This is a genomic window from Rhodococcus sp. IEGM 1318, from assembly GCF_033142465.1.
Classification (GTDB): Bacteria; Actinomycetota; Actinomycetes; order Mycobacteriales; family Mycobacteriaceae; genus Rhodococcus_F; species Rhodococcus_F qingshengii_B.
The window spans coordinates 1-55,968 of sequence record NZ_JAWLSC010000008.1 but is presented as its reverse complement, the minus strand read 5'-3'; the positions used below and the strand labels follow the sequence as shown (position 1 = coordinate 55,968).

Annotated in this window: 61 protein-coding genes and 2 pseudogenes; 41 read left to right on the top strand and 22 right to left on the bottom strand. The window is 62.3% G+C overall.

Annotation, left to right across the window (positions count from 1 at the left end):
- Positions 1-205 precede the first annotated feature (205 nt).
- Positions 206-316, bottom strand: a complete 111-nt coding sequence (locus R4P65_RS33175; RefSeq protein ID WP_411742557.1) for a CPCC family cysteine-rich protein — start codon at positions 314-316, stop codon at positions 206-208.
- An 81-nt stretch (positions 317-397) separates the two neighbouring features.
- On the opposite strand from R4P65_RS33175, the gene R4P65_RS33170 reads away from it, so the two are divergent.
- The 3 genes from R4P65_RS33170 to R4P65_RS19205 all read left to right on the top strand — a co-directional run bounded on the left by R4P65_RS33170 (position 398) and on the right by R4P65_RS19205 (position 2,861).
- Positions 398-706: a cold-shock protein gene (locus R4P65_RS33170; protein WP_411742556.1), complete on the top strand. Its 309-nt coding sequence runs from the start codon at positions 398-400 to the stop codon at positions 704-706.
- 100 nt (positions 707-806) lie between these two features.
- Positions 807-2,069 carry a hypothetical protein gene (locus tag R4P65_RS19210; RefSeq protein ID WP_317827743.1) on the top strand — a complete coding sequence of 421 codons (1,263 nt, stop codon included), beginning with the start codon at positions 807-809 and terminating at the stop codon, positions 2,067-2,069.
- 159 nt (positions 2,070-2,228) lie between these two features.
- Positions 2,229-2,861 carry a hypothetical protein gene (locus tag R4P65_RS19205; RefSeq protein ID WP_317827742.1) on the top strand — a complete coding sequence of 211 codons (633 nt, stop codon included), beginning with the start codon at positions 2,229-2,231 and terminating at the stop codon, positions 2,859-2,861.
- Between the two features lie 98 nt (positions 2,862-2,959).
- Here the strand turns inward: R4P65_RS19205 and R4P65_RS19200 are convergent, their stop codons facing one another.
- Both R4P65_RS19200 and R4P65_RS19195 read right to left on the bottom strand, forming a co-directional pair.
- The gene (locus R4P65_RS19200; protein ID WP_317827741.1) at positions 2,960-3,394 is read right to left on the bottom strand and encodes a hypothetical protein; all 435 of its coding nucleotides are present in this window, start codon (positions 3,392-3,394) and stop codon (positions 2,960-2,962) included.
- 309 nt (positions 3,395-3,703) lie between these two features.
- Positions 3,704-4,162, bottom strand: a complete 459-nt coding sequence (locus R4P65_RS19195) for a hypothetical protein (RefSeq protein WP_317827740.1) — start codon at positions 4,160-4,162, stop codon at positions 3,704-3,706.
- A 166-nt stretch (positions 4,163-4,328) separates the two neighbouring features.
- On the opposite strand from R4P65_RS19195, the gene R4P65_RS19190 reads away from it, so the two are divergent.
- The 8 genes from R4P65_RS19190 (at position 4,329) to R4P65_RS19155 (ending at position 10,211) form a co-directional block, all read left to right on the top strand.
- On the top strand, positions 4,329-4,793 hold the full coding sequence (locus R4P65_RS19190; protein WP_230813108.1) for a hypothetical protein: 465 nt from the start codon (positions 4,329-4,331) through the stop codon (positions 4,791-4,793).
- Positions 4,794-4,833: 40 nt separating this feature from the next.
- Entirely contained in the window at positions 4,834-6,672 is a 1,839-nt protein-coding gene (locus tag R4P65_RS19185; RefSeq protein WP_317827739.1) for a hypothetical protein, read from the top strand.
- Positions 6,669-7,037: a hypothetical protein gene (locus tag R4P65_RS19180; RefSeq protein ID WP_317827738.1), complete on the top strand. Its 369-nt coding sequence runs from the start codon at positions 6,669-6,671 to the stop codon at positions 7,035-7,037. The genes R4P65_RS19185 and R4P65_RS19180 overlap by 4 nt, the downstream gene beginning before the upstream one ends.
- Before the next feature lie 139 nt (positions 7,038-7,176).
- Positions 7,177-7,527 carry a hypothetical protein gene (locus R4P65_RS19175; protein WP_317827737.1) on the top strand — a complete coding sequence of 117 codons (351 nt, stop codon included), beginning with the start codon at positions 7,177-7,179 and terminating at the stop codon, positions 7,525-7,527.
- Positions 7,528-7,607: 80 nt separating this feature from the next.
- Positions 7,608-8,114: a hypothetical protein gene (locus tag R4P65_RS19170; protein ID WP_317827736.1), complete on the top strand. Its 507-nt coding sequence runs from the start codon at positions 7,608-7,610 to the stop codon at positions 8,112-8,114.
- Entirely contained in the window at positions 8,111-8,752 is a 642-nt protein-coding gene (locus R4P65_RS19165; protein ID WP_317827735.1) for an RES family NAD+ phosphorylase, read from the top strand. The genes R4P65_RS19170 and R4P65_RS19165 overlap by 4 nt, the downstream gene beginning before the upstream one ends.
- A 119-nt stretch (positions 8,753-8,871) precedes the next feature.
- The gene (locus R4P65_RS19160) at positions 8,872-9,378 is read left to right on the top strand and encodes a hypothetical protein (protein WP_317827734.1); all 507 of its coding nucleotides are present in this window, start codon (positions 8,872-8,874) and stop codon (positions 9,376-9,378) included.
- Between the two features lie 215 nt (positions 9,379-9,593).
- Complete coding sequence (locus R4P65_RS19155) at positions 9,594-10,211, top strand: restriction endonuclease (RefSeq protein ID WP_317827733.1); 618 nt, start codon at positions 9,594-9,596, stop codon at positions 10,209-10,211.
- 202 nt (positions 10,212-10,413) lie between these two features.
- On the opposite strand, the gene R4P65_RS19150 is transcribed toward R4P65_RS19155, so the two are convergent.
- From R4P65_RS19150 to R4P65_RS19125, 6 genes are all read right to left on the bottom strand, one after another.
- Positions 10,414-10,746 carry a hypothetical protein gene (locus R4P65_RS19150; protein ID WP_317827732.1) on the bottom strand — a complete coding sequence of 111 codons (333 nt, stop codon included), beginning with the start codon at positions 10,744-10,746 and terminating at the stop codon, positions 10,414-10,416.
- Between the two features lie 36 nt (positions 10,747-10,782).
- Positions 10,783-11,019, bottom strand: a complete 237-nt coding sequence (locus R4P65_RS19145) for a hypothetical protein (protein ID WP_317827731.1) — start codon at positions 11,017-11,019, stop codon at positions 10,783-10,785.
- Between the two features lie 143 nt (positions 11,020-11,162).
- Positions 11,163-11,987 carry a hypothetical protein gene (locus tag R4P65_RS19140; protein WP_317827730.1) on the bottom strand — a complete coding sequence of 275 codons (825 nt, stop codon included), beginning with the start codon at positions 11,985-11,987 and terminating at the stop codon, positions 11,163-11,165.
- A gap of 169 nt (positions 11,988-12,156) precedes the next feature.
- Positions 12,157-12,789, bottom strand: coding sequence for a hypothetical protein (locus R4P65_RS19135; protein ID WP_317827729.1), 633 nt, complete (start codon positions 12,787-12,789; stop codon positions 12,157-12,159).
- A 181-nt stretch (positions 12,790-12,970) separates the two neighbouring features.
- Positions 12,971-13,138, bottom strand: coding sequence for a hypothetical protein (locus R4P65_RS19130; protein ID WP_317827728.1), 168 nt, complete (start codon positions 13,136-13,138; stop codon positions 12,971-12,973).
- Positions 13,139-13,355: 217 nt separating this feature from the next.
- Positions 13,356-13,616, bottom strand: a complete 261-nt coding sequence (locus R4P65_RS19125) for a hypothetical protein (protein WP_317827727.1) — start codon at positions 13,614-13,616, stop codon at positions 13,356-13,358.
- 239 nt (positions 13,617-13,855) lie between these two features.
- On the opposite strand from R4P65_RS19125, the gene R4P65_RS19120 reads away from it, so the two are divergent.
- The 6 genes from R4P65_RS19120 (at position 13,856) to R4P65_RS19095 (ending at position 21,107) form a co-directional block, all read left to right on the top strand.
- On the top strand, positions 13,856-14,002 hold the full coding sequence (locus R4P65_RS19120) for a hypothetical protein (protein WP_166655255.1): 147 nt from the start codon (positions 13,856-13,858) through the stop codon (positions 14,000-14,002).
- Positions 14,003-16,108: 2,106 nt separating this feature from the next.
- Positions 16,109-16,711, top strand: coding sequence for an MspA family porin (locus R4P65_RS19115; RefSeq protein ID WP_411742563.1), 603 nt, complete (start codon positions 16,109-16,111; stop codon positions 16,709-16,711).
- 89 nt (positions 16,712-16,800) lie between these two features.
- Positions 16,801-17,187 (top strand): hypothetical protein, encoded by a 387-nt coding sequence (locus R4P65_RS19110; RefSeq protein ID WP_317827725.1) that lies wholly within the window; start codon positions 16,801-16,803, stop codon positions 17,185-17,187.
- A 125-nt stretch (positions 17,188-17,312) separates the two neighbouring features.
- On the top strand, positions 17,313-17,711 hold the full coding sequence (locus tag R4P65_RS19105) for a hypothetical protein (RefSeq protein WP_230813119.1): 399 nt from the start codon (positions 17,313-17,315) through the stop codon (positions 17,709-17,711).
- Positions 17,708-20,392, top strand: coding sequence for a glycohydrolase toxin TNT-related protein (locus tag R4P65_RS19100; protein ID WP_317827724.1), 2,685 nt, complete (start codon positions 17,708-17,710; stop codon positions 20,390-20,392). The genes R4P65_RS19105 and R4P65_RS19100 overlap by 4 nt, the downstream gene beginning before the upstream one ends.
- 76 nt (positions 20,393-20,468) lie before the next feature.
- A complete protein-coding gene (locus R4P65_RS19095) occupies positions 20,469-21,107 on the top strand; it encodes a hypothetical protein (protein ID WP_317827723.1) in 639 nt (212 codons plus the stop codon).
- Between the two features lie 323 nt (positions 21,108-21,430).
- Here the strand turns inward: R4P65_RS19095 and R4P65_RS19090 are convergent, their stop codons facing one another.
- On the bottom strand, positions 21,431-21,952 hold the full coding sequence (locus R4P65_RS19090; RefSeq protein WP_317827722.1) for a hypothetical protein: 522 nt from the start codon (positions 21,950-21,952) through the stop codon (positions 21,431-21,433).
- A 93-nt stretch (positions 21,953-22,045) separates the two neighbouring features.
- Entirely contained in the window at positions 22,046-23,203 is a 1,158-nt protein-coding gene (locus R4P65_RS19085; RefSeq protein ID WP_317827721.1) for a hypothetical protein, read from the bottom strand.
- A 272-nt stretch (positions 23,204-23,475) separates the two neighbouring features.
- Between R4P65_RS19085 and R4P65_RS19080 the strand changes: the two genes are divergently transcribed.
- Positions 23,476-23,706, top strand: a complete 231-nt coding sequence (locus tag R4P65_RS19080; protein WP_317827720.1) for a hypothetical protein — start codon at positions 23,476-23,478, stop codon at positions 23,704-23,706.
- Between the two features lie 831 nt (positions 23,707-24,537).
- Here R4P65_RS19080 and R4P65_RS19075 read toward each other — a convergent pair.
- Positions 24,538-24,666 (bottom strand): hypothetical protein, encoded by a 129-nt coding sequence (locus tag R4P65_RS19075; protein WP_317827719.1) that lies wholly within the window; start codon positions 24,664-24,666, stop codon positions 24,538-24,540.
- 364 nt (positions 24,667-25,030) lie between these two features.
- On the opposite strand from R4P65_RS19075, the pseudogene R4P65_RS19070 reads away from it, so the two are divergent.
- Both R4P65_RS19070 and R4P65_RS19065 read left to right on the top strand, forming a co-directional pair.
- A pseudogene (locus tag R4P65_RS19070) lies at positions 25,031-25,981 on the top strand (amidohydrolase); the annotation flags it as partial.
- Positions 25,982-26,301: 320 nt separating this feature from the next.
- A complete protein-coding gene (locus R4P65_RS19065) occupies positions 26,302-27,210 on the top strand; it encodes a tyrosine-protein phosphatase (RefSeq protein WP_317827718.1) in 909 nt (302 codons plus the stop codon).
- 174 nt (positions 27,211-27,384) lie between these two features.
- Here the strand turns inward: R4P65_RS19065 and R4P65_RS19060 are convergent, their stop codons facing one another.
- Complete coding sequence (locus R4P65_RS19060; RefSeq protein ID WP_317827717.1) at positions 27,385-27,960, bottom strand: TetR-like C-terminal domain-containing protein; 576 nt, start codon at positions 27,958-27,960, stop codon at positions 27,385-27,387.
- Positions 27,961-28,068: 108 nt separating this feature from the next.
- Between R4P65_RS19060 and R4P65_RS19055 the strand changes: the two genes are divergently transcribed.
- The 3 genes from R4P65_RS19055 (at position 28,069) to R4P65_RS19045 (ending at position 30,696) form a co-directional block, all read left to right on the top strand.
- Positions 28,069-29,250: a GDSL-type esterase/lipase family protein gene (locus tag R4P65_RS19055; RefSeq protein ID WP_317827716.1), complete on the top strand. Its 1,182-nt coding sequence runs from the start codon at positions 28,069-28,071 to the stop codon at positions 29,248-29,250.
- A gap of 71 nt (positions 29,251-29,321) precedes the next feature.
- Positions 29,322-29,828 carry a VOC family protein gene (locus R4P65_RS19050; RefSeq protein ID WP_317827715.1) on the top strand — a complete coding sequence of 169 codons (507 nt, stop codon included), beginning with the start codon at positions 29,322-29,324 and terminating at the stop codon, positions 29,826-29,828.
- Positions 29,829-29,880: 52 nt separating this feature from the next.
- Entirely contained in the window at positions 29,881-30,696 is an 816-nt protein-coding gene (locus R4P65_RS19045; protein WP_317827714.1) for a MerR family transcriptional regulator, read from the top strand.
- 19 nt (positions 30,697-30,715) lie between these two features.
- On the opposite strand, the gene R4P65_RS19040 is transcribed toward R4P65_RS19045, so the two are convergent.
- Positions 30,716-30,871 carry a hypothetical protein gene (locus R4P65_RS19040; protein ID WP_317827713.1) on the bottom strand — a complete coding sequence of 52 codons (156 nt, stop codon included), beginning with the start codon at positions 30,869-30,871 and terminating at the stop codon, positions 30,716-30,718.
- Between the two features lie 92 nt (positions 30,872-30,963).
- Entirely contained in the window at positions 30,964-31,323 is a 360-nt protein-coding gene (locus tag R4P65_RS19035; RefSeq protein WP_317827712.1) for a Type 1 glutamine amidotransferase-like domain-containing protein, read from the bottom strand.
- Positions 31,324-31,505: 182 nt separating this feature from the next.
- On the opposite strand from R4P65_RS19035, the gene R4P65_RS19030 reads away from it, so the two are divergent.
- Positions 31,506-32,555, top strand: a complete 1,050-nt coding sequence (locus R4P65_RS19030) for a biotin/lipoate A/B protein ligase family protein (protein ID WP_317827711.1) — start codon at positions 31,506-31,508, stop codon at positions 32,553-32,555.
- Positions 32,556-32,627: 72 nt separating this feature from the next.
- Here the strand turns inward: R4P65_RS19030 and R4P65_RS19025 are convergent, their stop codons facing one another.
- Complete coding sequence (locus R4P65_RS19025) at positions 32,628-33,788, bottom strand: hypothetical protein (protein ID WP_317827710.1); 1,161 nt, start codon at positions 33,786-33,788, stop codon at positions 32,628-32,630.
- Positions 33,788-34,732 (bottom strand): metal-dependent hydrolase, encoded by a 945-nt coding sequence (locus R4P65_RS19020; RefSeq protein WP_317827709.1) that lies wholly within the window; start codon positions 34,730-34,732, stop codon positions 33,788-33,790. Before R4P65_RS19020 ends, R4P65_RS19025 begins: the two co-directional genes overlap by 1 nt.
- A gap of 225 nt (positions 34,733-34,957) precedes the next feature.
- Here R4P65_RS19020 and R4P65_RS19015 point away from each other — a divergent pair, with 225 nt between their 5' ends.
- Positions 34,958-35,629, top strand: a complete 672-nt coding sequence (locus tag R4P65_RS19015) for a TetR/AcrR family transcriptional regulator (protein ID WP_317827708.1) — start codon at positions 34,958-34,960, stop codon at positions 35,627-35,629.
- On the opposite strand, the gene R4P65_RS19010 is transcribed toward R4P65_RS19015, so the two are convergent.
- Both R4P65_RS19010 and R4P65_RS19005 read right to left on the bottom strand, forming a co-directional pair.
- Complete coding sequence (locus R4P65_RS19010; RefSeq protein ID WP_230813139.1) at positions 35,580-36,314, bottom strand: energy-coupling factor transporter transmembrane component T family protein; 735 nt, start codon at positions 36,312-36,314, stop codon at positions 35,580-35,582. The genes R4P65_RS19015 and R4P65_RS19010 overlap by 50 nt on opposite strands.
- Positions 36,311-38,350 (bottom strand): ATP-binding cassette domain-containing protein, encoded by a 2,040-nt coding sequence (locus R4P65_RS19005; RefSeq protein WP_317827707.1) that lies wholly within the window; start codon positions 38,348-38,350, stop codon positions 36,311-36,313. Before R4P65_RS19005 ends, R4P65_RS19010 begins: the two co-directional genes overlap by 4 nt.
- A gap of 102 nt (positions 38,351-38,452) precedes the next feature.
- Between R4P65_RS19005 and dapB the strand changes: the two genes are divergently transcribed.
- Positions 38,453-39,217 carry a 4-hydroxy-tetrahydrodipicolinate reductase gene (gene dapB / locus R4P65_RS19000; RefSeq protein ID WP_283303887.1) on the top strand — a complete coding sequence of 255 codons (765 nt, stop codon included), beginning with the start codon at positions 38,453-38,455 and terminating at the stop codon, positions 39,215-39,217.
- Positions 39,214-39,678: a hypothetical protein gene (locus tag R4P65_RS18995; RefSeq protein ID WP_020907483.1), complete on the top strand. Its 465-nt coding sequence runs from the start codon at positions 39,214-39,216 to the stop codon at positions 39,676-39,678. Before dapB ends, R4P65_RS18995 begins: the two co-directional genes overlap by 4 nt.
- A gap of 34 nt (positions 39,679-39,712) precedes the next feature.
- On the opposite strand, the gene R4P65_RS18990 is transcribed toward R4P65_RS18995, so the two are convergent.
- Positions 39,713-40,369 (bottom strand): DUF3105 domain-containing protein, encoded by a 657-nt coding sequence (locus R4P65_RS18990; RefSeq protein ID WP_317827706.1) that lies wholly within the window; start codon positions 40,367-40,369, stop codon positions 39,713-39,715.
- A 48-nt stretch (positions 40,370-40,417) separates the two neighbouring features.
- Positions 40,418-41,365, bottom strand: a complete 948-nt coding sequence (locus R4P65_RS18985) for a hypothetical protein (RefSeq protein WP_317827915.1) — start codon at positions 41,363-41,365, stop codon at positions 40,418-40,420.
- A gap of 348 nt (positions 41,366-41,713) precedes the next feature.
- On the opposite strand from R4P65_RS18985, the gene R4P65_RS18980 reads away from it, so the two are divergent.
- Both R4P65_RS18980 and R4P65_RS18975 read left to right on the top strand, forming a co-directional pair.
- Entirely contained in the window at positions 41,714-42,286 is a 573-nt protein-coding gene (locus tag R4P65_RS18980) for a hypothetical protein (RefSeq protein ID WP_317827705.1), read from the top strand.
- Between the two features lie 826 nt (positions 42,287-43,112).
- On the top strand, positions 43,113-43,208 hold the full coding sequence (locus tag R4P65_RS18975; RefSeq protein ID WP_317827704.1) for a helix-turn-helix domain-containing protein: 96 nt from the start codon (positions 43,113-43,115) through the stop codon (positions 43,206-43,208).
- 74 nt (positions 43,209-43,282) lie between these two features.
- On the opposite strand, the gene R4P65_RS18970 is transcribed toward R4P65_RS18975, so the two are convergent.
- Entirely contained in the window at positions 43,283-44,509 is a 1,227-nt protein-coding gene (locus R4P65_RS18970) for an MFS transporter (protein WP_317827703.1), read from the bottom strand.
- A 648-nt stretch (positions 44,510-45,157) separates the two neighbouring features.
- Here R4P65_RS18970 and R4P65_RS18965 point away from each other — a divergent pair.
- The 12 genes and pseudogenes from R4P65_RS18965 to R4P65_RS18910 all read left to right on the top strand — a co-directional run.
- Entirely contained in the window at positions 45,158-45,418 is a 261-nt protein-coding gene (locus R4P65_RS18965) for a Fic family protein (protein ID WP_317827702.1), read from the top strand.
- A 284-nt stretch (positions 45,419-45,702) separates the two neighbouring features.
- Positions 45,703-46,302 carry a helix-turn-helix domain-containing protein gene (locus R4P65_RS18960; protein ID WP_317827701.1) on the top strand — a complete coding sequence of 200 codons (600 nt, stop codon included), beginning with the start codon at positions 45,703-45,705 and terminating at the stop codon, positions 46,300-46,302.
- A 124-nt stretch (positions 46,303-46,426) separates the two neighbouring features.
- Entirely contained in the window at positions 46,427-47,728 is a 1,302-nt protein-coding gene (locus R4P65_RS18955) for an MFS transporter (RefSeq protein WP_073513707.1), read from the top strand.
- 9 nt (positions 47,729-47,737) lie between these two features.
- Entirely contained in the window at positions 47,738-49,102 is a 1,365-nt protein-coding gene (locus R4P65_RS18950; RefSeq protein WP_317827700.1) for an FAD-dependent oxidoreductase, read from the top strand.
- Complete coding sequence (locus tag R4P65_RS18945) at positions 49,099-50,334, top strand: CoA transferase (RefSeq protein WP_317827699.1); 1,236 nt, start codon at positions 49,099-49,101, stop codon at positions 50,332-50,334. Before R4P65_RS18950 ends, R4P65_RS18945 begins: the two co-directional genes overlap by 4 nt.
- The gene (locus R4P65_RS18940; RefSeq protein WP_317827698.1) at positions 50,331-51,134 is read left to right on the top strand and encodes an enoyl-CoA hydratase-related protein; all 804 of its coding nucleotides are present in this window, start codon (positions 50,331-50,333) and stop codon (positions 51,132-51,134) included. Before R4P65_RS18945 ends, R4P65_RS18940 begins: the two co-directional genes overlap by 4 nt.
- An 83-nt stretch (positions 51,135-51,217) precedes the next feature.
- On the top strand, positions 51,218-52,150 hold the full coding sequence (locus tag R4P65_RS18935; RefSeq protein WP_317827697.1) for a dihydrodipicolinate synthase family protein: 933 nt from the start codon (positions 51,218-51,220) through the stop codon (positions 52,148-52,150).
- On the top strand, positions 52,150-52,923 hold the full coding sequence (locus R4P65_RS18930) for an SDR family oxidoreductase (RefSeq protein WP_317827696.1): 774 nt from the start codon (positions 52,150-52,152) through the stop codon (positions 52,921-52,923). The genes R4P65_RS18935 and R4P65_RS18930 overlap by 1 nt, the downstream gene beginning before the upstream one ends.
- 24 nt (positions 52,924-52,947) lie before the next feature.
- Positions 52,948-54,399 (top strand): aldehyde dehydrogenase family protein, encoded by a 1,452-nt coding sequence (locus tag R4P65_RS18925; protein WP_317827695.1) that lies wholly within the window; start codon positions 52,948-52,950, stop codon positions 54,397-54,399.
- Between the two features lie 3 nt (positions 54,400-54,402).
- Positions 54,403-54,738 carry a ferredoxin gene (gene fdxA / locus R4P65_RS18920; RefSeq protein ID WP_317827694.1) on the top strand — a complete coding sequence of 112 codons (336 nt, stop codon included), beginning with the start codon at positions 54,403-54,405 and terminating at the stop codon, positions 54,736-54,738.
- Positions 54,739-55,216: 478 nt separating this feature from the next.
- A pseudogene (locus tag R4P65_RS18915) lies at positions 55,217-55,468 on the top strand (DUF389 domain-containing protein); the annotation flags it as partial.
- Positions 55,469-55,665: 197 nt separating this feature from the next.
- Positions 55,666-55,968, top strand: a 303-nt coding sequence (locus R4P65_RS18910) for an AAA family ATPase (protein WP_317827693.1), incomplete at its 3' end; no start/stop codon positions are given.

Sequence of the window (55,968 nt, the reverse complement as noted above, 5' to 3'; positions counted from 1 at the left end):
GGTCGGACGCCACCAGTAAAGCGTGGTGTGGTCGGTGGGCCGCGGCGCTCGCAGCTCTCCCTCGCGTTCGAAGTAGTAGCGCCGTAGATCTGCTGGTGCCCAGCCTTCGTCTCTCACCTCTTGGGGTTCAGGCGGGCGGACGTACGGGAGGGCTCGCTTATCCTTCGCGCCAAAGCGTGCGTAGTTTTTTCTGGGCTTCGACCAGCTACCGGCGGGTGGGGCCGCCCGCGAAATCGGGCCACGGCAACTGAACATTGTCGTCTTGCCAGAAACAGTTAGGGCAGTGGTCGTCGCTGCCGGGAGATTTCTGAAACACAAGCTAGCCGCAGCATGGGCAGGGAAACAGCTGCTGAGCTCCATCCATTTGAGCCAACTTACCTGCGAACAGCGGCAGCCGATGGGACAGGTATGTGAGGGGGGCGACTACGAACTGTTGTGCTCGGGAACGACACCAGGGCTTGAGCAACCTGGGATCAGTTCGTCCCGGGGGCGTGCGTACTCCTGGCAGGATTGCTGGTGGTGGCCGAGAAAGTCCGTTCGTACAAGGGAAGGACAGCGAGTTGTGGCCGAGGGAATCGTGGATTGGTTCAACGCGGAGAAAGGCTTTGGGTTCATCTCCCCCGACGGCGGGAGCGGGAATGTGTTCGTGGACTACTCACAGTTCTCAGGTGCGGGGTTCAAGTCGAGTGTGGTAGCACGTCGGTGACAGTACGGGGAGTAGTTGAACAGTGAGGAACGAACAGAAACGAAGATCCACGGCCGTTCGGGGCGGGCGGTCACGGCGCGGTGAACACTCACACGAGGAGGTGCTGCCGACGCGGCGGCTCGTATTGGCCGACGCGGCAAAAGCAATCACCGCTGACGTACTCGTGGGGTGCAGTGTCGCGCTGGGCCTGGTCACCTTCGCGATGCTCGTTGCCTCTGCCGCCTTACCGGACGCGCTGCATCCGGCTTCGGACCGTGTCGGGAGGGGGATCGTCGGCGCAGCCGCCGTGGGAATTCTCGTGGTCGGTCTGGTTTACGGATACATCGCAACCGTGGCCAGGATGGCTCTCGGGGCGTTTTATGCCGGTCTCGGATCGAAGGGCCGCCAGCTGCGTGACACGTTGGTCGTGCGGGGGCAGGCGAGTCCGGCGCCTTATGCTCCGGCATCGGTGAGCACACTCATCCTCGGGTCATTCACGTTGTTCGCTGTCCTGGTGTGCGTGATTCTCGCGGCCGAGCATCGTGGACGGCTCGGGGATGAAGTGCACCGCGCCGAGTTCACGGTGTGGGCGGTGTGGGCGGGTGTGTTCGCGGTAGCGGCGGCGTGCTGCGCAGCCGCTGGATGGATGTTCTCGGTACTCAACCGCCGCTGGCATGCCAGAGTGGGTTCCCTTCTGCCCAAGGGAGTCCTGGGGGACCGTGGACCTGCCGTGGAGGTCACTACGCGTGCGCAGCGGCGTGCGCAACGTCGATCCTGGCGACCACTCGACTGGTCTGCTTGGGTCGGCAGACTCCTCGTCGGTGTAGGCGGCGGCATCGTCTTTATCGGTGTCTACTTGCGCCAACCTGGTCTGTACGCCGACCGTTTCACCTACGGCGACAAGGTTGAACGCGCCATCGACGGCTCAACCACAGTCGGGGGTGCACTGTTCGGGCTGGGAATGTTGATAGTCGCAGTAGCCGGTGGTGTCGCCCTCAGACAGACGATTCGCGCTCTCTCCCGCGCGAGTATCGACCCCAGACAGGTCTCTGATGATGATCGACGGCGCATCCGGGCGGCTACAAGGACTCTGTCGAGCACCGCTTCCGCCGCCCTGATCTGGTGGACGGTGTGCGCCGTCGCTGCGGTCGGCTGGTGGATCGACCACCGCGTTCACACAGCAGCCGACGGCCCCTCCGAAGTCGTTCCACTCTCGGTGTCGGCGTCACTCCTGATCGGATGGGGTGTGATCGGCCTTCTACTCGTGGGCACCCGGACAGCGCTTGAAGCGGTTGCTCCGAGGATGCGCAACCGCTTCGGCTACGACGCCCCCAGCGTGCCGGACGACCGAGAGTTCCCCGATCTTGCTCTGTTCGGGCAATAGAAATGCAGATCAGAAGGCTAATCGCGGCGATACTGGCGCACCCGAGTTTGTCGGCGGAGGACACAACCACGTGCAAGAGATGACGGGCCAAGATGTGAAACCAGCAGCTCCGAATTGGCTATGGTTCAGTGCTGACGCAGTTGTCTCCCAGGAGCAGATATGACCAGGATCCCTCTCGAACCGGCGGAGGAGAACAACCCCCACGGCGTGGGTTCGTTGACCGATGCCGAGGTCTCGGAGTTCAGCGCGGCCGTCGACCACCTGCGCTCCGTCATTCCTACCGCGTTCGGGTTGGAGTGGAACGATGCAGTGTTCTCCGGTGACGGATATGTCGTGACCGAAATGCAGCGTGGAAGTAGTGGGTACTTTCGCGGCTATCACGGGGTACGAAAGACCTCGAACGGGTTCGCCGTCATGTCAGGGGATGAGCGGCGCTACGAAGGCGCGTCGGTGACCTTCAGTCGGTTCGAAGACGCGGTGAAAGGTTATGCGGCAGAGGTGATCGGATCGTTTCGGATGCACCTCAGTGGCCGCTACCTGGGGTATGTGGCGTGGATGTGGAATGGCACGACTGGACCTGGTGTCGTTGCCCAACCGCTGAATCGCTCCAATACGGAATTTCATTATTCCCTCGAAGATGATCCGAGTATCTGGCTCGAAGGCAGAACGACGGCAGCGACACTTTCGCACGGATTGGGCATGTCGATTCCGGCGTTCATTGCCGCCGTCGTCGCCCACCCGAAGGTGACCGGCAAAGACGCGACGGCCTGGCCGAAACCGGTACAACCCTGAGCCGTGGGCGATGGCCCTTGGGTACGCGGCGGAATGCCGCATGAACGATGTCCTCGTTGTCACCGCCGACCGAGAAGGAATCGGTCGGGGTGGGCTCGCTATTGAGCCAACAGGCTGACCCGGTAGGTGATCTTGTTGGTGGTCGTCGTGGGCATGTCGTTGAGATACGAACTGAGCGCACGCGCGGCATCGTTCGCGAGTGCCGTTGCAGCGCCGGGTGTTCGTGCGCGAGCAGTCACCGCGATCCCGGCGATGTCGGAGGCCCCAGCAATGGTCAGATCCGATTCGTAGTCTTCTGCGGCGCCGTCGCGTGTGCGTGCGAGGAGTTCGGCGGTCTTGGTGAGGTCCTCGGGGGTTGTTTGAATGCCGACGAAGACGTAACTCGTGGTTCCGGCATCGGGTTGCGTCGGTGTGACACTGAACTCGACGAGAGCGGTGCGGGTGAACGCGATCGTCTTCGTCCACCACAACCCGCCGAATACTGCGAGCACGACGACTGTTACGAGGACGATCAGGCGTTGCGGGCGTGTCACGGACTGCTCCTTCGTTCCTACGGCCGTCGGCGCCGCGCGTGCGTCCCAGTATTCATCACGGGGCTGTCGGGCCGAGCTTGCGCTACCGCCCCGGGGGCCTCGGGCGGAGTCGTGGGCTGTGCAGTGGTGTGGTGCCGCATTGACAGGCGGGGGCTGTGCGGGTGAGAGTCCGTACGGTCTAGTCGATCTGGAGTAGTCCTTTAGGGCTAATACTTTCGGCGGGGAACCGCTTACGGCGTCGACCCGGGACAGGGTGCGTCCTGTGTCTTGGAAGGGCATGGAACGGACCGCTCGGAGAACGGGCAGAAGTTAGTGGGTGAACACCATGAACGCGACATGCGCCTGGCCGGTGTGCGCGAAGACGGCTTCGTTGACTAAATCGCATAGGGCTTCGGCCCCGTAGTTAGCGATCCGTTGAGTCGAGAGCGGCGTCCGACCGCGGGCGTACACCACCTTCCCCGCGACAGCCGTTGTGTCCTTGATGGTCAGACTCGACTCGTAGTCGGATGTGTTGCCGCCATAGGCGTTTACGATCCGCTCAGCGACAAGTCTCACGATCTCGTCGTTCGAGAACGGGAAGGCCGCGATCACTGTGGGAGTGACGTCAGAAGGATCGCCGCGCGGAACGTAGGCGAAGGGTTCGGCCGTGAACGCGACCGGTGATGAGCGGGTGAAGGCAATCGTCTTCGTCCACCACAGTCCGCCTATCGCGACGATCACGACAGCGACAACGATCAGAATGCGGTGGCGAACGACCAGACGTCTCATCGGTTAGTTGTACCGTGCCGGACGCACTCGACAGGTCAACGTGGCCAGCGGCATTCGCGTCGGCGCGAGTCGATAAGGTGCACGACATGATTCGCTACCGATTTGGCGCTTCCACAATCAGACTTGGCGACGACATGTCACTGCGTCGTGGACGTAGGTCGAACTGATGGCCGACGCACCAGCAACTCTCGACGAAATGCACAAGCAGATCGCCGACATCCAGGACAAGATCCGGCGACTCCGCCGGGAGCGGATGGACACCGAGAACACCACCCCGAACCCTGAACCGCTCAGCGTGGCCATCCGTCAAGCGCACCGGGACCGGGACGCCGTGGTCAATCCGAAAGTCGAAGACTTGCGCTCACGCGCGGGTGAACTGACGGACGCGATCGACGAAGTCTGGGCGAGCTGCGACCACATTCGGTGGTCGCTCTACCGCTTCGACCGCACCGGGGTCATCGCGAGGATGTCCTCCTACGGCAAGGACACACTCAACTCGCTGCAGCAGTCCTTGGAGGAGGAAGCTGCGCTGCGGACCCAAACCCTCGAATCGCTCGAAGCGCAGGGCGTCCCGGAGTTCCCGGTACCGAAGCCGTTTGCCATGTACCCGGCGAACCGTAGGGAGTTCTGATGGCGCGCGGCAAGCACCGTCAGGCCAGCACAACCGCGACATGCGGGAAGCACAGGACAAGCTCGCGGCGGTCCGGGCGGAACTCGCCGAGGAAGAGCGCCTGCAGGAGGCGGCGTTCAAGGCGCGCGCCGAAGCGGATGAACTCAAACGCGAGTTGGACGGGGCGTGCGTGGACCGGGACAGGGCTTGCCAGGCGGAAGTCGATCGACTCGGCAACGAGATCGCCGCGCTCGGACCATGGGTGAAGTCCCACCGTGCGCTGTATCAGCGGGTCCACGATCGCTGGGGGAGGATGCTGGATCCCATCACCGACGCCCTGGGGGGCGGCACGACCGAGAGCTTGGAAGCGTTCATGGCGGTGATCAGCGCCCAAGACAGCGTGATTCTTCAGCTGGACGTCGCCGACCGGCGACAGATCTCGCAGGAAGCAGCCACGGCGATTCAGCGCGCCCGCGGCGGACGACGATCGGCTCAACCGAAAAAGCACCACACCGAGGCCCAGAAGCAGATGCGGAAGGAGCTACTCGCCTCACGGTTGCCTGCGGATGATCATCGCGCGGACGCCGACGTTGACGACGACACACGGCAGCGCGCTCTCGGTACCCTCTTCGATCGCACTCCGGCGGCGGTCAGTGCTTGGCATCCGGCCTCGTGGATCGCCGAGCCCAGCCCTGAGTCGGCTGGGTCGGCGCAGGCCCTGGGGCTGGTCCTGAGCGAGGAACACACCGACTTCCCGGAAGGGCCCTCCATCCCGACGCAAGCGCACGCAACACTGAGTGCGGCAACACGCAACGCGTTGTCCGGGTTGCCGCCCCGTCAAATATTTACGACGTGGCAGCGTGCGTACAGTGCGGGAACCGAGCAGGCCCTCGATTCCCGGATTCGCCTCCCCATCGCTGCGATGCCTCGTCACCCCATTCCCGCGGACGCGGCCTCGCTGCAGCACTGGTACACAGCGGCAGCATGGGGGAGTGCGCTCCGCTACGTCGGTGGCGCCGGGTCGTGTGCGCCGTCGAGGATCGCGGTCGCCACACAAGCGGCCGTCCCCTTCTGGCTCCCACCCGGACACACACTCAACTACGCAGATTCGGAGCCGCTCTCAGCCGAAGACCGCGCCGACATCCGGTTGCCGTATGCACAGGTGTTCCTCGCATTCGCCGATCCGCTCCGACTCGACGCCGCGACACCGTCGACACCTGAGGTGGACGAATCGTGGGAGTGGATGACGCGCGTCGTCACGGACATCTTGGGCCGCGGTCAGACAAGGTCCCTGGGATCGATGTTGCTGGCCGGAACACGAGGATTCACCACCGACCGGGTCGACCTCTGCGACATGATCGAGCAGCGCGGGGCAAGGATCGAAGGCCTCGTCCTGCTCGCCGACGCCGTAGGCCGACTCGACGACGAGTTCGCCTGGTGCATAACGATCCCCGCCAAGTCCGGCGGTGTGCTCGGGCGATGGACCCTCCCCGCGTCGTTGGACAGTACCGCGTTCCGCGACCAGGTGATCAACCTGGCGGCGGTCGCGGCATGGGGCGATTGGCACAGCGCAGCTGAGGAAACCGACGGATACATCACAGTTCGGGAGTCTGTGGACGGCGAATCACCCGCCCGCAAGGACGCCGCGGTGCGGGTCCTGAACGTGAAGGCAACCGGGCGTGCGGAGTCCGGGGCCGCACAGGGGACCGGCGCGCAGGTGGCGCCTCATATCCGGCGTGGGCATTGGCGGCGGCAGCGGTACGGGCCGAAGCGCTCACTCGAACGGCGAGTGCGGATCGCGCCGGTGCTCGTGAACGCTGCTCGTGGCGACATCGGCCCGCGCGTGTACCGGTTGCCGTCATTGCCGCGTGAGGGCGCGGCTGTAACGCGTCAGCCGTGAGTAGTCGAGCACTGCGGGCGAGCCAGGTTTCTCTGGCGATCTCGGTGGTCCTGCTGGCGCTGGTCTATTTCTGGGGTCTGCTGTCGTTGCGACTCCAACACCAACCCAGCTGGTGCATCGATCACTACGGAACTTCGGCGCGGTTCGCCTATCTGCTGCCCGACCGCGCGGAGCAGGTAGCGGCAGGAGTTACAGACTTCTGGGGATGGCTCCCGCCAGGTGTGAGCTGCACTTTCACCGACGTAGTGACCAAAGAAAGTGAAACCCTGACACCAGTCGCGGACAGGTCGTACTTCGTCGTGATCCTGGTGGCGATGATCCTGATCTCAACTGCAGGCATCGTTGTCGCCCGGCGAAAGCACTGAGCACCCAGGAGCCGGTACAGCGCGGTCCGAGACCCGGCCCTGTGGTCTCCGCGGGGCCACGCCGACTCCACGAAATCTCTGAATCGTGTGTAGAAATAGTCACGAAAGACCCGCCCGCAGAACGAGAAAGGATCCGCACATGGGGACCTACCATCATGTGGTTTTGCGCTCGGCGGCAGGCGAATACGTCGCCAGAGTGAGGCCGAGCGCATTCGGATGCGACATCAAAGTCGGGCGTGGAGGATACTTCGATCAGAACGTCCTCCCCGGCGTCACGGCATTCGCGGAGAAGCACTTCGACACTTCCCTGACTGCCATATGGGTTGACGACATGTCCTGTGATGGTTGGGAATACAACCCAACACTTGACGCTCCCTGGGACGGCCCGGTGTCCCTGGACGACGAACCGGATCTTCCCCACCTGGTACCAGCCAGTAAACAGGGTGCTGCTGTCCGCGCATATCCGGACATCATCGTCGCCGGGATGTAACTTCTCATTAGTTGACCCATTGACTTGACCCTTTGACTTGACCCATTGACTTGACCGGGTTGACCGAGGATGATGGGGACATGAGCACACCGCTGAAGAAGGTCGTCGACGACCAGTTGGACGCCCTCGGTATGGCATCCGAGCAGCTCGACGCCGACGACGCCAAGTACGTCGCTGCAGGAGTGAAGAACGTCCTGTCCAGCCTGCGCGCTCGTCGGGTGTGGGAGAACCACGTCGGCGCCATCTTCACGCACAAGCAGATGCTCGAAGCAACGAACTGGACGAAACAGAACCTCAGCCAGGCCGTCAAGGACAGCCGCGTACTGCGCCTGACCGCTGCAGACGGCACATCCGGGTACTGGTCCGGCGGATTGACCGACACCGCCCCACATGTCCCGATCGCAGGCCTCAAAGAGGTCCTCAAAGCGTGGACATCGGCCGACGCCCAGTCCTGGACGGTTGCTTCCTGGATGTCCACGGAACAGCCCGAACTTGACGGTCGCACCCCCCGCACCGCACTCGTCGACGGCGACTACCCATTGGTGGTGACGCTTGCCTGGCGGATGGCGGAACGGCTCTCTGCGTGAGCGCGCCTCGCGCCGTCCAACACTTGAGCGCGCCGCCGTCCCCGGATGAACTTCGGGGACGGTTCCCTGCGCGGACAGTCTCCGCGGGGACTGTCCTCTATCGGACACACAGAGACGGCTTGGGCGCATGGTGGTTCGGGAGCAGCCTGCAAGGCCGCTTCGACCTGACTGACCCGCATGGCACTTGCTACACCGCAGAATCGGAATTGATCACCCTCCTCGAGTGCTGGGTCGGAATCAAATACATCCCCCGAACCGAAATCGACGACCGCGCACTGTCTGCCGTGACTGTTCGCCGTGACCTGCAGATTGCCGACGTCACCTCGAACAGGGCCATCGAGTTCGGAATGACGTCCGAGATCAACACGACCATCGACTACACCCTGACCCAACGGTGGGCAGAGGCTTTCCGCTCCGCCGGGTTCGACGGCATCAGATACTGGGCGCGGCACGAAATGTCGCACACCGACGCTTGTCTGGCGCTATTCGCCGAAGGCGGCGATCGGACGCACTCGACCGCGCGACCCAGTGACTACGCGGTAACAACTGCTGATGCGCTCGCAGATCGAGACGACTTGTGGACAGCACTCGAAAGAGAAACGGGCATACAAATACTCGACATCCCAGGGACCTTCTGAGATAGCCGCCAACTGTGGTCGTTAGCCATGACATCAATCTCCGGTAAAACCGTCCAATTGGTCTCGTTTCGTGTCAAGATCGACCCACGATCTTTCATGCTGAACGAGAAGGAGATTCGATGCGTTCGATCACACGCGCGGCCCTGGTTGGTGCTGCAGCTCTTCCCTTGGCAATGGCGGCTCCCTCGCTGGCCTCGGCCTCGACGGCTGCCGACGTCACCTTCGCTTACAGCGCGTCCGGGTCCACGGTGAGCAATACCATCACCAACAACTCGGGTGGTCCTCTGCAGTGCACCACGGGCCTCGGGGACGCCCCTGGTGGCGTGTTGCCGTCGATCGAAGACACGATCGGGCCAGGACAAACGATCTACGAGACCGGCGTGATCCCGACGGGCACAACAGTTCAGACAGTCACCGGTATCCCGGACGGCGCTTACGTCGTCTTGGCGTCCTGCGGCAGCCTCGACGAACCGATGAGCATGTGGGCCTCGGACTACCCAGGACTCGAGACATACCTGGCGATGTTCCCGTTCACCACCTACGCCGTGCAGCAAGCGTCCTGGGTGGTCACGCTGCCCGCCGCTGGTGCGCCCGCAGCAGCCCCAGGCGTGAACTTCGGGAGCTGACCCGGCAGTAGATCTTTAGAACGGCGCGTGTCACCGACAAACGAGATCTCGTCGGCGATGCGCGCGCCACATTCATTGGTTGACGAGGATGCCAGCGGCCACGGATTTCCCGGGTTCGTAGACTGCAGGCCGTGGAGGAACTCTGGTTGTGTGGCTACTGCGGTGGACCGCTCGTCCGCGGGTCATCAAATCGTTGTCGACTGTGCCTACGCGAGGTGAAGGGTCTCAAAGGTGAAGTGCGATGGCGTGACGAGTCGGCCGCACGCTACCTGGACTCACGAGGGCCAGGCCTCGGCCAGTGGTACCTTGCGAACAAAGCCAACATCAAAGCCCAGGCCCGGGCGCAGCCAACGGCTTTCGGCAATCCGAAGTATCGACCAGTTCTCAGTCCCGGTGACGCGGAGCATCCGTTTCCGTTCCTGTTCGACCTGCCCTCGCCGCAGGTGGACGAGACAGCCCAGCCTTCTCCCGCAGTAGATGCGGAAGCTCCGCCGCCACGTGTGCGGCTCCGTGGTCGTCCGCTGCTCACGTGGGAGGACGCAGAAGACTTCGCAGAGGACTGGATGCGTAAGAACGGCTACCCCGACGCCAGGAAGACGAAGGCGGGGCCGGACGGCGGAATCGACGTCACATCCGCTCGGGCGGTCGCCCAGGTCAAGTTCTTCTCCTCCAAGATCGCGCTCCACGAAATTCAGCGGCTGAGTGGAATCGCGCACGCGGAGGGCAAGGATGCGATCTTCTTCTCCCGTACCGGCTACACGAAAAAGGCCAAAGAATGGGGTGATCGTCACGGTGTCCGGTGCCTGACATTTCAACCGCGACAACGCCGTTGAATTCGAACGTGGTATCGCAAGTGTTTACCGGGTAACGCTGTGGCGTTGCAACCGGTGCGCTTCGTCCGTCAATCATGCTGCGGTCCACTGCAAGTAGCGGCGGATCCGGGCACAAAAAATGACCCCTCCGAGAAGTTCGGAGGGGTCACATCTGTTCGCGGATGGCGCTAGCGCGTCACATCGGGCACGGCGGAGGGAGGGCTCACGCTACGCCAGGCACCGACGCGTCCGGGTACTTGGCGCGGATTCTCTGCTTCGCATCGTCGGACAGAGATGAGCGCCAGGTCTGTTCCACCGGATCGTAGAAGGGGCGATCCGTTGCCATCCGCGACACAAAGGCCCAACCTCGGCCGATGTTGTCGGAGTCGTTCGACAACAGCCGGTACCCAGCTCGCCCGAGTTGGTTGTCGAGGTCGTCGGATGGTTCGAGAGGAAACGGTGCGGTGATGAACCTGTTGGGGTCGTTGTCATCCCAGCAGACTGAGACCTGAAACCTGTTGCCGTCCTTAGCGATGAATGCTTTGTAGGTGCTCATGAACCTGTCTTTCGTTTCGTAGCGAGCGGGGTGGGGCTACCGGCCGAAGGGAAAGCGGACTGAATCAGGGAAGTCGTCGCCGTAGGCGTCGCAGCACAGCCCGTACCACGTCTCGTCGTCGGTGTCGGGATCCCGGATGATCACGACCTCGGTTTGTCGGCCGCAGGCCGCACAGTGCGCGATGTCCTTTGCAGGCGTCATCTTGCGGAAGGGGCCGTTGGCGTCGGTGCCGTCCTCGACCGTGTCATCACTGTTGATTGTGTTCTCCGGCATCACAAAAGGCCTCTCTCGGGGAAGGGTGATAGAGGAAGTCTAAAGCGGATGTCGGATGCGTAGTCGGATGCGAGTGGCAGCGGCGACGAGTTCAGCGTGGACCCCGTGCGCCGGAACGGCAGGTCTCCGGATCCGCGCTCGCGTTAGGTCTCTGTGCTCGGGTCCAGGTAGCTCACAGCGGACTCGAGGGCGCGAAGGGCGGTGGGAAGCAATTCGTTGTTCCGGGTCGTGAAAGGTGTGCAGACGAACAGATTCCAGACCTCTTTGAGGGCCACGGTGTGCGGCGTCAGCGTGATTTCGGGATTGGTGGACGGCCAGATCGGGGTCAGTCCGATATCGGCTGCGGCCTTGTCGATGAGGGAAATGTGGTCCGGTCCCGACGACCATGTTGGTCCCAGAACCATCACGACGAGGTTCCCGACCCGCAGGACGGCGGCGGCTGTTTTTGCTCCTGATGGGCGGTAGCCGGTGGGGAAGTTTGCCTGGTCGAGGATCACTCGCGGGTCGTTGCGCAGAAGTATCGAGTACGGGGCGCTCAGGGTGCTGGTTTCGTCTTCGTTAACCAGGGCTGCGTACACCCTGGTGCCTTTGGGGACGCCCCCACCCGAGCGGTCGCTGAAGCGTGACTGCAATCGCTTACGTGCGTCTTCTATCGGCCAGACGTCTCCGCCCCGTTTCACACCCAGCAGCAAGGTGATCCAGACGATCCAGAAGGCGAGGGCGCGGAGGGTGTTCTGCGAGACCGGTGCCCCTGTCTCGATCAAGTCGAGCAGGTCCGTGTTGTTGTGCAACTTGCTGGTTGCGGTGTTGCAGCCGTTGCACAGTGATGTCGTGAACGGATGATCGGCAGTGGTCGCGGGTTCGACTCCCATCCGCAGCAGCAGCGCCTGCGGGATGATGTGTTCGAGAGTGGGATTGTCGGGATCTCCGCAGATGACGCACGGGCCTAAGTTCGCGTCTGTCGCCACTTCTGCACTCCTTCGATCGTCAGCGAGCCGGATCGGTCCGCCGTGAAGAACCGAACAGTATTCGACGAGGGTGCAGTCGAGGATGTCGGTGTTGTCGAGCGAGCGGGGGAGAGGATCCGTCGAGGGCGGTCACAACACCGGTGCCTCTCCGCGACCTCTCTAAGGCACGCTATCGCAGAGTGGAAAACTCGACGTCGATGTCCGTCCATGCTTCCACAGCGTCCAGGCGTCCCGGTCGATACGCCGACACGCGCAACTGCATCACCGAAGCATCCTGAGGCACCACGAAGATCAACTCGGCGCCCTGTGGAGAGCCGAACCGTGCCCGTTTCTTCACCGGCTCCACCGGATCGGGGCTGGTGAGCGAGAAGTCGTATGGCGCGTAGTTCAGCTCGAAAGTCTCGGTGAGGTCCGCGCGCCCGCATGCGCCGAGTTCCTGTGTGCATCCACGTTTTTCGATGATCCAACTCGTGGTGGCTGGTGCCGAGCTGATCACGACGTACTTCTCTCCATCCGGTGCAGGTGCACTGTCCGCCGTCAGCTGCTGCGTGGAGTACACCTCGAGGTCGGCCGTCAGCTCGTACGGACTGGCGGTGAGGAAGCCATGCATTTCGGTGCGGTCCGGGTTGTCGATTCTGCCTTCCACTCGGGCAGGTGTCGTGTCCTCTACCGAGTCGACGGCGGGTGCTTCGCTGGTGACGGCTGACGTCGGTGATCCGTCACTGCTGCCACATCCTGAGAGAGCGAGTGCGGCGGTGAGAGCAGCTGCGGCGAACGTGGCAAAGCGGGTGGTCGGCGGCACTGTGTTCCTTGTGTGTGGGGGAAATTTACTCGCTGCTGAATCGCTGTGTGCTGTCGCTGCGTTACGCGACGCGCAGGTCCTGAACGTGCGCGTGCGGCGCGGAACTGACCGCCTACCTTTCTGATGTCAGGGGACGCAATAGAAACTCTTGAGGGCGTTAATGGGCGGGCCAGATGGGTGGCTAAGGGGGCGCACCGTGTGTGGCGGCGCGTTCGGCGCGCGCGTTGGGCTGAGCAAGCGGTGCGGACAATGCGCGGTGCCTGCCGCCGATGAAGACGATGTCGAAGAGGAGACCAGTTGCGGCGTTGAGCGGCTCGACAGTGGTCGTCTGGTACTCGGTTGCGTTCATTGGACGGATGCCTTTCGGCGCGACTGCACGGTATTTCCCATGCTGCGTCAAGACTTTCGCTGGCAAAGGTGCTGACGAGCTGGTTGTTCGGCCGCGGACTTACGAAACTGGCACTCGACTTCGAATATAAAGTCGAGTGCCCATACGTTCATGTGAGAGCGACAGCCAGCGCGCCGTTGCAGCCGAGATTCGATATCGCTGTCTGTTCGTCTGCGGTCTAGCCCTTTTCGGCGAGTTCTTTCCCGAGTTGGTCGAATTGTGCGGCCATCCGGTACATCGCCTCGACTTCCTGCTCGGCTTTGCTGTCGAGACCTTGTCTCCATGCGATGACGGCTCGCCGCGATATGGCGTTGTACGTGTCTGTCCACGAGTCGGCCCAGACGACGCCGTTCCACCGGCGATAGCCGTACGGAACTGGTTCGTCATTGGTCATGCCCGGGGGGAGTCCGTCCCGAACAAAGAAGTCTTCCGCTGCCATGGAGTCCAATCCTCTCGATGCGTAATCTGCGCGTAGGTAACGCATTCCGTGAGCGTATCCAGACTGTGCGCCCCGTGGGCACAGCCGATGCGGTGCGCCAAGCCCGACGGAAGGCAAGGCGTGAGCCTCGCATCCCGCGACCGGAAATGGGACACGATGATCGCAGAGTTTGGATCGCGCCAGATTGGGTGAGCGCTCTCGCTGAGCGGCAGATAGTGTTCGCCCAGACGGAATCTTGCATGAAACGAGAGAGGTACGAGATGTCGAAAGTTGTTATTGCGGAGGTAAACAAGGTCGAGCTGACCGGAGATGGATCATCCGAGGTCGTCGAAACTCACTTGATCGTCGCGGGCGAGGACTCAGGGACCGCTCAGGCGTCCGAATAGGCGCTCCGTCGTCGGTCGATACAGGGCTGGGCGGTGGCGTCGCCTCTGGCAACTTGCCGTTCGACGGTGAAACCTATTGCGCAGGAAATGAAACATGGCCATGAAGGTCAGTGCGGACCGCATCGCGTAGGCAGCGCAAACCCCTGCCGAGATGGACGAGGAAATAGGCGACGGAAGTCTCACGAAACTGGACTGCGCACAGACTGCGAGAGGAAGCCGCGAAGCGGAGAGGGGGCGAGGCTTGACCCAGATCCGCTGACGGCCGGAACAGTGCACCAGCCCGTCTTCCCTTTGGCCGGTGCATCTTTCTGTAAACGCTGACAGCGACGGCATTGTCGCAGGAGGGTAGCTGCGGAACGCATCGGCCGGGCAAGTGGGGACCGTCAGCCCACGGCGGCGCGAGAACTGGCGCCGCTTCTGTATATTCGGACGAGTGAGTGGTACGAGCTTCCGACTTCGATCGGAAGCGGTCAGGGGCAGTTGCATCGCAGGCAGGCGACGACAGTTCGACCAGTCATAGTGGTGAGATAGACAGGCGAGTCGGACGAAAGCAGCAAGAACGGTCGCAATCCGTTCCGCGAAAGCTGCTTTCGTTCGGCTCGTTTCTGTTCGATACGCTCGGGTCGTCCGCATTCGTGGCTAGCGAATATGCATCCAATGTGCCTGAGTCGACGTTCGGTTCATCGTTGTGGGATCCACCATGATTGGCGTCCGGTGTTGGGAAGCCCCCCGAGTTGGTTGGGGTGCCTTACGAACCAAACGCGAGGGAGCCGGTAGGTTCAGGTCTCGGTTCAGGCCCGACCAGAATTTCGTACTGGACTCGTTCGGAAAGTTGTCCGGAGCCCCACATCCACCCGCCCCCGTGGCTCATTTGGCCGCAAAGTCCGAACAGGCTGTATCGACCCTGGGGGAGGCCAGTTCGTGTCACCGTGACCGTCTGTCCGGCCTGAGGGTAAATGGTGGCGTCAGTGGGGTCTGACGGGTGGTTTTGCCAGTCGGGGTTTTCGAAGGGGAGGATGGAGTCGCTGAAGCCTTCGGGGCTGCCGTCAATCGACAGGGTGCAGGTGCGCGTGTACCCCTTTACGGCACGAGGTCCATTCGGGTTTGTGATGGTCGCGGTGATTGACGAGTCGTCGCTGGTGAGTGTCACCACCGGAGGCAGCGTCGAATCAGTCGGTTGGGCGCTCGCCACAGCAGGGAAGGCTAGCGGCGCGAGCGCTGCAATGGCCACAACAAAGGGTCTTTTCATAGCTATTTCGTATCATGTCCCAAGTCATTCACCCTCGAGCTCTCGGACGTGGAAACCGACATCGATGTCGACGACGACTTCTTCACTGGCCTTTGACGACTGACAGGGGCGACCACTCAGGTGGGACTGGGACCGTGATTCTGCGTGATTCTGCGTGCACGTAGGTACTCCTGCCACCCGCACACGGGGCAGCTGACCCGATACTCGTGCATGTCGTTGTCGCCGCAGCCGAGCGATTCGTCGAACGTGTCTGAATCTGCGCTCTCGGGCAGGCGTTTCCGGTGAAGTAGCCCTGCCCCACTCGGATGGAAACAGCGATCGACTCCCCACGAAATCCCATGCCCAGCAGGCCCTCGCGTGTGCCGTCATCGCTGCGATTTGAGCGTCAACCGTTACACCCAGACATACGGAACGCGAGCTCTCGACGTCGCGCGAATGATGGTCCTCGGCTAACGCGCCACCATCGAGCCCCTTCGCACGGTAGGTCACCGTGCGTTTGCCGACAAATGACTGTGTGGCCTTTGGCGTCATCATTTCGTGACCATGAGGCTCGTCACACATCTCCGGAGAACGAACCGCCTGGTCCGGGCTTCTCCGTAATGTTTCCGTAACTCGGAGTACGACTTTAGGTGGACTGATCCGGGCATTGGAGGCTAGTCGGGCATCTATGCGGTGTTGTAACGTCCCGGTCAGATGCTCAGTTAAGTTTCGGCAATCGTTCTGTTAGCCGAGATTTCAACCCATTCCGAGGGAGACCGACCATGGCCACCAGCACCGCTGAAGCCGTCTGCACGCCGACAAGAAAGCGCCGGATCGGGAAGGTGGCCTGGGCATCTACTGCGGTGTCATCGGTATTGATGGCGAGCGCACTCACCTTTGCCGGTACCGCGTCGGCGACCCTGACGGCACTGCCGGACAAGTTTGCAAGCACGGTCACCGATGACGGCTGGACCCTCGATCTCGCTGCTACCAAACTGTCGGCGAACCCCGTGCCCAACCTTGCGACGACGGCGATCACGCGTGAGGGTTTCGTGTCGGCGAAGGTCACCGGCACCATCTCCGGTGCGGGCGATACGGCCGTCAAGACCGGATATATCGAGCAGGGGTTGCAGATCGGTTGCCAAATCGACGTCTCCTCCGGCCTCGGCCTGGGACTGGGATTTTCCCTCGGCCCGTCAGTGGGTGTGTCCATCTCCGGGGTTCCGTCGGCGAACATCGGCGTGAACGCCTCGGTGAACCCGAGCATCCAGACCACCATCGCACCGGGAACGATCACCAGCATCCCGCTCGGCAAAAAGGACCTCGAAGCCGCGAAGGCATCGATCACGGCGGAGAACGTGCACGTCAAGGTCGATGCGTGCATGGGCCCGGTCACGATCCGCTCCTACGCACAGTTCGCCGTCTCGACGGCGACATCGGACAACAGTGTGTTCGTGTACTCCGATCCCACCTGGCTCTGACAGACCTCTCGGATCACTCGGACAGCCGAAAACGCTGTAACCAAACAGCGTTCGAGCTCATCGGACCTGTCTTCCCAAGGGAGAACTCCGTGACCCACGCACGTATGAAGAAAATCGCGGCAACGACCGCAGCAGCCACGACTGCGATCGGTGGCGTTCTGCTCACCTTCGCTCCGGCAGCATCGGCGGCACCCACTCTCGCAGAACTGGGCGCCCCCGTCGTGCAGATCCCCATCAATCACGCTGTCACGGTCGCGGCCCGCGACAGCGGCATCCCGGCCGCCCTGGCGAATGCGAATGTGATGGTCCCAGTTCCGGAGTGGGAGAGGGTGATCGACTCCTCCGCGAACGTCCTGGCAATCGAAACGTCCCGGGCCGCGCAGTACCCGAACGGCTGCGCATCCTACGAGTTCTACCTTCCGCCGAACGGGAAGTGGGCCGCCGGAGCCACCTCGTACATCAACTGCCCCTGGTAACAACCACAGCTTGCCGCCCATTGATTCGTCACCCGCCAGCATCTCGCCCGATGCATGTTCCATGCGGGGTGACAAGCATCCCGAGACTCGCGTACCCGCTTGGCGGGGAAAGGCATTCACCTCCGATGACTACCTCACCGAACGCCCCGATGACTTCACCCACCCGCCGCGACATCGCGGCGGAGAACGCGTTGCCGTACATCCCACCCGGATCCGGTCGGGAGTCGTCCACCGATCCCGGCCGATCAGGCGCTGAAGCCTCGAGGCAGGAGTGGGACCGCGACAGTGAGTTGAGCCAGATGTCGAAAGCGGTCATTGCCACCGTCTTCGGGCTCGCATTGTTGATTGCCGCGTTCGCGGTGATCGGACGCCTCGGGGATTGGGCCGCGGACTACGGGACGATCCTGGTGTATCTGGCGTTCTTTCTGTGGATGTCGATCGCGGGCAGAGTGTTCTGGTGGGGCGCAGACACCCTCATCGCCGAGCTTCGGAAGAAGTCGAACACGAGTGGTGATCGACGGTGAAGTCCGCACTGAAACTCAAGCGGCCATTGGCGGGGTTTCTCGCTGCCGGAGCACTGTTGACCGGGACCGCCGGAGTGATCGGTGCCGGGCTTGCACTCACTGCCGGACCGGCGCATGCGACACCGGAAGAAGACTGCGCGGCGGTGCGGGCACGTGATCATCAGATCTACCTGAATCTCATTGCGTCGCTCCCACCTGGTGCGCCCATCCCGCCAGAGATCATCAACCCGTGCCTGAGCGCGCCGTCCACGACGGCGACAGCTGCGCCGACGACCACCGTCGGGCTCCCCGGTGCGCAAGCTCCAGGCGGTGGCCCGAATGTCGGGGCCAATGCTCCGACGAACTTTCCCACCTACAACGGCACCCCCATCGTCCCCGTACCCGGCGCGGCACAACCCGGGCAGCCGAACTCGCCGAAACCTCCAAGCATCGAGAACCCTGCAGGAATTCCGGTTCCGACAACCACCAGCGGCCCTGCCCCGACTACGCCGCAGCCTGCAGGATCGACCGCACCCACAGTGACCACCGATCGCGGCCCCGGACCAGTACCCACAGAAACCCCGAATACTGCTCCTGGACAGCATGAATCGACTCCCACCGTCACTAACGCGGAGCTCAGCGAGGACGATGGCCGCGACCGCTACCTCGAACTGGTCCTCGTCGGTGCCGCAGCGTTCACCGCCGCCGGAATCGGAGTGCGCGGTCGGCCGGGACCATTCAGTCCCCGCACACCCGAATCAGTCCTCTCACAGGTAGTCGGAACCATCGCTTCACCGCTCATGGCGTATGCACCTGGCGGGCAGTCCTCGTTGCGGGTGTTCGATCCGATCGCCGACGGATACCGGTTCTTCTTCCTGATCCACGACCAGGCGTCTTCACACGAATCCGTGATTCCGGTGACGGTGCCGCCCGGCGGTCACATGAGCGTCAACCCCGATGGCACGGTCACCGTCTTCGACGCCGACACAAACCCGGTCTCGACAATCGACGCTCCGTGGGCGTACGACGCCAACGGCACACCCATCCCGACGCACTACGAGATCCGGGACGGGCAACTCGTCCAGGTCGTCGACACCGCAGGCATCGAAAACATCCTGTATCCGATCCTCGCAGACCCGCTCTACGGCGGAGACAACGTCGCCTCCGGACAGTCGATGACGGCGACCGCACTGCCGAACGGGCAGGAAGCGATCTCGGGTCAGCCGGACGGCGTCGCGGTAGTGGGCACCCCCGACCCCGGCTACACGGCGTACGTACCGAACCAGGACACGATGAAGCCTGGATCTGACATGACAGTCGATCAGGGGGACGGCACCACCAACCGGTACAACAATCCTGTCGATTCGGGTGATGCCGAGTTGGAGGTCACCACAGTGCCCACCACTGAGGCCCTCGACACGATGGCCGCCGCGCAGGAGGACGCCAACCAGGAATCCGCAGTTGCGGCGGCGCAGGCCAAGGACGACCGCGACGAGTGGCTACGTGAAACCGCTGCAGAACGCGCACGGGACGACTGGTTCAGTGAACAAGGATCCATTCTGACGTCGTTGTTCCGGTTCAGCCAGAATGTGCGCGGCGCCAACGGAATCGACGGGCTCGCCGAGGCGGGGTCGGATCTTCTCGGGCTGGGGAAGTCCGTCGCCCAAGCCGTTGTCGCCTACAACCAGGACCCCAGCGGTACCACCCGTGACGTACTCGAAAGCGCCCTGCGGCTCGATGCCCTGCGGGAAGAAGGTCCGCAGTACTGGTATCAACAGATACAGCTCGATGCCGGTGCAGCGGTGCTGACCGGTCCGTTCGCCGAAGCCGGACTGGGTACGCGCGTGGCGTCCACCGCGACGCGCGTCGAGGCTGGTATCGCCCGCACTGCTGGCGACGACGTGATTGAGGGGATCGGGCGCACCGGTGTGGATGCCGGTGCCACCGTGCCGGTGAAACCTCCCGCCACTGCGCCGGTGAAGCCTCCGACAACCCCGGCGGCCGATCCTGGCCTGGCGCCCGGTAGGCCACCGGTCGCGGCGATCGACCCAGCTGCACCTACTGCAACCCCGGCACTGCCGCCAGCCACTCCGGCCCTGAGCCCGTCGCCGAAACCCACCACCGGTATCGGGGCATACCCCGACCCGGCCGGGATCGACCCTCAAGCGGTGCGGCTGTTCCCGCCGGACGCCACGCCTTACGGTCCCGGCGGGACGCTGGCGACGTGGGAGGCGACGTTCATCGACCCGACGACGGGACGGTGGGGCTGGCCAGATCACCTGGGGTTCGCAATCGACCCGGCTACACGACTGCCGGTATACGAAATGTTGCCGCAATTCCCACCCGGGACCGCATTCGACCGCTTCGGCCAGCCCCGCGGAGAGTTCCTCGGCGCGGACGGGGACATCTTTCCGGCTCGGAGCCTTCCTCCGCAGAACGCTGTACAGCCCTACTACCAGTACGCTCTCGATCAACCCTTGCCGGACAACCTCGCGGTACTGACCGGACGGATCGCCCCCGAGTACGCCGCGCCTGGGGGTGGAACTCAATTCCTGGTGATCCGCGTCGACCCAGCGACCGGACTCCCGATCCTGACGAGTGGTGCCGACTACACCAACATCGAAACCTTTGCCCGGCTGACCATCGAGGAAATGATCGCTGCGGACATCATCAAACAGATCTACCCACCCTTCACCCCCTGACCGGCGGCCTGGCCCTCATCCGGCCAAGCGTCGGCAGTGAGAAGTATCCTCAGACCACACCTACCCAGGAGCAGAAATGACCAGGAACCCTCTTCTCGAGGCGGAAGAGAACAACTTCCTTGGAACCGGATCGCTGACCGATGCCGAGGTCGCCGAGTTCAAGGCGACCGTCGACTACCTGCGTGCTGTCATTCCTGCCGCGTTCGGGTTGGAATGGAACGATCCAATATTTTCCGGTGACGGATACGTAGTGACCGAAGTGCCTCGCAGTAGCGGTGGGCGGTTCTTCGACGGGTATCGCGGTGTCAGGAAAACTGCGAAAGGGTACGTTGCGATGACCGCGTCCGAGCGCAATAGCGAGAGCGGGTCGGTGACCTTCAGCCGGTTCGAGGACGCGGTGAAGGGCTATGCGGCAGGGGTGATCGGTTCGTTTCGGATGGAACTCAGTGGCCGTTACCTGGGGTATGTGGCGTGGATGTGGAACGGTACGACCGGCCCGGGTGTTGTCACCGAGTCGTTGAATCCGCCGTACGACACGGATTTCCGCTTCTACCTCAGAGACGATCCGAGTGCGTGGCTCGAAGGTGACAAGGTTGCGGCGACGCTCTCACACGGTTTGGGCATGTCGATTCCCAGTTTTATTGCCGTCATCATCGCGCACCCCGCTGTAACGGCAAAGAACGCGACGGCGTGGCCGAAACCAGTACGACCCTGAGCTCCGCGCCACCGGATGTAGCGCCTCTCCAGTTTCAGCACGAATGGAGCTGACATGGCCAGGAACCCTCTCCGGTGCTTGGTGATCCGACCACCCGAACATGAGAACGCCCGCCAGGCACAAGGCCAGGCGGGCGCTCGTCATTGTCAGGTGCTACTCGGCAGTGTTCATATCGAACGTGAAGTGAAAGTTAGTCGCTGTGTTTCACGGCGTCTGCAGCCTTCAACACCCGTTCCCCTGCAGAGCCGCGCCCCTTCCTCGGGTCGCCGTTGCCAAGCCAACGATTCCCTCGAAAATGGAAGCCAACTTCGCCCTGGGGTGTATCAAACGATTGAGCGCTGCCAGTAGTTTTCTCCGGGTAAATCACGATAACGTAGCAAGAAGTCGGAAATGTTCCGCCCCACGACGGGCCAGTCCTCACGTCCGTCGAGAGTTGAAGCTAACAGAACATTGAAGTCGTTTTTTCTTGTGTCGAATATAATGAAATCTGGCTCGACCACCATTGTTCCGATTATTATGTCATTCTTCAAGAAGCGCCCGTCCTCGTCATCCCAGAATTCCAGCTCGCGTTCCGTAACTTCTCGAGCTTTGGGCGGAGAAAGGAGTGTGATTCCGTCCTTTTCTGAGCCCCTATCGTGGTGAAGTCTGCATTCTCTCGCGCTTCTCCATAAATCGAAGAGATCTCTCGGCAGGGTATCTAGGCTCCAATGCTGAGACACCTCTTCAGTTCCTGCAGGCGGGTCGTAGGTGTTGTAGACGTCGAATGATCGGCCTGGATGCGTTGGGACCAGGACCCGCTGGACGTCGGGATAGGACTCCAGCGCATCAGATATAGATAGCGACATAAAATTCCTGCCATCGAGTTAAGAGTGCACGTATAGAAGTGCGCATAGGAACTAGATTCCAGAAGTCATTCGTACCTCCCTCCAAAATCTGGTTCAGGTGACGGTGGCGGAGGTCGGCGAGACGGAGAATTCGCTCCCCGCGTTGTCGGAGCATTGGACCGTGTCATCACGAACGACGCAGGCGTAGTCACCGACGCGGAGAGTTTCGTTGTTGTTCAGGACGGTTGCGGTGCTGCCGGTGGTGTACCGCTGCCGTTCAGCTTGCTGGATGCCTTTGGAAGTGGCGGAGATGAAGATCGTGTTCGGGGTGCAGTCAGCGCCGGGGGACGTGCCGCCGACGGTGCACGCGGCGTTCGCGGGGATCGCGCCGTGACATCCTGCGCCTTCTGCGATCCCGGACAGGTTGATCCCGCAGGTGAAGTTTCCGTCGCTGGTCGTGAACTGGTACGACCCTGCTTTCGACGGGTTCGCGAATGGGTCGGGATCGACTGCGGCAGAACGCGGTTCCGTCTCGAACGTGTTAGTGAATGCGCCGCCGTCCATAGCAGTACTTGAGTCGGTGGCGGTGCAGTTCTGGGTTGCGAACATGAACAGCCCCATATTGCTCGGGCCGGTCTTTGGTGGGCCGCCGTTGGGGCCTTCTATCGCCGGGCGGTATGGATCGCGCGGGATTGCTTGATTGCTCGAGACCTGAACGTCTGGAGCGAAGACCGGCTCGCGCAAGACTGCCGAGAACTGAGCCAGATCGACCTCGGCGATGAGGTCGTTGCCGATCACACGGACTGAATCCACAGTGCCGACGGCACTTTCCAGATCGAATCCCGATTTCGCGCGTTCTGGGGTAAGCGTGCGGCCTCCGCTGACCGTCCAGACGTTCTGCGTATCTCGTTGGAAGAACAAGTCGTAGTCATTTGGTCCGTTCATCCCACTCGGGTACACCGCAAACGAGAAGTCGACGGAGCCTGGCTGTGCGATCGTCTGGCTTCCGACCCCGGGTATCTGAAGGGGCGGCGCGGGAGGCGGAGCCAGAAACGACAAGCTGATCTTGACCCGATCACCAGTGGTGTGTTCGACGGTCGCTGCACGGACCTGCACTTCCGCGGGCGGAGGCGTGTTCGTCGCGAACGAATCGGGATCCGGATTCGTCCACATGCTGCATTCGGTGGGGAAGGTGGACGGGAGGGAGTCCCAGTCCAAGGCTTCGGCGTCGCTGCTTCCGGAGCTGCAGCCCGCGAGGAGCGCGACGGACACGATTCCGATCATGGCAGCCGGAGCGAGTCGGCGGCGTAACTTCCGCAGGGGGGTGAACGCTGTAGGAATGGGCACGCATGATTGTGACAGACAGGGCGCACTGGCCTTGTGGGATGAACACGAACATGCAAGTCGCACAGGCACACGCAAGAGCTGCATCTCACCGACCGCGGCGTGGGCGAGCAACTCGGCGCTGCACCAGCATGCCCCAGAGGTGTGCCGATAGGTGCGGGTCGCACATTCCGATGACCCGGACCTGCCAGACTGGGTTCATGGCAGCGATACATGTGGCAGTGAGCCGATGGACCTGCAGAGGTCCATGGTGGCGCGGCTGGCGCCGACAGAACGGACTCGAACTCCACATCGAGGGACACGGATACACGCAGACATACGGAACGCGAGATCTCGACGTCGCCCGAATGATGGTCCTCGACTACCTCGCAACAGTTGACGCGCCAGCTCCACACGACGCGGAGATTGAGTGGACCGACAGCGGAAAGTAGCGCATCGCAGCCATAGATGGATCAGGAAGATCCCGTGGACGATCGCGCGACACAAGAGAGCTTGAACCGCAGGTTGGGTTGACGTCGTAATCGATCTCAGGTGGCATTGTGCGCCAACATCGATTCGTTCGTGTGCGCGGTTGTTGACAGTGCTTGCGATGTGTTTGTTGCGGTGGTTTGTCCCGCGGTGTGTTGCAGCTGGTGGCGGGTGCTATTTCTCGGAATTCCTGTTTGTCGGTTGAGTTTTGGTGTTCTGCCACGTGATTGTCTGCGCTGATGGGGATGGGTTTTTGGGGCTATGGTGGGGCTTGGTTGTCGGTGGAGAGGAGGAGTCGTGGTGTTGAAGGTGAAGTGTCCGGTATCGGATTCTGGTCATTCGGATCATGCAGTGGGGTCTGGTGAGTTGCGGAGGTGTGTGGAGGTTGAGCAAAGTCGGGGGGACGAGAGATTGGCTGCGATGCTGCGGGCGCATCTGACGGCTTTGGGTGTCGGGGATGCTGCTGTGAGTCCTAGTCGTTCGGGGATGGTTATGGAGGGTGAGGGTTCGGAGTTGTCGTTCGCGGAGCGGCATGGTCTACCGGGGAATCCTGAGCGGGCGCGGGGAGATGACGCTCCAAGCTTCGGCGGCTAGCGCGTGGGCGGTGAATTCCGTAGGCACGCAATAGCAATACGGAGGTTTGGACGCGCGAAACCCGCGCAACGCATGTCCCTGCCTGTCCCGGGGCCTGTCCGTTCCGGAATCGATAAATGTGTTCGTCCCGAACCCTTACAGGTTCGGGACGAAATGGGTTGGGTGACAGCCCATCGTGGTCGTAGATACCGGTTCGATAGTTATTCGGTGAGCGCTCGATCGTAGTGGTAGCTGTCGCCATCGGGGGTGTCGAAGACTCCGCGATCGTCAATTTTGGCACCGTGGTAATAGCGAGTGAGGATGTCCTCGGTGGATTGAGTGTCGTCCACGCGGATGACCTTGTCTGGTGAGTCGGCCTAGGCGGCGCGTGTGACGATCACACTGACACGCGGGTGAAGTGGGCTGTGTTTCATGGTGTTTCCGAATTCTTTTCTCTGGTTGTGGTTGCGAGAACAGCCTTACATGATGCAGCTCGACTCAGGTGGGTGGTAGGTGCCGTTTGTTGTGTGGTGGCGATTGCACTGGAGGGAAGTGGTGCTCCGCCCTGAGGTTTGGAGAATGAAAATGGTTGGGCCGCTGGATGAACCGCGTCTAGAGCGGCCACGCCTAAGCTGCCATCTAGAGAAGCAGGCATTATACTTGGCCCTTTAGGGATGGTTAGTTGACAATAACTCGGGGGCCAAGCACGAACTGGCGCGTTCGCGAGGAATCACGACCGTGCACGATCTAGGGGTCGGCCTGTCGGCGGGCATGCAGGAGTTAGCCGCCTATCGTGCCCTAGACACCATGGGCGAGATGCCCGTGCACTCGGTTGGCTTCCTTCGGGGTGATTTCGAGATCGCGCAACTGGAGGAAGGGAACATTGCTTTCGCAGCTACTCCGGACCCAGGGTCACGCTTCCGTTTGGCCGGCGCCAAATTCTGGGCGGATGGGTCCATTCAAGGGTTGTCCGCAGCTCTGCGGACCCCATACACGTGCAGCCCGAACCATCACGGTGATCTGCTCTATCCTCAGGAGCAACTCGACGCCATGGTTCTCCAGGTCCACCGCGTGGGAGGGCAGGTCGCGGTGCACGCCAACGGCGATGCGGCCGTAGCCGCCGCTGTCTCGGCTCTGCGAAGTGCACACTGCAGCGACGGTCGTCGAGCGCGGCACCGTATCGAGCATTGCCAGGTCAGTGGGCCTGCGGATCTCGAGGCGATACGTGATGCGGAGATCGGGGTGAGCTTTTTCGTCAACCATGTCTTTCATTGGGGTGATCGTCACCGTGACCGTTTCCTCGGTCCTGAGCGGGCCGGCAACCTGGACCCGCTGGCGTGCGCCGATGACATCGGCTTGAAATTCGGGCTGCACTCGGATTGCCCGATAACTCCGATGGATCCCCTCCAGACGATTCGGACCGCGGTGAATCGGCTGACCGTGGGCGGGGCCGTCCTTGGCTCCCACCAACGGATCGGAGTACATCGCGCGGTGCAGGCCATGACTGTGGACAGTGCGTACTTAGTTCATGATGAAGGACGGGCAGGGATGCTGGCGCCGGGTCGCCGCGCGGACCTTGTCGCACTCGACGGCGATCTTGCTGCCCTCGCAGATCCTTCGTCCGACATTCCTCAGCCTGCACTGGTCATGGTCGATGGCCGGTAGCTCGTGAGATTGATTTCGTCCCAACGGATACCAGCTCGAGGTGGAGATTTGTGCAGTTGCTCGACAGTGAAGTTGTTCAGCGGTGTGCAGTTACGGTTGCCGCCGCGGCCGCGGTCTGTCGATCGAGCGGGTCCGGCGTGGTCGATGGCGCCGCAGTGACGGGCAAGAGTTTCTTCCTGCATGATGGCGGCTGTCCGGGCACCTGAACACATGTCCGGTTTCTGGGGCAAAGTCGGGACGAGGAGCGCGCCACCCTTGTAATCTCGCACGTGAGTTTGCGGGGGCGCGGGTCGTCCCGCACAGCTAGCGAGGGAACGAGGATGACGACTGCTTACGCGCGCCGCCGAGGGGCGCGCCCTCTCGGAATCGCCCTCGCTGCGCTGGTTGCGGTGGGTGCGGCCCTGACCGGCCCCACACTCGCCTCCGCCTCGAGCGGCGACCTGCAATTGGGTTCGAGTCAGTTCGGATCTTCCGGGGAGCAACCGCCGCTGCCGGAGATCCCACCGCCGTCCGCGGCCGAGATCAGGCTCGACGAGGCGCGGAACTTCCGCGACATCGGCGGCTATCGGACTACCGAGGGTAGGACCGTCCGGTCAGGCCTGGTGTTCCGTTCCAACAAGCTCAGCTCGCTCAATGAGACTGATCTGGCAAAACTCACCGCCGCGAACCTGACCCTCGACGTCGACCTGCGCAACGCCTCCGAACGCGCGGAGGGTCCCGATCGGATCCCCGTCGGGGTCACCTACCAGGTCGCCGACGTCGTCAGTATCGAACACGGCATCGCGTTCCACGAGTTCGTTCCCCTGACCCTCGGTCGCGCGTTGATCGACGGCGCGGTCAACGGAACCTCGAACATCGGCCAGAGCATCGGCTACCCGTTCATGGTCAACTACCGTGGCTCCGATGTCGCCTTCCATGATCTGCTGACGGCGATCGCGAACAACTCCGACGGCGCAACCGTCTACCACTGCAGCGCAGGGAAGGACCGCACCGGTTGGGGTACCGCGATCCTGCTGACCATCCTCGGTGTCCCGCGTGAGGTCATCAGTGCCGACTTCATGGCGTCGAACACGTACCTGGGCCGGGACGACGCGGTGGACCTGTCGTGGCTCGATGCGGCGTATGCACAGGTGGACCGGCTCTACGGCGGTATGGATACTTACGTACGGGAGGGCCTCGGCGTCGACCAGGGCACTATCGACACTCTGCGCGCCAAGCTTCTCCTCTAGGGGAGCCACACACCTCGGCCTCTTGCCTACTCGGACCCTCTGCTGTCCCAGTGCGACTAATGATTGCGCGCATGCGCAATTGTGTGGCACAGCTCCTGTGGCGGGCCCGAGGGTTCTTGGCCGTGTGTGATCACCAAGTGGCGCAAGAACTTTGCTCGCAAAAGGCACGCCTGATCATGGACTCGACGCTGGCCAATTGGTCAGCATCGAATCGAGTGCCGCGAGGATCCTGGACCAGCTTTCGGCGCTGTCCGGTGCGCTGTGGCTGAACGATCCACCTAACTCGAGGCTGGCGTACCCATGGAAAACGCTGCCCAGCAATCGAACTGCGTGGGTCTGATCGAGATCGGTTAGGTTGTACCCGCGCAGAATTGATCGCATCATCTGTGAGTGTCTGACGCCCGCGCTCGCGGCCGCGGCCTCCGGGGTGAGGCGCATCTGTGACGCGGCGTACCGCCCGGGGTGTGCCCTTGCGTAGTCGCGGTACACGTTCGCGAAGGCGGTCAAGGCGTCGCGGCCGGACCGGCCCGCAACGGCGTCGGAAGCCTGGTCGGCCATCTCTTCCAAGGCAAGCAGTGCGATTCTGGTTTTGAGATCGTGTGAACTCTTCACGTGGGAGTACAGGCTTGCAACCTTGACGTCGAACGCTCTGGCGACTGCCGACACGGTCACCTGGTCGAATCCCATCTCGTCGGCCAATTCGGCGCCCGCCATGGCGAGGCGTTCGGGTGTCAGTCCTGCGCGAGGCATGTCCGTTGGTCCTGTTCGTCGAGAAGTTAAACCGCTTGCCTAAATAGTATAGGCAAATTACTGTGTGCTGTAGTTAAGATTTTCGCAACCTATATACAGGTGAATGAGATGAACAGCCAGAGCAGTTGGATTACTACCGCAATTTCCGAGGACATCGTGCGCGGAGCCCTAGAACTCGAGCGGACCGAACGCGGTGTGCTGACACACCGTCTGCCCGCCAGGGCTCGCACACAATTCGCTGACGGGCAGATGGCAATGGCGCAATCACAACCGTCCGGCGTGCGGCTGGTGTTCCAAACCAGCGCTACGGCCATCGAACTCGACACTTTGCCCACGAAAATGATCTACATCGGTGCCCCACCACGACCACAAGGGGTGTACGACCTGATCGTCGACGGCGAACCAGCCGGGCACGCAATCGCTGGGGGCGGCAACACGGTGACGATCGACATGGCGACCGGTACCGCTCAGCGACAGTCCGGGCCCGTCAGCACCATCCGTTTCGCGGGCCTGCCTGCGCGATCAAAGGCTGTCGAGATCTGGTTGCCGCACAACGAAACCACCGAACTTGTCGCATTGCGGACCGACGCCCCACTCGAACTCGCGGACGAGACGAAGCGTCGCGTGTGGCTCCATCACGGAAGCTCGATCAGTCAAGGCTCCGGCGCTGAAAGTCCCTCCGGCACTTGGCCTGCTCTCGCAGCCTCCCTCGGCGGCGTGGATCTGATCAACCTCGGGTTCAGCGGCAGCGCTCTGTTGGACCAGTACACCGCCCGCGCGATGCGAGACACCGCAGCGGACCTGATCAGCATCAAGATGGGCATCAATCTGGTCAACTCCGACGTGATGCGCCTGCGGGCCTTCACGTCGGCAATGCACGGCTTCCTCGACACGGTCCGCGACGGCCATCCAGCGGCTCCACTGTTGGTCGTCTCGCCTGTCTATTGCCCGATTCACGAGGACACGCCGGGACCTGGTGCTTTCGATTTAGACGCGCTTGCCAGAGGCGAAATGCGATTCGTTGCCACCGGAGATCCCGCCGAGCGCGCAGCCGGAAAGCTGACGCTGCGCTCTATTCGGGAAGAGTTGGCGCGCATCGTAACCCAGCGATCGGCGGATGATCCCAATCTGCATTACGTCGACGGGTGCGATCTCTACGGTGCGGCCGAGAACGCAGAGTTGCCGCTTCCCGATCAGCTCCATCCGGACGCTGCGACGCACCGTCTCATCGGCGAACGCTTTGCTCAACGTGTATTCGCAGACGACGGTGTATTCGCCGGCGAGGAGTGATCGCGCAATCTGGTTCGATCTGAGTTCACACGATTTGACCCTGACGTGGCGTGAGGGCCCACGATGACTTCATGGCCGATACCTACCCAGCTTTCGACATCAGCCCCGTCCCCGTACCTGCAACCGATGCCGTGCCTCCGGAACAGTTCCGAGGTCTCTACGGTATGCCGATGTTCGTGTCGATTCCGACTTCGGATCTGGCCGAATCGGCAGACTTCTGGATCCGGGGGCTCGGTTTCTTCGATCTCTTTTCGGTGCCTGATCGACTGACGCACTTGCGACGCTGGGCATTTCAAGACGTTCTGCTCGCACCAAGTGAGCGAGCAGATTCACCGCTGTCCATCAGCGTGAGCTTTGCGTGTGTGCTGAGTCAGATCGACCAGATAGCAAAGGCGTGTGAGGAACTGCGGTCCGGATGCACCAGGGGTCCACACCTGAAGCCGTGGAATTCACTGGAGTTGGAGATCGTGACACCGGAGAATGCGCGCGTGATCATGACGGCCGCTCGTCCATACGACCGGAACAGTGCCGAGGCCGAGCATCTGCGAGGTATGGGAATTGACGGATCCGACGACTGAGCAGCGGCCTGACGCTGTGGCTGCCCGCACCGCGTCTGTCAGACTGGATGTCGTGACGGACCAACTCTTCGGAGACGACGCAGACAGTGCTCTTACTGTTGGTGCTGCCGCATCGCGACTTGGCATAACCGTACGCACCCTTCATCATTGGGACGCGATCGGTTTGGTGCGCCCGTCCGGGCGCAGTGACGGGGGCTACCGGCTGTACACCGACGCGGACCTCGGCCGCATCGGCCGGGTGCTTGTCTACCGTGACGTGGGCTTGTCGCTCGACGAGGTCGGGGTATTGCTCGATGCGCCCGCAGCCCACGTGGACGAGACGCTGCGTGGGCAGCGCGTCGAGTTGCGGCAACGGATAGCCGACTTGGAGGAACTGGGCGAGTCCTTGGATCGCATCATCGATGCCAGGAAGTCGGGTGTGCTCTTGCCGGCACACGAGCAGGTGTCGATCTTCGGCCGACACTGGCAGCCGTCATGGGGGCCGGAGGCGAACGAGCGTTGGGGTGACAGTGCGCAGTGGGCGCAGCACGCGGAACGGTCGGCAGGTAGGACCGCTGAGGATTGGCAGAAGATTGCCGAGTGCGTCGAGATGCTCAACGAAGACCTGGCGCTGGCGTACCGGTCCGGTGTCGAACCGGGAAGCACCGAGGCGAATTCGATGGCAGAACGACACCGAGCGTCGATCGCCGTCTACTTCGACTGCACACATTCGATGCATGTGTGTCTGGGACGGATGTACGTTGCCGATCCGGGCTTCTCTGAGTTCTACGACACGGTCGAGACCGGTCTGACCGTGTGGCTCCGCGCAGTCATCGATGCGAATGCTCGGGCCAACGGAGTTGTCCCCGAATCGGCGACGTGGGTGTGAGTGAGCTGGTGGTTGCTCATCAGTCCAAAGACGCGCAGGCAGTGCACCACGGTCGGCCGTCGACCCCGGGGGCACGATGGGGTACTGCGATGCGCGCGGCCAAGATGCAGCTTTCGTTGTCGTGATAGACGTCGAGGTCCGAAGGTTCCATCGAGTGGAACGCCGGGACCTTCATGTCTACCTCCGTTGTGACTCGCTGGAGAGTTGGCTCGTTGCGGTAATCCTCCCACCCCGGCGATCATCTCGCCTGTCGGAAGAAGCGGGAGGTCACGGCGAGGCAATCAGAATTGGTGAATCGTTCTCGACGAGTACGTTGCCGGTGCCGTTACGGCCAAACGCGGACATGAGCACGAAGGTGTTGCCGCCGGCGACGTAGACGGCATCGAGTTCGTCGAGGACGGATCGGAACGTACCTGCTTGGTCGTGGTCACCGGCAGTGATGTCGGTCAGGGAGTATCCGAGCGCAGCGAGTTGCTCGCGTTCGGCGGCGACGAATTCTTCACCCGAGTAGGGGAGCGATGCATCGTTGATGTAGCCGATATCGATCTCGCCGGGAACCCGGTCGACGTGGGTGGAGATGAAGTCTTGGACGGCGCCGATGCCGAGGGAGAGCAGAAGAAGAGGCATCGGTCGACCTTATGGGTAGAGTCCGACACGTGCTGTCCTCGCGTCGCGATCATGCAGCCCCGCAGCGACTTACAGGTGTGAGTGCCTGATCGCCCTTCCGGCCGAACCGATGCGCACTGCGCACGCGGTGTGATCTTCGAAGGCGCTCACCGCAGAGAATCCCGCAGGGATAGGCTGGACGAATGCGTGGAGAGTACAAGGTTCCTGGTGGAAAACTGGTCGCGGTCGACGTCGAGGTGGCGGACGGTCGGCTGGCCGAAGTCGCAGTCTCGGGGGACTTCTTCCTCGAGCCCGACAGCGCGCTCGACGACATCAACGCGGCGTTGCGCGGAATGCCCGCCAACTCGGATGCAGAACAGTTGGCGCATGCCATCTCCATTGCACTCGACGAGTCCGTCTCGATGATCGGCTTCACGCCGCAGTCGGTCGGTATCGCGATCCGGCGCGCACTCGGCCACGCCACGAGCTGGGCGGATCATACTTTCGACCTCATCCCGCCGGTGGTTCTCGATCCCGCGATGCACGTCGCGCTGGACGAGGTCATCGCGCGTGAGGTCGCATCGGGTGAGCGTCCGCCGACATTGCGATTCTGGGACTGGGACTCGCCCTTGGTCGTGATCGGATCGTTCCAGTCCGTGCGTAACGAGGTCGACTCCGAGGCGGCTGCGCGGCACGGCATCGGGGTGGTGCGCCGAATCTCCGGTGGCGGCGCGATGTTCATGGAACCGGGCAACTGCATCACGTACTCGTTGGCAGTGCCGGCGTCGTTGGTCGAGGGATTGAGTTTCGAGCAGTCCTACGCGTTTCTCGATCAGTGGGTCATGGGAGCGCTTGCCGAGGTCGGTATCAACGCTCGGTACGTGCCGCTCAACGACATCGCCTCGGACAAGGGCAAGATCGCCGGCGCCGCTCAGAAGCGTTTCGCGTCCGGCACCGTGCTCCATCATGTGACCATGGCCTACGACATCGATGCGGAGAAGATGACGCAGGTGCTGCGGATCGGACGAGAGAAGATGTCGGACAAGGGAACCAAGAGCGCGGCCAAGCGCGTCGATCCGCTGCGTTCGCAGACCGGAATGACGCGTGCAGCAATCCTGGAGTCGTTTGCGGAACACTTCCGAGGCCAACACGACACCCGCGACAGCGATTACACGGACTCGGAGTTGGAGCAGGCGCGCAAGCTGGTGGAGACGAAATTCAGCACCGAAGAGTGGACTCACCGCGTCCCGTGATGCCTTGACCCCCTGAGGCGCCGTGACCCCGAGAAACCGGGACGAGACCCGAGAGGTCTCGTCCCGGTCGACCTAGGTAGCGGGAGTCGCTGAGTTTGCGCTGAGAAGTTCAGCGTCGTCGGCGCCGGAGTTCCGCTTCGGAATGGTGAAAGTTGCGCTCACGCACAGGATAGCGAAAACGAAGCAGGCCACTGTGTACCAGAGGTTTCCGATGGGATCTCCCGCGCTGGTGGAACCGTCGACTGCTTCGAAGAAGTCGGGAAGCGCACTCGCCCACAGTACGGCCATGACAACCAGGTACACCACGCTGTAAATCTGGACGAACTTGTTGGTGTGGGCAGGAGCGTTCGATTCTGCCGAGCGCAGGTGCGTCCATTGGCGGACGAGAATCACGATGGCGACCACCGTGAGGACGGCAAGTTCCGCCGCGTAGAGGAACCCGCGAACGGCGTCGCTGCCCATTCCGAAGACCGTCGCCGGGAGCGGGAGGATGAACGTTCCCAGTGACGCCAGAAGGCCGATCACGATGGTGCGCCATACCAATTGAAGTCCGGAGAAGTGCTTGCCGGCATCGACGTGCCGTCCGACGAAGTACTGGACGCAGAATGCCAGCGACATGGGCCACAGTGCGGCGAAGACGACCACGCTGGGGAGTGGAACCGCGTCGAACATGGGCTGGTTGATCGGGTTCGACGTCGACCACTCCCACCATCTCAACTGGGGTCCGAGGTGGTCGAAGATTTCGTAGAACGCATGGTGGACGAAGCCGACGCAGACTGCGCCCAGTAGTGGACCGTATTTGCGGAAAACGCCGAGCATTCTGACTATTTCGAAGGCCAATGTTGCCATCAGTGGATAGATGGCAACGATGTACAGCGGCAGTCGACCCCACATGAAGTCGACGGTGAACACGTTGTGCGCGAACATCGTGTCCACTTGTTCTTCGATGCCGAACGCCGCCGGGAAGTACAGCGGAGGCTCGATGATGAACAGGTAGGCGGTGGCGCCGAACCAGAGAACGAGGTTGGTGGGGTCGCCGTTGCGGCGCAACCGCACGATCGCCAGGACCAGCGCTAGCACCGAGCCGACGATGATCGTCCATTCGAGGACGGGCAGGGTCCAGTTCTCCAGCGCCGCCGGGTTGCGGAACTCGACGAGTCCACCTGCTTCCTGGCAGGAGAAACCGAGTTCTGTTGCGAGCTGGGCAAACGTGGGGGAGCAGTGCTCTGCCATCAGTTGGCCCCTGACGTGATCGACTCTTGTGCCTGAGATTCGGCGGTGTACCAGCGTGTGCAGTCGTAGCCGTCGTCGTAACGCTTGAACCACTGGTCGGCGAGTGCGGGGAGTTTCTCGAGGTCCGGGTTGTGATTGGGCATCTGGCTGCGGAAGACACCGCCGAGTGCGACGAGTTGTTCTCCGAGTTGAAGGTGATCGAAGGCGCGAGGCATCGTGCCCTTGGTCAGATACGGAGCGAACGACGTCAGAATCTTCTGCTTGGTGCGGTGGGTGGCGAACATCGACAGTGAGTCGACTTGCCGTTCGGAAAGCGGAACGTGCTGGTTGAAGCCTGCGCAGGCGATGCGAATCACCTTCATTACGTGCGCGAAGATCGACGGTGCCATCCGCATCCGGTAAAGCTCGCTTCCGACAACGGAATTGAAGATGATCAGAGCCGAGCTGCGATGCTCGACCTCCTCAACGAAGTGCCAGATGAACAGCGACGCGACACGGTCGTCTCCCGGGCGGAACAAGGTCGCCTCGTTGTCGAGCATCAGCTTGAACACCGGCGTGAAGGTCGCCTCCAGATCCGCGGTGTATGCAAGCCGGTAGTTCAGCGAGGTCGCCTCGGTCAGCAGATCGAATTCACCGATCACGGCGTCGAGCGTGTTCTGTAGTCCGGGGTAGCGCCTGATCAGAGCCTTCACATGCTGGCGGTGCGCGGTCGAGTGATGGCCTTCCTGACGCATGAACGCCACGGCTTCCTCGGCAACCTCAGGATCGCTGATCCGCGACTTGGTCTGCATGATCATCTTCACGATCATCTTCTCGAAACCGATGGCCAGGAACGAGACCGCGTTGGACATGCTCGACCAGGCCGGGTTCTCCGGGTTCCACAGGAAGGGAACGTCATGATCCTCGAATCCGAAATCCATCTTTCGGGGCTGAAGGTTGGTCACTTGTCGAACCTCGTCTTTCGGAGGGGCTGGTCAGGTGGCCGCTCTGGCACTGGAAGCCACGTGTGGTGGTAATCATACATATTGGTGTGCAGTTGTATGTTCACTTTCGTCGACGGAGGGAAATTCGAGTGGTCCGGCTGCAAAACTCGCCTGTGTTAGCCTGTGGCTCTTGGACTTCGAGCGCAAAGATATGGTTCGAGCCTCGTTCGAGCGAGGAAGTGGGCAGTGGCACGAAGGCGTGGGTGGGGTGGCAATCCGCCGGACAGTGACGACGATGCGTCTCGTCGCATTGTCGAGGCCGCGGTCGAGCTGATCGGACGGACGAGTTCGGAAATCAGCATCGGCGACGTCGCCGAGTCACTGGGCGTGATCCGGCAGACCGTGTATCGATACTTCCCCAGTGCCGACGCTCTGATGAGGGCAGCTGCGATCGCGTCGGTCGACGGCTATCTCGATCGACTGACCACGTACGTGAGCGGCATCGAAGACCCCGTCGAGGCGATGACCGAGGGTGTCGTCTACACACTGACCCAGGTCCATCGAACGCCCCATCTCGGCATCCTGCTCACAAGCACGAATTCGAGTCTTCACCCCGAAGGTCTGACCTCTCAGGAGGCGCAAGCCTTCGGAATGGCGATGATCACCCGCTTCGACGTGGACTGGCTGAGTTACGGATACGACGACGCGTCGCTTCAGGAACTGGTCGAATATGTCCTGCGGACTATGCAGTCGTTTTTCCTCGCGCCCGGCGACCCAGCGCGAAGCGACGAGGAACTGCGGCGATACCTACGACGCTGGATGGGTTCCGCGATCATCGCCCAGGTGGGTTCGATGAAAAGTGACCCGGTCAGCGCAGAGTTATCGTCAAAGCGACCGCGCCGGCGCACGCAACAATGACGACGACCAAGGCGAGCAGGTCGGCCAGTTGAGGACGCTTGGGGTACGCCGCGATCAATCCTGTGCCCCCGCGAGCGGAGATCGCTTCGCCCATTTCGGCAGATCGCCGAATTGCCACCGACATGGTTGTGGTGATCAGGTCGACTATCGAGTTGTCGGCAGCACTGTTCACCACAGCTTTCGGACGGAGTCGCCGTGCCGCAACGAGCGTGAGCATCTCGTCGATCAGCAGCGGAAGCGAACGAATGCAAAGGGCTGTCGCTATGGCCCACTCGTCGACGGGAATCTTGAAGAATCGAAGCGGTCGGCCCAGTGTGGCCAAGGCGGGCGCCACATCGCTCATCGACGTGGTCCACGCCAACATCAGTGAGACGCAAAGCAGTACGAGGCCGAAGGTCACGGCTTGCAGGTACAGGAACACCGCGTCGAGGCCGATCGGAAGGTTGATCAATGCGCCGAGCAGAATAAGCGCCCACAACCACCACGGAGGGTGGGGAACTGCTGTCGGGGGGATGCGTCCGATCACCGCGGTCAGCAGCAGCAGTCCGAGCACGACGCCGATCGTCGGCCAGGACGGTGTCACAACCACCACGATGCTGACGAGTACGACGGCCACGATCTTCGTTCCGGCCCACAGTCGATGGACCGGAGAAGAAGTCGGAACTTCACGCAAGAGGGTGGTCACGTTGTCGATCCTTCCAAAGCTGCGCCGGCGGCCGGATCGAGTATGCGACCCTGCGACAGTCGAATCGTTCTGCTGCACACGGCATCCATGCCGTCGACGTCATGGGAGATGACGACAACTGCGGTTCCGTTCCGTCGAATCCACCTGAGTACGTTCAGGATTTCGTGGCGGCCGGGCGGATCGAGACCGGCGAGAGGTTCGTCGAGAATGAGCACTCGGGGTTGGCGGACGAGGAGACCGGCCAGCACGACGCGTCGCATCTGCCCGCCGCTCAACTCGTCGATACTGCGGCCGGCGATGTGGCGGTCGAGTCCGACGGCGTCGAGCGCCCAGGACACTTGTACGGATCCGATCTCCGGACCGCCGGCGGCCTCGATGTCTTCGGCGACGGTTCGGCGTTGCAATTGCAGCCTCGAATGTTGGAACGTGAGACCGACGGTGCCAAGTTGACGAGAGACAGGTTTGCCGTCGAAGACTGCGGTTCCCTTGCTCGGAGTGATCAGGCCGGCCATGGTCCAGGCCAGGGTCGATTTACCGGAACCGTTGCCGCCCAGGATCAGTAGTCCGTCCCCGTCGCTGATGGTCAGGTTCACGTCCGACAGTGCCCGTCTCGACCACGGAGTCCGGTCGTTGTAGGTGTGCGTCACATCGGTGAGTTGGAGGACCGGTCGGGTGCCGGCCGGCCAGGGCGCGGCGGGCGGACCCGCAAACGTCGACGTCATCCAACCGGGTTGGTGGTCGATCTGCCGTCCGCGTTGCAGTTGAATCACCCGATCTGCCGCGCGGGTGTCAGCGTGGTGATGGGTCACGAGCACCACGGCCATGGGATGGCGTCGTGGAAGTTCGGCGAGGAGTGCGACCAATTCCTCCCGGCCGGCCTGATCGACCATCGCGGTGGCTTCGTCCGCGATCAGCAGTGCGGGGCGCCGCGCCAGAGCGGCAGCAACCGCCAGACGTTGCATCTCGCCGCCGGACAGCCCCGAGGTCTCGCGCATACCCATGCCGGCGAGTCCTACTTCAGTCAGCAGTGCATCGACGTCGGGATGAGACTCGGGGGGAAGCCCCCAGACGACGTCGTCCGCGACGCGGGTTCCGAGGATCTGGCTCTCCGGTCGCTGCAGGACAATTGCGGTTCCGCCGTGTCGGCCGAGGCCTGCGGACCCGGGTCTCGTCAGGCTCCCGACGGTTGGTGCGCGACCGGCGAGCAACCGGGTGAGTGTGGACTTGCCCGAGCCGTTGTGGCCGACGACGGTGACGAACTCGCCGCGTCGGACGGTGAAGTTGACATCAACGAGGGCCGGCGTCGATGCACCCGGATAGGTGAAGCCCACGTGATCGAAAGTCACCGGCAACGGATCGATCGGACGGTCGTCAGGTGTTGTCTCGAGCGGGTCGGACGAGGGGAGTGCAGCCAATCGATCGAGGACGGCACCGAGGACAAAATAGGAAACGACGGTGCTCAGGACGATCCCGGAGATGATCGACGCGGCGATCCACAACCACCAGTAGTCGATGATCGAGCCGATGCTGTTCTCGATCCACTCGGCTGCCCCGACCAGGGAAGGCGCACGCTTCAAGATCGTGGCCACACCCAGCGCGGTGTTCTCGAGCGAGTTCAACAACAAGTTGCGCAGGGGCGCGAGAACAAGCAGCAAGACTATGGAGAACAACGCCAGCGCCGGCCCGATGACAAATGACGACAGCAGCGCGGATACGAAGCCGAGACCACGCCGCTTGACCGTGCCGATGATTCCGCCGAGGAGGGCGCACAATGCCACCGCCCATGCAGACCCGGAACCAGCGGCGACAAAGGCGACCGCAGTAGCCGACACTCCAGCCGTCACCACCGCACGGACGCGAAAGCGCTGGGCAACGATTCCCATCGGAACGGCGGCCACGAGGTTGAGGGCGCTGGCCATGGGGATGACCGTGGCGATAACGGACAACGCGACCGTGAATCCGGCCATGACGGCACCTGTCGCCAACTCGAGTGGTCGAAGGTTGCCGGTTTCGCGGACTTGCGGACGGTTGTTCACTACGTCCAGTGTGCCAGTGGTGACATGACTCCTGCCCGACTGATGGTGAGCGTATCGGCGCGATTGCGTAGGCTTCACCTCAAACAATGCATCGGACGGAGCGTGGAAGACGTGAGTGCAGCACCCATCAGGGTCGGGGTTCTGGGAGCCAAGGGCAAGGTCGGTCGAGCGATCTGCGAGGCAGTGGAGGCTGCTCCCGATCTGGAACTTGTTGCGCAGGTCGACACCGGTGATCGCATCGAGACGTTTGTCGACACCCGCACCCAGGTAGTGGTCGACTTCACTCACCCCGACGTCGTCATGGGAAATCTGGAATTCCTCGTGGCCAACGGAATTCACGCTGTGATCGGCACCACCGGCTTCGACGAGTCCCGGCTCGCGACTGTGCAGTCCTGGCTCGACGCCCAGCCGGCAACGGGTGTTCTGATCGCGCCCAACTTCGCCATCGGCGCGGTGCTGTTGATGCGTTTCTCGGCTGCGGCGGCGCGCTTCTTCGATTCCGTCGAGGTCATCGAACTTCACCATCCCAACAAGGCCGACGCGCCTTCGGGCACCGCATACCGAACGGCCGCGATGATTGCCGAGGCTCGCGCGGAAGCAGGCGTCGGACGCAGTCCTGACGCCACCACGACCGAACTCGAGGGTGCGCGTGGAGCCGACGTCGACGGCGTCCGGGTTCACTCCGTGCGCATGGCCGGCCTGGTTGCGCATCAGGAAGTGATTCTCGGAACGCAGGGCGAGACGCTGACCATTCGCCACGACTCGATCGACCGGAATTCATTCGCGCCGGGCGTTCTGCTCGGTGTTCGTCAGATCGGGTCGCATCCGGGTCTGACCGTCGGTATCGATTCCTTCCTCGATCTATGAACAAGACCACCCGCACCCTCGCGCTGATCGTTGCGATCTGTATCGCGCTCGCGGTGTACTTCGTGCTGCTCGGTCAGCGCGGAATCCAGCTGATCCAGGACGGCGGCGGCGCCGCAATCGGTCTCGGGATCGGAGTGTTGATCCTGCCGTTCCTGGGGCTGTGGCTCGTCATCGCCACGCTCCGTGCGGGGTTCACACACCAGCGTCTCGCGCAGCAGATCCACGACGAAGGCCTGGCTGTCGACGCCTCTTCGCTTCCGAAATTGCCTTCGGGTCGGATCGAGCGAGCGGCCGCCGACGAGTTGTTCGCCCAGATCAAGGTCGACTGGGAAGCAGATCCGGACAACTGGAAGCAGAACTTCCGACTCGCTCGCGCCTACGACTACGCCGGTGACCGAAGCCGTGCGCGGGAAACCATGCGCCGGGCAGTTGAACTGGAACGTCGTTCGCGAGGCAAGTAGTTTTCTCTCCTGCGACCAGGGGATCGGTGAGGTGCTAGCGCTCCGGAACCGTTGTGGGAGAAGAAGGATCCGGAGTGGTGGGGTCGAATGGCGGCGGGTTGTTCGGGTCGAAGCTCGTTACCGGCACCGAACACGTCGCGCCCACTTCGGGATACGTGTTCGGATTGACCCGCAATGCCGAGAGGAATTGATCGACGCGGGCGTCCTCCGCGTTGTCGAGCTTGAGTTGACGGCCCCATGACTGCAGCGAGATCGGCGAATCCAGGGTCGGGTACGGCGACATCAATGTGTAGCTCATGCCCTCGACTTGCTGCGCCAAGCGGGCCTGATCCTCGCCCGAGACGAGGTCGGGGTTGTACGTGATCCACACAGCTCCGTGCTCGAGAGAATGGACCGCATTCTCGGTCCGAATCGCTTGCGGATAAACAACTCCGGCGCAGTTGGCCCAGACCGAATCATGACGCCCGCCGAAGGGCGGTGAATGTGTGTACGCCACACGTTCGTTCGGGCGTACGTGTTGAGCGGCTGGGTAGTCGACCGCGACAACTCCGTCGATGGCTTCGGACGGATCCGGATTGTCGACGCTCGGAACAAACGCGTCAGGACGAGGTGTTCCTTCGACGGAATTCGCGCACGAAGCCACCGCGAGAACTGCCGAGATCGCCACTGTCGCTCGAAGTTGTTTGTTCACTCGGCCATGATAGCGGCACCCGATCGCTTTGCCTGGGACGTGTTTCGACTACGAGCCGAGAGAGCCGCTCGATCCGCCCGACAGTGCGATGTCACTGGCGCCGCGAAGAATTCGCAGCGGCGGCAACGGCCCTTGGTATGCCTCGGAACCGCTGATCAGATCACCGGCAGCGTCGAACGCGATCGCTTCACCTTGTGGCTCGTCGGGAAGGGGAACACGAATCGGTTTGGTGGTCAACGCTTTCGCGACATCACCATCGGGAGCTGAATACAGGTAGACGTCCGTGTACGTGCGAAGCGCTACCACTGTGCCGTCCTTGCTCACGGCGCCGCCCGTGACTGCCATCGTCCCGGCATGAGGAACCGGCCCACCGGAAGTGAGGGTGGGCGTCATCCTCAGCTGGCCCACTTCGGCCAACGTGGTCGGCGATGCCGTACTCAGATCTTGAACATGCTGTCGCTCAGCGGTTGTGTAGACGACGCTTGCGCCGAAGTAGTCCTTGGTGACGATGACGGGAAGCCCGTCGCTCTGGATCAACAGTGTCTCGGCGTCGTGCGCCCCGTCCGGATAAACCAGGGGGTAGGAGGTTGCAGTGCCTGAAGCCGGATCGAGTTCGATCAGACCGATCGACGTTCGCATCGCGTTGTTGTCGCCAATGTCTGCCAGCCACAGATGGCCGTCAGGAGCCGACGAGAGATCCTCGACATCGACGCGAGGGGTGCCCACATTGATCCAGCGCTGAACGTGGCAGTTCGAATCGAGTTGGGCGACGCGATCGTCAGAGCCGCTGTCGCCGATTGCGTACATTCCGGCCGCGGTGACGGTGAGTCCGGACAGCTCCGAAAGGCCCGCATCGGTGGGTGTGCACAGAGCGTCGAAGACGCGCGAGGCCTGTTTCGCCGCTACCGGAGCAGCGTGAACACCAGCGACTGTGGCGGCGAGAACAACTGAGCCGGCAGCCGCGAAGATCGAGTGGGCAAGCGCGCGATTCCACATCACAATGGAGTCCTCCGGGCCGAAGAATCGGGACTTAGTACCCAGAGAATACTGGACGTCCGTCTCGCAGAAGTCACCCGTTGCCCTGACCAAACGCCGCCCACGCGGCTAGAAGCCGCCGCAAGCGCGCCGGCCACTGAAACGCGTTGTCGGCGCGGGTGTTAGGTATCCGGCGATAATTCGACCACGATCGTCGACCCGAACGAACTTGTCGCCCAAACGAGCTGGTGGTGCACCCTCACCAGGAAGCCCCGCGAGGAAGGCCCCGAGATCCGACTCGTCGTAGTCGCGGAAGATGTTGTCGCACGGATCATCTCCGACCCATCCTGGACACACCCCGAACTGCACATGATCGCGTCCGCCGCGCACGAGCTACTCCGTCTGCGGTCGAATACACCGACGCTGCCGATTGACGATTGCACCGACCAACTCGCCCGAGCACAGGCAGAGTCGGACAGAAGGCATGTCGTTGCTGCACAAGCAGAAGCTGCACTCGTCGACCGGATCGCTGCGCTACGCGCCTACGAAGAAGCCGCCCTGACGCCGATCGGGGCCGCCCTGAACAATCTGCAGGCAGTGACCGAGCTAGCGGCGGGGGGAGGGGACGTGGACCGAGTCTTCAGGCAGATCACCGGCTCCGAATACGCCACCGGCCACACCACTGCCATGCGAGACGGCATCGACGACGTCCGAGCCGGGCTCGACGCCCCAGGTCACCTACCTCGACAGTCTCATCGGCCCGCACCGCAACGCCTGAACACACGACCAAGCGGACAGCGCACAAACGGTCTGCTGCGACACCACTTCGTGATGCCTTGCCCTCTAAGGGAGTCTGGTTGCGTCAGTCAGTGGTCGGGAGGTGGCTCAGGTGAGGATCGAAGGGTTCTCTCGCGTGCGAGGTACTGGCAGACCGCAGGTTGAGAGAGAGAAAAGCGTTTCATTAATTCTGGGACGGAAGATTCATGCCGCTCGTACAGGTCGAGCATCTCCGCTTGCTGCTCCTGAGTGAGTTTCGGCTTGCGTCCTTTGAACGCAGCCGAGGCTTTCCGCTGGGCAACACTCTCGTGCAGCCGCAACCGCGGTAGACCGGACTCGAACTGCGCGAACGTCGTCGACAGCATTGAGAACACGGTCTCCCCGATCGGGTCCTTCGGATCGTGCACGACACCGTCGAACATCAACAGCACGTCCCGACGCGACAAATCAGAGGTGATATCTGGTAGCCCACGGGCATTCTGATGACCCAGACCGGATGCGCTTGCAACAGGTAGTCGTGTTCACCCAAAACTTCGAGTTCTTTCACCAGTGGTCCAACCGGTTTGATCGCCTCCCCCTTCCCGATGGTGAAGCCGGGCAAGCCGCGATCCTTTGTTCAGCTCGAGCTTCGCTCGCGAATCGAAGAGTTGCCCGTCGGTAACCGTCGGACACACTTTCAAGGAGTTGGTCTGCTCCGCCTAGCTGGCCCTCCACGGAACACCATTGGTTGCAGCGGAACCCGACGCCCAACATCGATCAGTAGATTTTCTCCCACTTCATGCTCGCAGGAGTGCGAACACGTCGCTCAGGCAACCCATAGCCACATTGCTACCTCCAACGCCTCTTACTCCTGGCCATTATTGAAATCCGTCCACTACGCGTATAGATAAAGGAACGCACCACGGCGGGACTCTCCGCGGCTCGTGATCGAGGCCGCGTCGGAGGCCGGCCATCCTCGCTGACTGCAGCGGAGAAACGGCAGGCCAACACGATGCGGGGCGACGGCGTATCCACGACCGAGATCGCCGAAGTGCTGAACGTCGCCCGCAGCACTCTGTATCGAAACCTCGCAACGAAAAGGATCTGAATCGCTCGCTGGAGGCTCAAACGCGGGAACTGTACGACAACGGTTCCAACCCCTGGCTAGCGCTCGTTTCGAGGTCAGAGATCGCGCGCCGAGTGCCGCAGCGGCGAGAACGCCAGTGCGCCTGCTGCGATGGCGAACACAATGGTGACGCCGATCAGGGTGGGGCATTCGCCGATCGCGCCGACCAACAGGCCTGCTATCACGGCACCGAGTGCGGCCATGGTGCGGTTGACGGAACGTCGGGCGGCATTCACGCGCCCGAGAAGCTCATCGGGGGTGAGTGCTTGCCAATAGCCCATCTCGTTCGCGTTCTCGGCGCCTGCCGCCAAGCCTTGCAGGCCCAGTGCTGCGAAGAGCAGCACATGGCCGACACCTGTGTCCGTCGCGAAGGCCACGAGAAGCCAAGTGACGGGGTATACCGTGCGGGCGAGGATGATTGCGCGTCCTGATCCGATGCGCATTCCGAGCGCGTGAGCGCAGGATGTGCCGAGGAGGCTGGCGACACCGAAAGTCGTCAGCAGCAAGCCGTATGTGTAGGCGCTGAACCCGAGTGAGCGGAGGGCGAAGAGCGACAGCACAGTCAATGCAGCTCCGTTGGCGAGGAACCACACGTGTGTTGATAGTGCGAGTGGGTTGAGGGTGCGGTGGCGGTAGGTGAATCTCAGACCGTCGCGTACTTCGTTTATCAGGTTGCGGGAGCGAGCAGCGGGTCGTGGCTCGTCGACATCGAGACCGGAATTGAGTGCGGCATCAGCGAGGTAGCTGATTGCGTCGACGGCGATCACGACGGGAGCGCCGAGTAGGCCTACGAGTGCGCCTCCGACCGTTGGTCCCAATGTTGTTGCTGCTGCGTCGGCTTGGTCGAGTCGAGCGTTTGCTTGCACCAGTTGGCTGCGTGGAACCAGCCGGGGCAACAAGGACTGCATCGCGGCGAAGCCGAACACCGAGAAGGAGCCGAACAAGAGCAACACGATGACCAGAACCCAGATGTGCAGAAGGCCGGCGAGCCACAGGAGCGGGACGGCACCGAGTGCTACCGCTCGACCGATGCTGGCCCACACGAGGATTGGCTTGCGTCGCCACCGGTCGACGTAGACCCCCGCGAACAATCCGAGCACCGCATAGGGGATGAACTGAGCTGCGTTCACCACACCGACTTCGAAGGGTGTCGCGTCTAGAAGTTGCACGACCAGAATGGGCATCGCCACCGCTGTCACCGACGAGCCGGCCGAACTGATCACCGCGGCTGTGAGGAAGCGGCGAAACGATGAACGATTGACTGTCGGAGAAACGTCACTCATCGTTTCCATCCACGACGCCACACAGCCGAATTCACCAGTCTGTCCCGCTCATGAAGGGGACTGTAGTCGAGCACTCCCGATATCGGTGCTGAGCCCGAGACGGCTGTTGGCCTTGCGAAGTTGATAGAAGCACTCGACAAGGTGACAGGGGAGCAACACTGCCGACTCGCAAGAAGGCGTCAACATGACCGAAATAGCTACTCCCACAAGCTTTGTCGTGATACGTCGCACCAAAGGACGCGGCGGATACGAGAACAGGTGCTTCACCCCTTACGTCCAAGACAACGGCGGCCGCTACTGCCTGCGAGGACCGATGGTCCAGTCCGACGCGGAGTGGCGCGAGAACAACACGAACAGCGCAACGGAGTCCGAAATGTTGTTTGGCAGGTCAAGTGGACTGCGCGCATTTGTATCCACGCAGCGTCGTGCTCGTGACCGGGTGTATATCGAAGTGTCTACCGTTTCCGCTAGATCGACAGCAGTGCCGGGACGCAGATGCCGAAGCCTGCATTCAGGAGCGCAGTCACGAGGACGATCCCTGTGGCAAGTGCGGTCATTTCAAGGTTTCCTGTGCTGGTGCGAGCACGTTCTAGTTTCCGATGACTGTGAAAGGTTCCGGAGCTGCGTTGTCGGATGTCCAGTTCGTGAGTGCTCGGCGGAATTGCCAAAGACAACTTCCCCCAAGGACTCCCGAAAGACCGCGCCGTAGACCGACTGGCCTACCATTGGGGCGAAACCACCGTCCTGCACCCGTTCCGAGACGGAAACTCCCGCACGCAACGAGTCTTCTTCGACGAACTCCTCAAATCCTCCGGCTGGACCATCGACTGGCAGAAAGTCCACGCCTCCGCAGTACAAGCAGCCCGCTACGTCGCGATGGAAGCAACCCGCGGGCCTCGGAGAATGTAGACAGCCAGGAGCTCAGCGAATAGGCAAGCGCGTTGTGGGTCCCCGTTGCGGGTAGTCAGGTCAAGGGCTGGATGACCGTCTCAGTGGAACTGCTTGGCGTGGGATTGCTTCATTAAGCCAGGTTCCGCGCGTGAGTTCGATTCGTTTTTTACGTGTTTACTGCCCTGCGGATATCCGCAACCGAGGGGATTCAGCCTGTGGTTCTGCGAGTTTCACAAAATCGTTGACTTAGTAAATTTTTTCAGTATATTAAACGTAAGGCACATCACAGGAAGGACGTTTTAATGACGCTTGATGCTACATCGCCAGCTGTCATGAAGTCCCTCCTCGTTAGTGTCGGAATCCAGGTCAAGTCATTGCGCAAGGAGCGGGGCCTCACGCTCTCGCAACTTTCTGAACTCACGGGGCTGAGCCCCGCAATTGTGAGCCAGATTGAACGCGGACTAGCGAACCCATCATTTACTACACTCGCTCAGCTCGCCCACGGACTGGGGATCCCAGTTGGACGGTTCTTCCCTACCCAAGAAGAATCCACGTCCCCGGTCGTACGGAAGAATGAACGGCGCAACCTCAAAGGAACTGCGCGCGAGTCCGACGGGGGAGAGGTCTACGAACTCCTGACCCCCAATCTCAACGGATCCTTGGAGGTGCACTGGATTGTCAGCCCTCCAGGGTCCGACACCAGCGCTACCCCCTTCCGCCACGGCGGAGAAGAATTCGGTGTTGTGCTCTCCGGGAAGAAGGACGTCTACCTCGACGGAGAGTTGTACGTTCTCGAGGCCGGCGACTCGATCACCTATGCCTCCGATGTCCCCCATTGGTACATGAATCCATACGACGAAGCCTGCGTCTCCATCTGGGTGAATACTCCACCCACCTGGTAATAGTTCGCTACACCTAGCAGGCGTTTCCCCTCACTGATTGGCTCTAAACCGTTGTGCATTGTGCCCACCGGTTCCTCAGTCGATCCTTCATGCGCTCTGAAAGCGCAAGTGAAAGAAGGAAATCATGGTAGAAACCGTTGTCTCCCCAGCGGCAAAACGCAACACATCACGCTTCTCTTCCGAGGTTCGCCGAGGCCTGTTCGGGCTCGGACTCGGCAACGCCCTCGAATGGTACGACTGGATGATCTTCGGTCTCTTGTCGGCGTTCATTGGGCCAAGTTTCTTCCCCTCGCACGATCCTGTTACTGCAACCCTCGGCGCCCTGGCTGTGTTTGCGGTGGGGTTCGCGTTCCGCCCTCTTGGCGGCATCCTGCTCGGCACCCTTGCCGACCAAATCGGCCGCCGGCGCGTGATGCTCCTGTCGATCATGATGATGGCAGCTACAACATTGGTCATCGCACTCACTCCCACCTACGCACAGATCGGTCCATGGGCAGGAGTCATCCTGCTGCTGTGCCGCGTTGTTCAGGGCATTTCGGCCGGTATCGAGGCTCCACTGTCCACTGCACACGCTCTGGAACTGGCGCCGGAAGGCCGCGAAGGTGCCGTCGCCGGCATCATGACGTTCTACGTCAACATCGGCGTCTTGCTCGCCTCGATGGTCAGCTTCTTCTGCAGCCTGGCTCTCAGCGGTGATGAGATGACCGCGTGGGGTTGGCGCATCCCGTTCATCATCGGGGCAGTCTTCGGGTTCGTGGTTCTCTATCTGCGCCGCACGCTCCCGGAAACGATGAAGCCGGAAGAGCTGGCGGAAACGACGACGAAGTCTGTTTGGGCCGGTGTACGCAAGAACTGGCTGAGCGTTCTCGCCATCGTCTTTGTTGTCGGTGCGGTCCAGGCCTACAGCTACGCTTGGACCACCGGCCTGCCCAGCGCCGCACGCAGCGGCTTCAAGGAAAATCCGACTTCGGTCTTTGCCGTGACCACGATTCTTGGCGTGATCATGGTGGCCGGTAGCTGGATCATTGGAAAGCTCGTTGACGGCCGATCCATGTCGCGTTGGTTCATCGTGACGCGGATACTCGCGGTCCCTTCCGTTTTCCTCATGCTGGCATACACCGAGCCCGGCATCGGAGGATTTGCCGTGGTGCTTCTGGGCGGTTCGGTCGTGCTCGTACTGAACCTGACCCTCTACAACGTGGTCTCCAGCTCCCTGATGCCCAAGGCTTCACGTGGTGCCGGCGTATCACTGGGCTACGGCGTCGGCGTCGCTCTCTTCGGAGGCACCGCTTCCTATCTTTTGGTGTGGCTGCAATCCGTCGGTGCTTCATGGCTTTTCCCGGTCTATGTGGCAGTTCTCCTCATTCTCAGCATCGTCTTCTACATTCTTGCCCGCCGTGCCAACGGCCTCTACATCGGAAAGTGAAGAACCACAATGACTGCACTAGACCTTCGAGTCACCCCCGCTACCTTGAAAGCACCCGTAGTTTCGCGCTCCGACGTCATCGTCGTGGGCGGTGGACCCGCCGGTGTGTCCGCCGCGGTCACCGCCGCGCGTTCCGGCGCCAAGGTCACGCTGCTGGAGAGGTACTCATATCTCGGCGGGCTCGCCTCCGGCGGCATGGTCCTGGTACTCGATGACATGGTCAACGGGTCGGAAATCTCCGTCACGGGCATCGTCTCCGAGTACATCGAACGCATGGACCGGCTTGGCCTCGTGGTGGTTGCACCGAAGGAAGACCGCTACGCATCGCGCGAAACCTGGAACAAGTGGGGCCGGTACGGTCTTTTCGACTTCCATTCGCATGTTCAGCCAAAGCCGATCTGCTATGCGGCGGCGTTTGACCCCGATGGTTGGAAGCGGGTCTCGAATGACCTGGTGCGGGAAGCCGGAGTCGACTTGCGTCTCCACGCCTGGTTCAGCCAGCCCGTCGTTGAGAACGGCGTGATGAAGGGCGTGATCTGCGAATCCAAGGCCGGCCCGCAGGCTTACCTCGCCGACATCGTCATCGACACCACTGGCGACATCGACGTTGCCTCCCGCGCGGGCGCCAGCCACATCCAGGACAGCTACCTGACCACCCTGGTGTTCCGGCTCGGTGGCGTGGACACGGATGCCGCGGAGCACTTCGAACAGGAAAACCCCAAGGAAGCACGCGCCATAAACCGCATCATCAAGCGCCTGCTCGGCGGAGCCTGGGAACTGTGGTGGCTGAAGACCCCGCTGCCCGGCGTGGTCTGGTGCAACGCTCCGCACATGACTGGCTACAACGGCGTTGACCCCGTCGATCTCACCCGCGCCGAGTTGGCGGCCCGCGACCGGATCGCCGAGGCTGCGTCCTATGTGCGGGAGAACTTGCCGGGCTTCGAGAACAGCTACATCGTCGATGCCGCACCACAGATCGGTGTGCGCCAAACGCGACTGCTGCAGGGCGAATACGTGATGACCAAGGACGATGTCACCACCCGCCGCCACTTCGCGGACTCGGTAGCACGCGGTCGCGACTACTACTACCCGTACCGCTCATTACTTCCCAAGGAAGTCGACCAGCTGCTCGTCGCGGGCCGCCACTACTCGGCGACTCCCGACGCCCAGAAGTCCTCGCGGGAAATCCCCCCGTGCATGGCCATGGGGCAGGCAGTCGGCGTGGCCGCAGCCATCGCGCTGGACAAGAACCTCCTGGTCCGGGATATTTCCGCAACCGACATTCAGGCAGGCATGAAATTGCACGGAGCCGACCCCGGCGACGTTCCTGCCACGAACGCAACCATCGACGCCCCCGAGGAGGCACTGGTATGAGTATCACCGACACCCGTCCGAATGACCTGAGCGAACCAGGGGCAACGGCCCTGCCGCTCCCGCTGGCCGGGATCACCGTTGTTGACTTCACCCAGGTCTTCATGGGGCCAAGTGCCACCCAGATGCTCGGGGACTTCGGCGCCGACATCATCAAGATCGAGCGCCCGGGCCTCGGCGACATCGCCCGCAACTCCTTCCCGGACAAGGACGGGCAGGACAACCCGATCTTCCTCTCGATCAACCGGAACAAGCGCAGCCTCTCGATCGACACCCGGGAGGAGGAAGGCCGCGCGGTACTGCGACGCATCATCGCCGAGGCCGACGTAGTGGTCAGCAACTTCCGCCACGGTGTCATTGAGCGCATGGGCTTCGGCTACGAGGAACTCTCGCGTGAAAACCGCGGCCTGATCTGGGCTTCCGGCACAGGATTCGGCAGCGAAGGGCCGTACGCACACAAGGGCGGGCAGGATGCGATTGCGCAGGCCTATTCCGGAGTGATGTGGCGCCGCGAATCGCCCGAGATCCCCCTGTCCATGTACCCCACGACCCTCTGCGACTACACCACCGGAATGCACCTGGCCCAGGGGATCCTGCTCGCCCTGCGCACCCGCGACCTCACGGGCCAGGGCCAGAAAGTGGAAGTCACGATGTACGACTCGATGCTGCACATGCAGATGCAGGAGGCCTGCATGCAGCTTAACCGCGGCTACGAGGTCAACTGGGCCGAAATGCCGTTGAGCGGGGTCTTCGAAACCACCGACGGCGCCCTGTGCCTGGTCGGCGGATTCACCCAAAACCCGTTGCACCATCTGTCCCGGGCACTGGACCTCGAGGACGACCTCAGCGAGCGCCCCGAGTACGCAACGCTTGAACAGCAGTTCGCCCAAAGGCCGTCGCTGCAGAAGATCTTCGCCGCGAAGTTTGCCACCAACACCACCGCGTACTGGTGCCAACGGCTGGAGGATGAAGGGCTGCTCAACGCCCCGGTCAATTCCCTTGAACAGACGCTCGCGGATCCACAGACCGCCGCCAACAACATGATCGTCGAGGCCGAGCACCCGGTGGTCGGCACCGTGAAGATGTTGAACGCGCCGATCAGGCTTTCTGCCAACCCGCCCGAGGTGCGCCGGGCCGCACCCCAACTCGGCGAACACAACGTCGAGATCCTGCGTGAGTACGGCGTGGACGACGCGACCATCGAAAAGCTGCGCGCGGACGGGGTACTGCGATGAGCACGCCATGCGAGACGCGCGACGGCGTGAGCTTCGAAGTCGCCAACCACATCGCCCGGGTGACGATCGACCGGCCCCAGGTGCTCAACGCGGTGGACGGACCCGCCTTCGGCCGACTCAACGAGATCTGGGATCGCATCGAGGCGGACAGCGATGTCCGCGTGGTCGTGGTGACCGGCGCGGGGGACCGCGCATTCAGCGTGGGGGCAGACATGACCCCCTCCGCGGTCGCCAAGACCGGCCTGGAGTACTGGGCAGACATGGATCCCAACGGGTTCGGCGGCCTCAGCCTGCGCAACACCCTCGACGTGCCGGTCATCGCCCGGGTCAACGGCTACGCGCTTGGCGGCGGCATGGAAATTGTGCTCGGTGCGGACATCGTTGTTGCCGCCGACCACGCCCGTCTGGGGCTCACGGAACCCAACGTCGGGCGGCTCGCACTTGACGGCGGGATCGCGCTTCTGGTTCGCAAGATTCCGCACAACGTGGCCATGGGCATGCTGCTCACCGGCCGCAAGGCCAGCGCGCAGGAGCTGCACAGTCACGGGCTTGTCAACGAGGTTGTCCCGTACGCCGAACTCGACGAAGCCGTCGAACGCTGGGTCCAGCAGATCCTGCGCTGCGCACCCACCTCGGTTCGTGCCGTCAAGCAGATGGTGACCCGCACCGAGCACCTCTCGGCACGCGACGCCCGTGCGCTCCTGGTGCCGGCACTCACCGACGCACTCATGAGCAAGGAGCAGGAAGAGGGAGTCCTGGCCTTCCAGGAGAGGCGGGAACCGGTTTGGAGCGGCCGCTAGGCCGGAAACCGCGCGTCGAAGCAACCAAACGAAGCAAGCAAGTGAAGCAACCACCGGAACGTTGCACACCAAGGAGTTTGAACATGACCACGAAGCGCACGGAAGGGCTCGTCCCCGGGGTCTGGGGAATCGTTGCCACCCCGTTCCAGGGAAGTACCTTCGACATCGACGAGGAAAGCCTTGCCACTCTCGTCGAACACTACGAACGAATCGGGGCGACAGGCCTCGCCGTGCTCGGCGTCTTTGGAGAGGCTGCAAGCCTCACCGCCATCGAGCGCGAGACCGTGATGGAGGTCGTGGTCGAGAGCACGACGCTGCCGCTGGTCGTCGGGGTGGCGAGCCTGCACACACGCCCCGCGCTTGAGGAATCCCGGCTGGCGTTGGAAACCGTGGGGGACCGGCTTGCTGCCGTGATGGTGCAGATCAACTCGGCGCGACCGAACCTCGTGGTGGACCACCTGACGGCAATCCATGACACCGTCGGCGTCAAGATCGTGTTGCAGGACTACCCGGCGGTGAGCGGGGTATCGGTGTCCAGCGCATCCGTCGCCGCCATTGTGCGGGCCTGCCCGTTCGTCATTGCGGTCAAGTCGGAGGCCCCGCCCACCAACCTTGCGATCGCGGAGCTCCGCGAATCCGTTGAGGTCCCGGTCTTTGGCGGGTTGGGCGGACAGAATTTGCTTGACGAGCTGCTCTCGGGCGCCGCGGGCGCGATGACCGGTTTCTCCTACCCGGAGGGACTGATCGCGTGCGTCGAAGCCTGGCAGAGCGGCGGTTTCGAAGCCGCACACGAGGCGCTGGCCCCGTACCTGCCGCTCATCAATTTTGAGCAGCAGCCCCGCATTGCCCTCGCCGTGCGCAAGGAGCTGCTGCGCCAGCGGGGCTTCATCAAGGAGTCCGGAGCCCGCCTTCCCGCTGCGGCGTTCCCGGAGATCCTGCACGGTTCGCTTGTCACGCACCGGGAAGCCCTCGAGCGCGATCTGCTGCAGACTTCTTCAGCACCCGTGGAGGCATAGTGGACCTCGGAGTGGAAGGACGCGTCGCCCTCGTTGCGGCATCGACCGGCGGCCTCGGGCTTGCGGTCGCCACGTCCCTGGCAGCTGAGGGTGCACGCGTGGTGGTCACCGGGCGCGATCTTGAACGTGCCCGGTCCGTGGCCGCGACACTGCCCGGCGCCACCGCCTTCCACCTGGACCTCGGCGTCCCGGGTGCGCCTGCGGAAACCGTTGACCGGGTCACCGCGGAGCTGGGTTCTGTCGAGATACTCGTGACGAACGGGCCCGGCCCCAAGCCAAAGCCCGCAAGCGACACGAGCGCCGAAGACCTTTCCGAAGCAATCGACGGACTGCTGCTGCCCCAACAGCGGCTGATTGCCTCGGTGCTGCCCGGCATGGTCAAGCGCGGCTGGGGTCGCATCCTCGCCATCGGATCGAGCGGGATCACTGCGCCCCTGCCAAACCTCGTGCTGTCCAACGTCGGGCGCTCGGCGCTCGCCGCCTACATCAAGACTCTTGCCGCCGAACAAGCCCACCAGGGAGTCACGGCAAACCTGCTGCTGCCCGGCCGCATCAACACCGATCGCGTCGATGCACTTGACGCGGCGGCCGCGGCACGGCGGGACACCGACCTACAAACGGTGCGCGCCGAATCGTTCGCGGCAATACCTGCGGGCCGCTACGGCCGCCCAGAAGAATTCGGCGCCGCGGCTGCCTTCCTCTGCAGCGACTCCGCCTCCTACATCACGGGGGTTGCGCTGCGCTGCGACGGCGGACTTGTCCGCTCCCTCTAACCTGACACGGCATTGGAGAACACCATGACCAGCACCCTCGAAGCCACAGCCATCGCCCAAAACCTCATCGGTGGTGAATGGGCCGGAACCTCGGATTTTGAACGCATGAATCCGGCCCGCACCGGCCAGATCGCCTCCGTCTCACCAAGTTCCACGGTCGAAACCCTGAGTAACGCCATCGGCGCCGCAAGCGCCGCGCAACGCAAATGGGCGGCGCTCCCCATGCCGGCCCGCGGCGCAATCCTCATGGCCGCCGGAGAGATCCTCCGAGGCCGGATTGGCATCGTTGCCGCCGACCTTGTCCGCGAAGAAGGGAAGACCCTCGCCGAGGCCACGGGCGAGGTGAATCGTGCCATCGATGTGTTGCGCTTCTTCGGTTCACTCGGGTGGGCCGCAAGCGGCGATGTGTTGCCCAGCGGGTTGCCGGGAACGAGCATCCACACGCGCCGCGAGCCGCTCGGGGTGGTGGGGCTTATTACGCCATGGAACTTCCCGATCGCCATCCCGGCATGGAAGATGGCCCCCGCGCTCCTGGCCGGCAACTCCGTGGTGCTCAAGCCGGCAGAGCTCACGCCGATGTCGGCAACACACCTGGCCATGGCGCTCATGGATGCCGGTCTGCCCGAAGGCGTACTCAACGTCGTCCACGGCAAGGGACGGGTCATCGGGGAGGCGCTGGCCAAGGACAAGCGCATTGCCGCACTCTCGTTCACGGGATCAACAAACGTGGGTCTCGGTCTGCACCGCGCGCTGAGCGAACGCCGCGCCCGCGTGCAGCTAGAGATGGGTGGCAAGAATGGTGTGCTTGTCCTTGACGATGCATCCCCGTGTGGCGCGGCACAAGTGATCGCGGCCGGCGGTTTCGGCCTCACGGGCCAGGCCTGCACCGCCACTTCCCGCGTCTACGCGACCCCCGGCATTTTCCCTGCACTGCTCGACGAGCTCGCGGGCCTGGCACGCAACTATGTCCCGGGTGATGGCCTTGATCCGGCGACCACCATGGGCGTGGTGGTGAGCGAACAACAGCTGGCAACGGACATCGCTGCCGTTGAAGGTGCGACCCGGCGTGGTGCGCGCGTGGTGCAGGGTGGCCGCTCAAACGGCCAGGCCTTTGAAGCGACGGTGATCACCAATGTTTCCAACGACGACCCCGTCGTTACCGACGAGATCTTCGGCCCCGTGGTCGCGGTTCTTGAAGTCCCCGACTACGAGGAGGGGCTTGCCCAGATCAACAACTCATCCTATGGACTCACCGCAGGCATCTGCACCGACAGCCTCGCTCGATCAACCGACTTCACCCAGCGCGCCCAAGCCGGGGTCGTCAAGGTCAACCGACCCACTGCGGGGTTGGATCTGAACGTACCGTTCGGCGGGATCGGGGATTCATCGACAAACACCTTCCGGGAACAGGGCCACACTGCGCTGGAGTTCTTCTCCTGGGGCAAGACCATCTATACGGGTGTCGAGGAGCTGTGAAAAATGGCCTACGTCATTGCACTTCCCTGTGTGGATGTCCTGGACCGGTCGTGTGTCGAGGCCTGTCCCGTTGACTGCATTTATGAAGGTGAGCGATCAATGTACATCCACCCGGGGGAGTGCATCGACTGTGGGGCCTGCGAATCGGTTTGTCCTGTCGAAGCAATCTATTTTGACGAGGATCTGCCTGACATCTGGGCTGGCTATGCCAGCGCGAATGCCGAGTTCTTCACTGACATAGGTTCTCCCAAGGGTGCGGCAGCTCTGGGGCCAGTGTCCTTTGATGCAGCTCTCGTTGCAGCACTTCCCCTGCAAGAAGTAGCTGCTCATCAGGCATAGGAGTATCCCTATCTCCTAGTTCAGATTAGGGCGGATAGCCCGTTCCAACCATGCAGGATCTGGTTAGAACGGGCTCGTCGAGCAACTGCCTCGCCGTGGAGCGCCCACGGCGAAGCCCATGAGCCTGCGCAGCTGGATTCTTGCTTCGTGTGGCTGCCGATGACCTCAATGAGAACTGTTCGGCACTATCGTCACAAAAAGGTTCGAAAATGGCGTTCCGCCGCTGAATTGCCCGAATTCTGGCTGGTCGCTTCCTATCTCTGAAGCGTCGTGCTTCTTCTTGATGTGACCAGTTGGCTTCGGCTTCCGCGATCTTGAGTTTGCGGACAAGCGTCGGTAATCGTTCTTCGACCGTGGTGGCGTCGGTATCTCTGAGCGAAACGATGTCCTGGTCTTCCCAGGTCTTGGTGAGCGTCACTTCCAATTTTCGGACGCTTGGAAATACTTGTTCGCAGTCGTTCTCTCAGCTCGGGTGTAGTCCTCCACCTCTACTGTCCTGGTGGGCGTCTTCATCTCGGTAACGACGGTGCCAGCTGCGGGGCTGGCCGTCGTCGCGGTCTTCGCGGGGAAGTGGAATGTCGTGCTGAGCTCAATTGCTCAACTCGGTGTCAATCTGATTGGCATTGTGCTCGCTGGAGTGTTTGTGCTGCTGCTGTTTTCGTTGCCGCGGTCCGGTCGTCAATGGAAGTCAGTCACACGCCGGGAGGCCAGCCTGGGCAAAGCGCCGTAGGCAAGCAATTCCCAGAGCCGCCGGACCTGGACTCCCAAGGCTTTTGACGAATAGCCGTCTTCCCGATGGACGCGAACGTCCGGAGAAGCAAACGCCGCTACAAACAGATTCCGCCTGCGAGCCCCATACTTGGATTTCGAACTTCTCGTCTTCGCTCAAGCCTTAACCCGCCCGAACTAGCGCATGTTCTGACGCTCGTGGAAGGCGCCGGCGGAGTTCTGGTCAGTCTCGGTCTGGGCGGATTCTCGGTGCGCGATGTAGCGGTGAAACTGTCGGCACCCGCCATCCTGGTGGTTGTGTCAGGATTGGGCACGTTCAACCACAGTGCCTTGAGTATCGAATCGTTGGTGAGTGCGGGTGTGCGGTTCGTCGGGTTGGTGATCGGGTCCTGGCCGCAGAATTCCGGCTTGGTTGAGTGGGTAGTCGCGACGACTTCGTGTCGGTCTCCGGTGTGCTGTTGCTCGGCTCGAGGCCGGCTGGGATCGACGTTGTGGTTTCCG

What these genes read in the sequence shown, in the direction of transcription:
- R4P65_RS33170 (WP_411742556.1), top strand. Translation starts at nt 398, where the DNA reads ATGGGACAGGTATGTGAGGGGGGCGACTACGAACTGTTGTGCTCGGGA.
- R4P65_RS19205 (WP_317827742.1), top strand. Translation starts at nt 2,229, where the DNA reads ATGACCAGGATCCCTCTCGAACCGGCGGAGGAGAACAACCCCCACGGC.
- R4P65_RS19195 (WP_317827740.1), bottom strand. Translation starts at nt 4,162, where the DNA reads ATGAGACGTCTGGTCGTTCGCCACCGCATTCTGATCGTTGTCGCTGTC.
- R4P65_RS19190 (WP_230813108.1), top strand. Translation starts at nt 4,329, where the DNA reads ATGGCCGACGCACCAGCAACTCTCGACGAAATGCACAAGCAGATCGCC.
- R4P65_RS19185 (WP_317827739.1), top strand. Translation starts at nt 4,834, where the DNA reads ATGCGGGAAGCACAGGACAAGCTCGCGGCGGTCCGGGCGGAACTCGCC.
- R4P65_RS19175 (WP_317827737.1), top strand. Translation starts at nt 7,177, where the DNA reads ATGGGGACCTACCATCATGTGGTTTTGCGCTCGGCGGCAGGCGAATAC.
- R4P65_RS19170 (WP_317827736.1), top strand. Translation starts at nt 7,608, where the DNA reads ATGAGCACACCGCTGAAGAAGGTCGTCGACGACCAGTTGGACGCCCTC.
- R4P65_RS19160 (WP_317827734.1), top strand. Translation starts at nt 8,872, where the DNA reads ATGCGTTCGATCACACGCGCGGCCCTGGTTGGTGCTGCAGCTCTTCCC.
- R4P65_RS19150 (WP_317827732.1), bottom strand. Translation starts at nt 10,746, where the DNA reads ATGAGCACCTACAAAGCATTCATCGCTAAGGACGGCAACAGGTTTCAG.
- R4P65_RS19145 (WP_317827731.1), bottom strand. Translation starts at nt 11,019, where the DNA reads ATGCCGGAGAACACAATCAACAGTGATGACACGGTCGAGGACGGCACC.
- R4P65_RS19130 (WP_317827728.1), bottom strand. Translation starts at nt 13,138, where the DNA reads ATGAACGCAACCGAGTACCAGACGACCACTGTCGAGCCGCTCAACGCC.
- R4P65_RS19125 (WP_317827727.1), bottom strand. Translation starts at nt 13,616, where the DNA reads ATGGCAGCGGAAGACTTCTTTGTTCGGGACGGACTCCCCCCGGGCATG.
- R4P65_RS19120 (WP_166655255.1), top strand. Translation starts at nt 13,856, where the DNA reads ATGAAACGAGAGAGGTACGAGATGTCGAAAGTTGTTATTGCGGAGGTA.
- R4P65_RS19115 (WP_411742563.1), top strand. Translation starts at nt 16,109, where the DNA reads ATGGCGAGCGCACTCACCTTTGCCGGTACCGCGTCGGCGACCCTGACG.
- R4P65_RS19105 (WP_230813119.1), top strand. Translation starts at nt 17,313, where the DNA reads ATGACTACCTCACCGAACGCCCCGATGACTTCACCCACCCGCCGCGAC.
- R4P65_RS19095 (WP_317827723.1), top strand. Translation starts at nt 20,469, where the DNA reads ATGACCAGGAACCCTCTTCTCGAGGCGGAAGAGAACAACTTCCTTGGA.
- R4P65_RS19090 (WP_317827722.1), bottom strand. Translation starts at nt 21,952, where the DNA reads ATGTCGCTATCTATATCTGATGCGCTGGAGTCCTATCCCGACGTCCAG.
- R4P65_RS19080 (WP_317827720.1), top strand. Translation starts at nt 23,476, where the DNA reads ATGGCAGCGATACATGTGGCAGTGAGCCGATGGACCTGCAGAGGTCCA.
- R4P65_RS19065 (WP_317827718.1), top strand. Translation starts at nt 26,302, where the DNA reads ATGACGACTGCTTACGCGCGCCGCCGAGGGGCGCGCCCTCTCGGAATC.
- R4P65_RS19060 (WP_317827717.1), bottom strand. Translation starts at nt 27,960, where the DNA reads ATGCCTCGCGCAGGACTGACACCCGAACGCCTCGCCATGGCGGGCGCC.
- R4P65_RS19055 (WP_317827716.1), top strand. Translation starts at nt 28,069, where the DNA reads ATGAACAGCCAGAGCAGTTGGATTACTACCGCAATTTCCGAGGACATC.
- R4P65_RS19050 (WP_317827715.1), top strand. Translation starts at nt 29,322, where the DNA reads ATGGCCGATACCTACCCAGCTTTCGACATCAGCCCCGTCCCCGTACCT.
- R4P65_RS19040 (WP_317827713.1), bottom strand. Translation starts at nt 30,871, where the DNA reads ATGAAGGTCCCGGCGTTCCACTCGATGGAACCTTCGGACCTCGACGTC.
- R4P65_RS19035 (WP_317827712.1), bottom strand. Translation starts at nt 31,323, where the DNA reads ATGCCTCTTCTTCTGCTCTCCCTCGGCATCGGCGCCGTCCAAGACTTC.
- R4P65_RS19030 (WP_317827711.1), top strand. Translation starts at nt 31,506, where the DNA reads ATGCGTGGAGAGTACAAGGTTCCTGGTGGAAAACTGGTCGCGGTCGAC.
- R4P65_RS19025 (WP_317827710.1), bottom strand. Translation starts at nt 33,788, where the DNA reads ATGGCAGAGCACTGCTCCCCCACGTTTGCCCAGCTCGCAACAGAACTC.
- R4P65_RS18995 (WP_020907483.1), top strand. Translation starts at nt 39,214, where the DNA reads ATGAACAAGACCACCCGCACCCTCGCGCTGATCGTTGCGATCTGTATC.
- R4P65_RS18985 (WP_317827915.1), bottom strand. Translation starts at nt 41,365, where the DNA reads ATGTGGAATCGCGCGCTTGCCCACTCGATCTTCGCGGCTGCCGGCTCA.
- R4P65_RS18980 (WP_317827705.1), top strand. Translation starts at nt 41,714, where the DNA reads ATGATCGCGTCCGCCGCGCACGAGCTACTCCGTCTGCGGTCGAATACA.
- R4P65_RS18975 (WP_317827704.1), top strand. Translation starts at nt 43,113, where the DNA reads ATGCGGGGCGACGGCGTATCCACGACCGAGATCGCCGAAGTGCTGAAC.
- R4P65_RS18970 (WP_317827703.1), bottom strand. Translation starts at nt 44,509, where the DNA reads ATGAGTGACGTTTCTCCGACAGTCAATCGTTCATCGTTTCGCCGCTTC.
- R4P65_RS18960 (WP_317827701.1), top strand. Translation starts at nt 45,703, where the DNA reads ATGACGCTTGATGCTACATCGCCAGCTGTCATGAAGTCCCTCCTCGTT.
- R4P65_RS18955 (WP_073513707.1), top strand. Translation starts at nt 46,427, where the DNA reads ATGGTAGAAACCGTTGTCTCCCCAGCGGCAAAACGCAACACATCACGC.
- R4P65_RS18950 (WP_317827700.1), top strand. Translation starts at nt 47,738, where the DNA reads ATGACTGCACTAGACCTTCGAGTCACCCCCGCTACCTTGAAAGCACCC.
- R4P65_RS18945 (WP_317827699.1), top strand. Translation starts at nt 49,099, where the DNA reads ATGAGTATCACCGACACCCGTCCGAATGACCTGAGCGAACCAGGGGCA.
- R4P65_RS18940 (WP_317827698.1), top strand. Translation starts at nt 50,331, where the DNA reads ATGAGCACGCCATGCGAGACGCGCGACGGCGTGAGCTTCGAAGTCGCC.
- R4P65_RS18935 (WP_317827697.1), top strand. Translation starts at nt 51,218, where the DNA reads ATGACCACGAAGCGCACGGAAGGGCTCGTCCCCGGGGTCTGGGGAATC.
- R4P65_RS18925 (WP_317827695.1), top strand. Translation starts at nt 52,948, where the DNA reads ATGACCAGCACCCTCGAAGCCACAGCCATCGCCCAAAACCTCATCGGT.
- fdxA (WP_317827694.1), top strand. Translation starts at nt 54,403, where the DNA reads ATGGCCTACGTCATTGCACTTCCCTGTGTGGATGTCCTGGACCGGTCG.